The sequence below is a fragment of the Plantactinospora siamensis genome (genome assembly GCF_042434095.1).
Lineage (GTDB): Bacteria > Actinomycetota > Actinomycetes > Mycobacteriales > Micromonosporaceae > KBS50.
Genome location: NZ_JBHLUE010000011.1, coordinates 158669 through 216339, shown reverse-complemented (window position 1 = coordinate 216339; position 57671 = coordinate 158669). Strand labels below are relative to the sequence as shown.

At 74.8% G+C, this 57671-nt stretch carries 40 protein-coding genes (2 of these 40 running past the window's edge); 23 read left to right on the top strand and 17 right to left on the bottom strand.

Features of this window, described 5'->3' with window-relative positions; translation table 11 throughout:
• The 5 genes from ACFFHU_RS14020 to ACFFHU_RS14000 all read left to right on the top strand — a co-directional run.
• Positions 1–606: the end of a GuaB1 family IMP dehydrogenase-related protein gene (locus ACFFHU_RS14020; protein WP_377338908.1), read on the top strand. 834 nt of this gene lie to the left of the window's left edge; the window shows 606 of its 1440 coding nt (coding positions 835–1440); its start codon lies beyond the left edge, outside the window; its stop codon occupies positions 604–606.
• Positions 607–694: 88 nt separating this feature from the next.
• On the top strand, positions 695–1348 hold the full coding sequence (locus ACFFHU_RS14015) for a MerR family transcriptional regulator (RefSeq protein WP_377338907.1): 654 nt from the start codon (positions 695–697) through the stop codon (positions 1346–1348).
• A 24-nt stretch (positions 1349–1372) separates the two neighbouring features.
• Positions 1373–1870 carry a MarR family winged helix-turn-helix transcriptional regulator gene (locus ACFFHU_RS14010; protein ID WP_377338905.1) on the top strand — a complete coding sequence of 166 codons (498 nt, stop codon included), beginning with the start codon at positions 1373–1375 and terminating at the stop codon, positions 1868–1870.
• The gene (locus ACFFHU_RS14005; protein ID WP_377338903.1) at positions 1864–3597 is read left to right on the top strand and encodes an ABC transporter ATP-binding protein; all 1734 of its coding nucleotides are present in this window, start codon (positions 1864–1866) and stop codon (positions 3595–3597) included. The genes ACFFHU_RS14010 and ACFFHU_RS14005 overlap by 7 nt, the downstream gene beginning before the upstream one ends.
• A 247-nt stretch (positions 3598–3844) precedes the next feature.
• Positions 3845–5830, top strand: coding sequence for an ABC transporter ATP-binding protein (locus ACFFHU_RS14000; RefSeq protein WP_377339765.1), 1986 nt, complete (start codon positions 3845–3847; stop codon positions 5828–5830).
• Positions 5831–5985: 155 nt separating this feature from the next.
• Here the strand turns inward: ACFFHU_RS14000 and thrS are convergent, their stop codons facing one another.
• On the bottom strand, positions 5986–7200 hold the full coding sequence (gene thrS, locus ACFFHU_RS13995; protein ID WP_377338901.1) for a threonine--tRNA ligase: 1215 nt from the start codon (positions 7198–7200) through the stop codon (positions 5986–5988).
• A gap of 514 nt (positions 7201–7714) precedes the next feature.
• Here thrS and ACFFHU_RS13990 point away from each other — a divergent pair.
• Positions 7715–8410 carry a DedA family protein gene (locus tag ACFFHU_RS13990; RefSeq protein WP_377338898.1) on the top strand — a complete coding sequence of 232 codons (696 nt, stop codon included), beginning with the start codon at positions 7715–7717 and terminating at the stop codon, positions 8408–8410.
• Positions 8411–8429: 19 nt separating this feature from the next.
• Here ACFFHU_RS13990 and ACFFHU_RS13985 read toward each other — a convergent pair whose 3' ends face one another.
• Positions 8430–9833, bottom strand: coding sequence for an NAD(P)H-quinone dehydrogenase (locus tag ACFFHU_RS13985; RefSeq protein ID WP_377338896.1), 1404 nt, complete (start codon positions 9831–9833; stop codon positions 8430–8432).
• A gap of 106 nt (positions 9834–9939) precedes the next feature.
• On the opposite strand from ACFFHU_RS13985, the gene ACFFHU_RS13980 reads away from it, so the two are divergent.
• Positions 9940–10395 (top strand): gamma-glutamylcyclotransferase, encoded by a 456-nt coding sequence (locus ACFFHU_RS13980; protein WP_377338893.1) that lies wholly within the window; start codon positions 9940–9942, stop codon positions 10393–10395.
• A 164-nt stretch (positions 10396–10559) separates the two neighbouring features.
• On the opposite strand, the gene ACFFHU_RS13975 is transcribed toward ACFFHU_RS13980, so the two are convergent.
• From ACFFHU_RS13975 to ACFFHU_RS13965, 3 genes are all read right to left on the bottom strand, one after another.
• Positions 10560–11525 (bottom strand): GNAT family N-acetyltransferase, encoded by a 966-nt coding sequence (locus ACFFHU_RS13975; protein WP_377338891.1) that lies wholly within the window; start codon positions 11523–11525, stop codon positions 10560–10562.
• 167 nt (positions 11526–11692) lie between these two features.
• Positions 11693–12688 (bottom strand): hypothetical protein, encoded by a 996-nt coding sequence (locus ACFFHU_RS13970; RefSeq protein ID WP_377339763.1) that lies wholly within the window; start codon positions 12686–12688, stop codon positions 11693–11695.
• A complete protein-coding gene (locus tag ACFFHU_RS13965) occupies positions 12685–13317 on the bottom strand; it encodes an MBL fold metallo-hydrolase (RefSeq protein WP_377338889.1) in 633 nt (210 codons plus the stop codon). Before ACFFHU_RS13965 ends, ACFFHU_RS13970 begins: the two co-directional genes overlap by 4 nt.
• Before the next feature lie 165 nt (positions 13318–13482).
• Here ACFFHU_RS13965 and ACFFHU_RS13960 point away from each other — a divergent pair, with 165 nt between their 5' ends.
• Positions 13483–14418 carry a DUF4349 domain-containing protein gene (locus ACFFHU_RS13960; protein WP_377338887.1) on the top strand — a complete coding sequence of 312 codons (936 nt, stop codon included), beginning with the start codon at positions 13483–13485 and terminating at the stop codon, positions 14416–14418.
• Positions 14419–14426: 8 nt separating this feature from the next.
• Here the strand turns inward: ACFFHU_RS13960 and ACFFHU_RS13955 are convergent, their stop codons facing one another.
• Both ACFFHU_RS13955 and ACFFHU_RS13950 read right to left on the bottom strand, forming a co-directional pair.
• A complete protein-coding gene (locus tag ACFFHU_RS13955; RefSeq protein ID WP_377338885.1) occupies positions 14427–15686 on the bottom strand; it encodes an amidohydrolase in 1260 nt (419 codons plus the stop codon).
• A gap of 618 nt (positions 15687–16304) precedes the next feature.
• Positions 16305–17888 carry an acyl-CoA mutase large subunit family protein gene (locus ACFFHU_RS13950; RefSeq protein WP_377338883.1) on the bottom strand — a complete coding sequence of 528 codons (1584 nt, stop codon included), beginning with the start codon at positions 17886–17888 and terminating at the stop codon, positions 16305–16307.
• Between the two features lie 208 nt (positions 17889–18096).
• Between ACFFHU_RS13950 and ACFFHU_RS13945 the strand changes: the two genes are divergently transcribed.
• Positions 18097–20067 carry a serine/threonine-protein kinase gene (locus tag ACFFHU_RS13945; protein WP_377338880.1) on the top strand — a complete coding sequence of 657 codons (1971 nt, stop codon included), beginning with the start codon at positions 18097–18099 and terminating at the stop codon, positions 20065–20067.
• Between the two features lie 177 nt (positions 20068–20244).
• Positions 20245–22035, top strand: a complete 1791-nt coding sequence (locus ACFFHU_RS13940) for a phospho-sugar mutase (RefSeq protein ID WP_377338878.1) — start codon at positions 20245–20247, stop codon at positions 22033–22035.
• Positions 22036–22050: 15 nt separating this feature from the next.
• On the opposite strand, the gene ACFFHU_RS13935 is transcribed toward ACFFHU_RS13940, so the two are convergent.
• The 5 genes from ACFFHU_RS13935 to ACFFHU_RS13915 all read right to left on the bottom strand — a co-directional run bounded on the left by ACFFHU_RS13935 (position 22051) and on the right by ACFFHU_RS13915 (position 38357).
• Positions 22051–22986: an NAD(P)-dependent oxidoreductase gene (locus ACFFHU_RS13935; RefSeq protein ID WP_377338876.1), complete on the bottom strand. Its 936-nt coding sequence runs from the start codon at positions 22984–22986 to the stop codon at positions 22051–22053.
• Positions 22977–23690: a DUF6875 domain-containing protein gene (locus ACFFHU_RS13930; protein WP_377338874.1), complete on the bottom strand. Its 714-nt coding sequence runs from the start codon at positions 23688–23690 to the stop codon at positions 22977–22979. The genes ACFFHU_RS13935 and ACFFHU_RS13930 overlap by 10 nt, the downstream gene beginning before the upstream one ends.
• A complete protein-coding gene (locus ACFFHU_RS13925) occupies positions 23671–32154 on the bottom strand; it encodes a non-ribosomal peptide synthetase/MFS transporter (protein ID WP_377338871.1) in 8484 nt (2827 codons plus the stop codon). The genes ACFFHU_RS13930 and ACFFHU_RS13925 overlap by 20 nt, the downstream gene beginning before the upstream one ends.
• Positions 32151–37226, bottom strand: a complete 5076-nt coding sequence (locus ACFFHU_RS13920) for a non-ribosomal peptide synthetase (protein WP_377338869.1) — start codon at positions 37224–37226, stop codon at positions 32151–32153. The genes ACFFHU_RS13925 and ACFFHU_RS13920 overlap by 4 nt, the downstream gene beginning before the upstream one ends.
• A gap of 450 nt (positions 37227–37676) precedes the next feature.
• Positions 37677–38357: a GOLPH3/VPS74 family protein gene (locus ACFFHU_RS13915; RefSeq protein ID WP_377338866.1), complete on the bottom strand. Its 681-nt coding sequence runs from the start codon at positions 38355–38357 to the stop codon at positions 37677–37679.
• Between the two features lie 93 nt (positions 38358–38450).
• Between ACFFHU_RS13915 and ACFFHU_RS13910 the strand changes: the two genes are divergently transcribed.
• The gene (locus ACFFHU_RS13910; protein ID WP_377338864.1) at positions 38451–38942 is read left to right on the top strand and encodes an NUDIX hydrolase; all 492 of its coding nucleotides are present in this window, start codon (positions 38451–38453) and stop codon (positions 38940–38942) included.
• Between the two features lie 50 nt (positions 38943–38992).
• On the opposite strand, the gene upp is transcribed toward ACFFHU_RS13910, so the two are convergent.
• Positions 38993–39625, bottom strand: coding sequence for a uracil phosphoribosyltransferase (gene upp, locus ACFFHU_RS13905; protein ID WP_377338862.1), 633 nt, complete (start codon positions 39623–39625; stop codon positions 38993–38995).
• A gap of 120 nt (positions 39626–39745) precedes the next feature.
• Here upp and deoC point away from each other — a divergent pair, with 120 nt between their 5' ends.
• The 10 genes from deoC to ACFFHU_RS13855 all read left to right on the top strand — a co-directional run bounded on the left by deoC (position 39746) and on the right by ACFFHU_RS13855 (position 51834).
• Positions 39746–40705: a deoxyribose-phosphate aldolase gene (deoC, locus tag ACFFHU_RS13900; RefSeq protein ID WP_377338859.1), complete on the top strand. Its 960-nt coding sequence runs from the start codon at positions 39746–39748 to the stop codon at positions 40703–40705.
• A 5-nt stretch (positions 40706–40710) separates the two neighbouring features.
• The gene (locus ACFFHU_RS13895; RefSeq protein ID WP_377338857.1) at positions 40711–42141 is read left to right on the top strand and encodes an aldehyde dehydrogenase family protein; all 1431 of its coding nucleotides are present in this window, start codon (positions 40711–40713) and stop codon (positions 42139–42141) included.
• Positions 42134–42967 carry an aldehyde dehydrogenase family protein gene (locus ACFFHU_RS13890; RefSeq protein ID WP_377338855.1) on the top strand — a complete coding sequence of 278 codons (834 nt, stop codon included), beginning with the start codon at positions 42134–42136 and terminating at the stop codon, positions 42965–42967. Before ACFFHU_RS13895 ends, ACFFHU_RS13890 begins: the two co-directional genes overlap by 8 nt.
• A gap of 177 nt (positions 42968–43144) precedes the next feature.
• Positions 43145–43687 (top strand): BlaI/MecI/CopY family transcriptional regulator, encoded by a 543-nt coding sequence (locus ACFFHU_RS13885; RefSeq protein WP_377338854.1) that lies wholly within the window; start codon positions 43145–43147, stop codon positions 43685–43687.
• A gap of 1 nt (position 43688) precedes the next feature.
• Positions 43689–44594 (top strand): M56 family metallopeptidase, encoded by a 906-nt coding sequence (locus ACFFHU_RS13880; protein WP_377338852.1) that lies wholly within the window; start codon positions 43689–43691, stop codon positions 44592–44594.
• Positions 44595–44779: 185 nt separating this feature from the next.
• On the top strand, positions 44780–46042 hold the full coding sequence (locus ACFFHU_RS13875) for a cytochrome ubiquinol oxidase subunit I (protein ID WP_377338850.1): 1263 nt from the start codon (positions 44780–44782) through the stop codon (positions 46040–46042).
• Positions 46043–46052: 10 nt separating this feature from the next.
• Positions 46053–47060 (top strand): cytochrome d ubiquinol oxidase subunit II, encoded by a 1008-nt coding sequence (locus ACFFHU_RS13870; RefSeq protein WP_377338849.1) that lies wholly within the window; start codon positions 46053–46055, stop codon positions 47058–47060.
• Positions 47057–48943: a thiol reductant ABC exporter subunit CydD gene (cydD, locus tag ACFFHU_RS13865; RefSeq protein ID WP_377338847.1), complete on the top strand. Its 1887-nt coding sequence runs from the start codon at positions 47057–47059 to the stop codon at positions 48941–48943. The genes ACFFHU_RS13870 and cydD overlap by 4 nt, the downstream gene beginning before the upstream one ends.
• A gap of 104 nt (positions 48944–49047) precedes the next feature.
• On the top strand, positions 49048–50961 hold the full coding sequence (locus ACFFHU_RS13860) for an amino acid ABC transporter ATP-binding/permease protein (RefSeq protein ID WP_377338845.1): 1914 nt from the start codon (positions 49048–49050) through the stop codon (positions 50959–50961).
• A 105-nt stretch (positions 50962–51066) separates the two neighbouring features.
• Entirely contained in the window at positions 51067–51834 is a 768-nt protein-coding gene (locus ACFFHU_RS13855) for a permease prefix domain 1-containing protein (protein ID WP_377338843.1), read from the top strand.
• 130 nt (positions 51835–51964) lie between these two features.
• Here the strand turns inward: ACFFHU_RS13855 and ACFFHU_RS13850 are convergent, their stop codons facing one another.
• Positions 51965–52303, bottom strand: a complete 339-nt coding sequence (locus ACFFHU_RS13850; RefSeq protein ID WP_377338841.1) for a PadR family transcriptional regulator — start codon at positions 52301–52303, stop codon at positions 51965–51967.
• 259 nt (positions 52304–52562) lie between these two features.
• Between ACFFHU_RS13850 and ACFFHU_RS13845 the strand changes: the two genes are divergently transcribed.
• The gene (locus ACFFHU_RS13845; protein WP_377339761.1) at positions 52563–53513 is read left to right on the top strand and encodes a SatS C-terminal domain-containing protein; all 951 of its coding nucleotides are present in this window, start codon (positions 52563–52565) and stop codon (positions 53511–53513) included.
• A 35-nt stretch (positions 53514–53548) separates the two neighbouring features.
• Positions 53549–55894 carry a transposase gene (locus ACFFHU_RS13840; RefSeq protein WP_377339759.1) on the top strand — a complete coding sequence of 782 codons (2346 nt, stop codon included), beginning with the start codon at positions 53549–53551 and terminating at the stop codon, positions 55892–55894.
• An 85-nt stretch (positions 55895–55979) separates the two neighbouring features.
• Here ACFFHU_RS13840 and ACFFHU_RS13835 read toward each other — a convergent pair whose 3' ends face one another.
• The 3 genes in view from ACFFHU_RS13835 to ACFFHU_RS13825 are tightly spaced (each overlapping or abutting the next) and all read right to left on the bottom strand, a layout consistent with a single transcriptional unit that may run on beyond the window.
• Positions 55980–56270: an acyl carrier protein gene (locus tag ACFFHU_RS13835; protein WP_377338839.1), complete on the bottom strand. Its 291-nt coding sequence runs from the start codon at positions 56268–56270 to the stop codon at positions 55980–55982.
• Complete coding sequence (locus ACFFHU_RS13830; RefSeq protein ID WP_377338837.1) at positions 56257–57516, bottom strand: ketosynthase chain-length factor; 1260 nt, start codon at positions 57514–57516, stop codon at positions 56257–56259. The genes ACFFHU_RS13835 and ACFFHU_RS13830 overlap by 14 nt, the downstream gene beginning before the upstream one ends.
• Positions 57513–57671 carry the 3' portion of a nuclear transport factor 2 family protein gene (locus ACFFHU_RS13825; protein WP_377338836.1) on the bottom strand. The gene runs 309 nt beyond the window's last position, so the window shows 159 of its 468 coding nt (coding positions 310–468); its start codon lies off the right edge, out of view; it ends in the stop codon at positions 57513–57515. Before ACFFHU_RS13825 ends, ACFFHU_RS13830 begins: the two co-directional genes overlap by 4 nt.

Sequence of the window (57671 nt, the reverse complement as noted above, 5' to 3'; positions counted from 1 at the left end):
GCCGACGGCGTACGCGACCTGGCCGAGGCGGGCGCGGACATCCTCAAGGTGGGCGTCGGCCCGGGCGCCATGTGTACGACCCGGATGATGACCGGGGTGGGCCGGCCGCAGTTCTCGGCGGTGCTGGAGTGCGCGGCCGAGGCGGATCGGCTGGGCCGGCACGTCTGGGCCGACGGCGGGGTCCGGCACCCCCGCGACGTGGCCCTGGCGCTCGCGGCCGGCGCCGCCAACGTGATGATCGGATCCTGGTTCGCCGGGACCTACGAGTCCCCCGGCGACCTGTACGTGGACCCGGACGGCCGGCGCTACAAGGAGAGCTTCGGGATGGCCTCGGCCCGGGCGGTGAGCGCGCGCACCGCGGACGACAGCGCGTTCGACCGGTCCCGCAAGGCGGTGTTCGAGGAGGGCATCTCCTCGGCCCGGATGCACCTGGATCCGACCCGTCCCGGCGTGGAGGACCTGATCGACGAGATCGTGGCCGGGGTCCGCAGCGCCTGCACGTACGCGGGCGCGGCCAGCCTCGCCGAGTTCCGTGAGCGGGCGCTGATCGGGGTGCAGAGCGCGGCCGGCTACACCGAGGGGATGCCCCTGCCCGCGAGCTGGTGACCGGAACGGCCGACACGCCGCGCCGGTAGGCGGACAGCGGATAAATGGCCTTGCCCCTCCCGCGGTGTGAGGGCCTAGCGTCGTCGGCGTGCACACGAGGGCGCTCCCGGAACCCGACGGCGGACCCGGCTGGCGGATCGGCCAGCTGGCCGAGGCCACCGGGGTGAGCGTGCGCAGCCTGCGGCACTACGACGAGATCGGGCTGCTCGTGCCGTCGGGACGGGACGCGGCCGGGCACCGGCGCTACACCGCGGCCGAGGTGAACCGGCTGTACCGGGTGCTCGCGCTGCGGGGCTTCGGCCTGGCGCTGGGCGAGATCCGGCGGTTGCTCGACGGCGCCGACGTCGATCCCCGCGAGCTGTTCCGGCAGCAACTGGCGCAGGTCGACGAGCGGATCACGAGCGCGCACCGGCTGCGGCAGAGCCTGATCGGTGTGCTCGCGGCCCTCGACCACGCCGCCGAGCCCTCGGTGCGGCAGGTCCTCGATCTCATCGAAGGGATGATCACCATGCGCAGGCCTCTCACCCCCGAGCAGCTGGCCGAGATGGTGGCCGAGCGACGGCGGGCGGCCGAACTGCTCACCCCGGAGCAACGGGCCGAGCTGACCGAGACGCGGCGCCGCTGGCTGGCGCGGATCTCCCCGGCGGACCTGGCGGCGGCGCACCGGGCCCGGGCCGAGATGCTGCCGCCGGGCTGGTCGCCGCCGTCCGACGAGGAGACGGAAAATAGGTTTGGCCCCTAACCATCAGGGAGCTAACATGCGGCCATGGACCTGGTACGCCTCGACGACGTCCCGCTCGGCCGGCTGCTGCACGTGGCGGGCCGGATGGTGGGGCAGCGTTGGAGCGCCTACCTGGCCGACCGGCACGGGCTCACCCCGGCCGGCATGCACGTGCTGTTCACTCTCGCCCACTCGGGCGAGCTGGGGCATCGGGAGATCGCCGAGCGCTGCTTCGTCCGGCCGGCGACCCTGACCGGGATCGTCGACACCCTCGAGCGGCGGGGCCTGGTGGAGCGACGCCGCGACGCCGCCGACCGGCGTACCGTCCGGTTGGCCCTGACCGCCGACGGCAGGCGGCACGTCCGGGAGCTGTCCGAGCTGACCCAGCGTCGGGACCCGCTCACCTCGGTCGACGCCGACCCGGCGAACGCCGCGGTCATTCGCAGCTTTCTACTCGAACTCATCGGCACCATGTCTGACGGGGAGGACCCGGTGTTGTTACAGGAAGACCACCAACGGGGCTCGGGAGGCGCCCGATGCTGATCCGGCTGCTGCGGGAACACCTGCGGCCCTACACCGCGACCCTCATCGGGGTCGTGCTCCTGCAACTCGTCGGCACCATGGCCTCGCTCTACCTGCCGAGCCTGAACGCCGACATCATCGACCGGGGGGTGGCCCGCGGCGACACCGGCTACATCCTCAGCACGGGCGGGTGGATGCTGCTGGTCAGCGGTCTGCAGATCGCCTGCTCCATCGCCGCCGTCTACCTCGGCGCGCGGACGGCCATGGCGTTCGGCCGGGACCTGCGCGCCGAGCTGTTCCGGCGGATCGGCACCTTCTCGGCGCGCGAGGTGGCCCACTTCGGCGCCCCTTCGCTGATCACCCGCAACACGAACGACGTGCAGCAGGTGCAGATGCTGGTGCTGCTGAGCTGCACCATGATGGTGGCCGCGCCGATCATGTGCGTGGGCGGCGTCATCATGGCGCTGCGCGAGGACGTGGGGCTGTCCTGGCTCATGCTGGTCAGCGTGCCGGTGCTGATCGTGGCGATCGGCTCGATCATCCGGAAGATGGTCCCGCAGTTCCGCCTCATGCAGACCCGGATCGACACGGTCAACCGGGTGCTCCGCGAGCAGATCAGCGGCATCCGGGTGGTCCGCGCGTTCGTCCGGGAGCCGTACGAGACCGGGCGGTTCGGCGCCGCCAACGAGGACCTGACCCAGACCGCGCTGCGGGCCGGCCGGCTGCAGGCCATGATCTTCCCGGTCGTGATGCTCGTGCTCAACCTCTCCAGCGTGGCCGTGCTGTGGGTCGGCGCCGGAAGGGTGGACGCCGGAAAGATCCAGATCGGCGCGCTCACCGCGTTCCTGAGCTACCTCATGATGATCCTGATGTCGGTCATGATGGCCACCTTCATGTTCATGATGGTGCCGCGGGCCGCGGTCTGCGCGGACCGGGCCGTCGAGGTGCTGGACACCGAGTCCTCGGTGGCGCCGCCCGCCGAGCCGGTGACCGAGGTGTCCCGGCACGGCGAACTCGAGCTGCGGGACGTCAGCTTCCAGTACCCGGGAGCGGCCGCGCCGGTGCTCCGGCACATCTCGTTCCGGGCCGAGGCAGGTCGCACCACGGCCATCATCGGCAGCACCGGCGCCGGCAAGACCACGCTGGTCTCGCTGGTCCCCCGGCTCTTCGACGCCACCGGCGGCGCGGTCCTGGTGGACGGGGTGGACGTCCGGGACCTGGACCCGGACGTGCTGTGGAGCCGCATCGGGCTGGTCCCGCAGCGGCCGTACCTCTTCTCCGGCACGGTGGCCAGCAACCTCCGGTACGGACGGCCGGACGCCACCGACCAGGAGCTGTGGGAGGTGCTGGAGACCGCGCAGGCCCGCGACTTCGTGTCGCGGATGCCGGGCGGGCTGGATGCGCCGATCGCGCAGGGCGGCACGAACGTCTCCGGCGGTCAGCGGCAGCGGCTGGCGATCGCCCGGGCGCTGATCCGGCGCCCGGAGATCTATCTCTTCGACGACTCGTTCTCGGCCCTCGACCTGGGCACCGACGCCCGGCTGCGGGCCGCGCTGCGGCCGATCACCCGGGAGGCCGCGGTGGTGATCGTGGCCCAGCGGGTCTCCACGATCGTGGACGCCGACCAGATCGTGGTGCTCGACGACGGCGCGGTGGTGGGGATCGGCCGGCACGACGAACTTCTGGACACCTGCCCGACGTACGCGGAGATCGTCGCCTCGCAGCAGACCGCGGCGGCGCTGGCATGACCGGGCGGAGCGGGCGCGGCGCGCGACCGGGACGACCGGCGGACGGCACGACGGGGGGACGGGGATGACGGACACGAGGGCCGGCGGTTCGACGCCGGCGGGTGGCGGCGGCACGCCGGCGGGTGGCGGCGGCACGCCGGCGGGTGGCGGCGGCACGCCGGCGGGTGGCGGCGGCACGCCGGCGGGTGGCGGCGGCACGCCGGCCCGGCTGCCCACGGCCGCGCGCCGGGGCGGCGGGCCGCCCTGGATGACGGCCGGGATGCCGGCCGAGAAGTCCATGAACTTCGGGCCCTCGGCCCGGCGTCTGCTGGCCCGGCTGAGCCCGCAGCGCGGCCAGGTGCTCGCGGTGGCGGCGCTGGCCGTGCTGAGCGTGGCGTGCACCGTGATCGGGCCGAAGATCCTCGGTCGGGCCACCGACGTGATCTTCACGGGCCTGCTCGGCAAGCAGTTCCCGGCCGGGATGACCCATGACCAGGCGGTGGCCGCGGTCCGCGCCTCCGGCAACGCCAACGTGGCCGACATGCTGGCCCGGATGGACGTCGTGCCCGGCCGCGGCATCGACTTCACCGCCCTGCGCAACGTGCTGCTGGTGGTGCTCGCCCTGTACGTGGTGGCCAGCCTGCTCATGTGGCTGCAGGGCTACCTGCTCAACGGGGTGGTGCAGGCGACCATCCTGCGACTGCGGGCGGACGTCGAGGACAAGCTCAACCGGCTGCCCCTGCCGTACTTCGACGGGCAGCCCCGGGGCGAGCTGCTCAGCCGGGTCACCAACGACATCGACAACATCTCGCAGACGCTGTCGCAGACCCTGAGCCAGCTGCTCACCTCGCTGCTGTCGGTGATCGGCGTGCTCACCATGATGTTCGTGATCTCGCCGCTGCTGGCCGTGGTGGCCCTGGTGGCCATCCCGCTGTCGGTGCTGGTGACCAGGCTCATCGCCAAGCGGTCGCAGCGGCAGTTCGTGGCCCAGTGGACGCACACCGGCGCGCTGAACGGCCAGATCGAGGAGGCCTACACCGGGCACGAGCTGGTCAAGGTGTTCGGGCGGCAGCAGGAGGTGCAGGCCGCGTTCGCCGCGAAGAACGAGGAGCTGTTCCGGGCCAGCTTCGGCGCCCAGTTCGTGTCCGGGATCATCATGCCGTCGATGATGTTCATCGGTAATCTCAGCTACGTGGCGATCGCCGTGGTGGGCGGGCTGCGGGTGGCCTCGGGCGCGATGAGCCTGGGCGACGTGCAGGCGTTCATCCAATACTCCCGGCAGTTCACCCAGCCACTGACCCAGGTGGCCTCGATGGCCAACCTGCTGCAGTCCGGGGTGGCCTCGGCCGAGCGGGTGTTCGCCGTGCTCGACGCCGCGGAGCAGAGCCCCGAGCCGGCGCGGCCGGCCCGGGTGACCGACCGGCACGGCCGGGTCGAGTTCGAGCACGTCTCCTTCCGCTACCAGCCGGACAAGCCGCTGATCGAGGACCTCTCCCTGGTGGCCGACCCGGGGCACACCGTGGCCATCGTCGGTCCGACCGGCGCCGGCAAGACCACCCTGGTCAATCTGGTGATGCGGTTCTACGAGCTGGACGCCGGGCGGATCACGCTGGACGGGGTGGACATCACCACGATGCGCCGGGACGAGCTGCGCGGCGAGATCGGGATGGTGTTGCAGGACACCTGGCTGTTCGGCGGCACGATCCGGGACAACATCGCGTACGGCAACCCGAACGCGACCGAGGAGCAGATCCTCGCGGCGGCCCGGGCCACCTTCGTGGACCGGTTCGTCCGCAGCCTGCCGGACGGCTACGACACGGTGATCGATGAGGAGGGCAGCAACGTCAGCGCCGGTGAGCGGCAGCTCATCACGATCGCCCGGGCGTTCCTGGCCGACCCGTCGCTGCTGATCCTCGACGAGGCGACCAGCTCGGTGGACACCCGCACCGAGGTCCTGCTGCAACGGGCCATGGCGGCGCTCCGGGAGGATCGGACCAGCTTCGTGATCGCGCACCGGCTGTCCACCATCCGCGACGCGGACCTGATCCTGGTGATGGAGCAGGGCCGGATCGTGGAACAGGGCACCCACCAGGAGTTGCTGGCGGCCGGCGGGGCCTACGCCCGGCTCTACCATGCGCAGTTCTCGGCCGCGGCGGTGGATCTCGACGAAGCGGCCGCGGCGGGGGCCGGCCAGGTGCCGGCCGGCGTGGGACCGCGGGCCGGCGGCCCGCGGCCCCGAATACCGGCCTCCTGACCGGGGACGATGACGTCGATCATGGAGTTGTGGTGGGAACGAATCCCGCCATCCGGCCCTCTTCCGGACACCACAACTCCATGATCGACACGGCGGGTCGACGGCGGCCCGGCAACAGCGGCAAGGAAGCGGGGGGTTCGGGGGTGGACGGTTCGTCAGGCCGGCAACAGGTCGGCCGATCTCGCGGCGACGACCGCCGAGATGAGCGCTCGGGCGGCCGGCGCCGGCATCGGCGGCAGGCTGCGTCCGCCGCGCAGCCGCAAGCTCACCTCGCCGGCCGCGGCCTCCCGCTCGCCGAGCACGGCCAGGTAGGGCACCCGGGTCTGGGCGCAGCGCCGGATCCGCGCGCCCAGCGACCCGTCCGCGGCCAGGTCGACGCGCAGCCCCGCCTCGATCCAGTCCCGGCGCAGCCGCCGGGCCGGCTCCACTTGGTCGGGGCCGACCGGCAGCACCACCGCCTGCACCGGCGCGTACCAGGCCGGGAAGGCGCCGGCGTGCGCCTCGATGAGGTACGCGAACAGCCGCTCCATGCTGCCCACCAGGCTCCGGTGCACCATGACCGGCCGCCGTGGCCGCCCATCGGCGTCGGTGTACGACAGGTCGAACCGCTCCGGCTTGTCGAAGTCGATCTGGATGGTGGAGATGGTCCACTCCCGGTCCGCGTCGTCGCGGATCTGGATGTCGATCTTCGGGCCATAGAAGGCTGCCTCCCCCGGCGCCTCGGTGTGGTCCAGCCCGGCCAGCGCCGACCGCAGCAGGTCCTCGGCCCGCTCCCACATGTGGTCGTCGCCCACGTACCGCTCCCCCGGTCCGCGCAGCGACAGCCGCAGCCCGGCAGGGCGGACGCCCAGCGCCGCGTGCGCCGACCGGATCAGGCCGAGCACCTCGGCCACCTCCTCGCGCACCTGGTCCAGCGCGCAGAAGTTGTGCGCGTCGTTGAGCGAGATGGCGCGTACCCGGCTCAGCCCGCCGAGCACGCCGGACCGCTCGGCGCGATACTGCCCGCCCTGCTCCGCGATCCGCAGCGGCAGGTCACGGTAGGACCGGCCGCGGGCGGCGTACACGAGGGCGTGGTGCGGGCAGAGCGCCGGGCGCAGCATCAGCTCGTCGTCGCCGCTCATCCGCATCGGCGGGAACATGTCGGCGGCGAAGTAGTCCAGGTGGCCGGAGCGCTCGAACAGCTCCCGCCGGCCCAGCGGCGGCGAGTACACGTGCTCGTAGCCCGCCCGCCGCTCGAGCTCGCGGACGTACTCCTCGACGGCGTGCCGGGCGGCGGCGCCGGCCGGCAGCCAGATCGGCAGGCCCGCGCCGGCGAGGGGATCGGAATGGAACAGGCCGAGCTCCCGGCCCAGCTTGCGGTGGTCGACCATCGCGCTCTCCTTCGGGTACGCCCCGAGGCGCCGGACGCGGACGGTCGCCGCGCGCCGGTTCCGCCCGGGGCGACGCCGGTGGATGCGCGAAAAGGCCCCGGTGCGGATCGCCCCGGGGCCGGTGGTGACGGGATGCGTCAGCGCGGCACGCCGGGGTTCCCCGGCGTCGTCGTGGCCACTGCCAGTGCCGCTGCTCGCATGGCCGGGACGGTAGCCCCGCGCGACGCGGCGCGGCAAGCGAATTATCGGGTCGGACGGCCGGCGGGTCACCGGGTTGAGCCGTCCGCGGATTACCGGGTCGGGCGGCTGGTGGATCGCCCGGCTGGGCCGCGGGCGGGCCACCGAAAGGGGCCGCCGGCCCGCCCGGACGGGCCGTCGGCACGGGACCTGCCGACGGCCCGCGGCGCGGAACCGCACGTCGGGAACGGGGGACCCGAGGTCGTCGCGCGCCACCCCAACGGTACGCCGCCTCGCCGCCAACCGGCTGTCCCGGTTCCCCCCTCGCGGGTGCGGCATGGCTGACCTGCTGACCACCGTCACCGCGCCGGCGTACGCGTACCTGTTCCTGCTCGCGCTGCTGGCCGCGGACGCCTTCGTGCCGATCGTGCCGACCCAGGCCGTCATGATCACCGCGGGCGCGCTCACCGTGTACGGGCAGCTCAGCCTGCCGGTGACGATCGGGGTGGGCACGCTCGGTGTGCTGGCCGGCGACGTGTCCTGCTACCTGCTCGGCCGGGTCCGGCCCCGGCGCGGCGGGGTGGGCTACCAGCCGCGGCACGCCCACCGCGGCCGCGCCGCCCGGCTGGCCAACCGGCTGCGCCGGCCCGGACCGCTGGCGCTGCTGCTCTGCCGGTTTCTGCCCGGCGGCCGGATGACGGCGTGCTTCTACGCCGGGCGGCTCCGCTACCCGTACCGGCGGTTCCTCGCGTACGAGGGGCTGGCCGCGCTGGGTTGGGCCAGCTACGGCGGCCTGGTCGGCCACCTCGGCGGCTCCGCGCTGGCCGGCTCGGGGTGGCGGCTGGCGTTGATCGCCGCGGTGGCCGCGGGCGCGTTCGGAATGGCCGGCTGGGGACTCACCCTCGTCGGCAGCCGCCGCTCCAACCCGGCCGCCACCCCGGACCCCGACTCGCCCCCCGCCGACCCGGTCCCCAGTGTTGATCATGAGGTTGACGGGGCCGACACTCCGCTTCCGGTCCCGCCAACTTTGTGATCAAGAGGGCCCGGCTGGGCTACTCCAGGCCGTGCAGCATGAGTTGGCGGGCCGCCTCGGCGATGGAGCCGGAGAGCGACGGGTAGATCGTGATCGTCTGGGCCAGCTGGTCCACGGTGAGGTTGTTCTCCACGGCCATGGTGATCGGCAGGATCAGCTCGCTGGCCTTCGGCGCCACCACGACGCCGCCGATCACCTGGCCGCTGGCCGGCCGGCAGAACAGCTTGACGAAGCCGTCGGACAGGTCGGCCATCTTGGCCCGCGGGTTGCCGGCCAGCGGCAGCATGACCTGGCGGGCCGGGGTACGGCCCGAGTCCACCTCGTCCTGCGAGACGCCCACGGTGGCCAGCTCGGGATCGGTGAAGACGTTCGCCGACACCGTACGCAGCCGCAGCGGCCGCACCGCCTCGCCCATCGCGTGCCACATGGCGATCCGGCCCTGCATGGCGGCCACGCTGGCCAGCGCCAGCACCCCGGTGCAGTCGCCGGCCGCGTAGACGCCCGGCACGTTCGTCCGGGACACCCGGTCGGTCGTCACGTAGCCGCCGCGAGCCATCTCCACGCCGTACTCGGGCAGGCCCAGGTCGCCGGTGTTCGGCACCGATCCCACGGTGATCAGCGCGTGCGAGCCGGTGATCACCTGCCCGTCCGAGAGCGTCACCTCGACCCCGTCGCCGACCCGGCGCGCGGACTCGGCCCGCGAGTTGTTGAGGATGGTCATCCCCCGCGACCGGAACACCTTCTCGATCGCCATGGCCGCGTCGGCGTCCTCGTGCGGCATCACCCGGTCCCGGCTGGACACCAGCGTCACGTCCACGCCCATCGCGAGGTACGCGCTGGCGAACTCGGCGCCGGTCACGCCGGAGCCCACCACGATCAGCTTCTCGGGCAGCTCGGGCAGGTCGTACACCTGCCGCCAGGTCAGGATGCGCTCCCCGTCCGGCGGCGCGGTGGGCAGCACCCGGGGGGTCGCGCCGGTGGCGACCAGCACCGTCCCGGCGTCGATCGAGTACGGGGCGCCGCCGTCCGTCGGCGTGACGACCACCCGGTGCGTGTGCCCGAGGGTGTCCTCGCCGAGCCGGGCCGACCCGGAGACGAACGTCACCCCGGCCTTGAGCAGTTTGGCGTGGATGTCGGCCGACTGGGCCAGGGCGAGCCGCTTCACCCGGTGGTAGACGGCCGCGGCGTCCACGGTCACCGCCTCGAGGCCGTCGGAGTGCACCCCGAACTCCTCGGTGTCGCGGTAGCCGGTGACCACCTCCGAGCTGGCGATGAACGTCTTGGACGGCACGCAGTCGGACAGCACGCAGGCCCCGCCGGCGCCGTCCGCCTCCACCACGGTGACGTCGGCGTCGAGCTGGGCGGCGACCAGCGCGGCCTCGTAGCCGGCGGGTCCACCGCCGATGATCACGATGCGGCTCACAGCGCCCGCCCTCCGTAGCTGATCACAGTGACTTTCTTCTCCCGTTCCCGCCCGACACGCACGCTCGTATTCTCCCCCACCGGCCCGTCCGGCTATCGTTCACGCCGTGCGTCTGTACGCCGCGTACGGCTCGAACCTCGACCCAGCCCGGATGCTGGCCTACTGCCCCGCCTCCCCGATGGTGGGCACCGGCTGGCTGGAGGGCTGGCGGCTCACCTTCGCCGGCGACGGGGAACTCGGCTGGGAGGGCGCCGTGACCACCGTGGTCGAGTCGCCCGGTGACCGGGTGTTCGTGGCGCTCTACGACGTCCACCCCAGAGACGCCAGCCAACTCGACGATATCGAAGGCGTCACCGCGGGGACGTACCGCAAGCTGACTGTGCGGGTGGTCACGCTGGACGGCGAGGTCACCGCCTGGATCTACGTCTTCGACGGGTACGAGGGCGGGCTGCCCACCTCGTGGTATCTCTCCGAGATCGCCAAGGCGGCGGAGCGGGCCGGCGCGCCGGACGACTACGTGGCCGCGCTGCGCGACCGACCCACCGGCACCGCGACGGCCTGACCGGCCGCCGACGGCACCGCCTGACCGCGGACGGCACCGCGACCGCGGACGGCACCGCGACCGCCGTCGGCACCGCGACCGCCGGCGGCACCGCGACCGCCGGCGGCACCGCGACCGCCGGCGGCACCGCCTCGGCGCCCGCCGTCGCGGAGGGCGCGGCCGGTTCAGCGGGCCGGTTCGACGATCCGTTCGAAGATGTCGGCGGCGAAGACCTCCGTCATGCCCACCGACCGGTACAGCCGGGCGGCCTCGGTCGGGTTGCTGAGGTCGACGCCGAGCCCGGCGTACGCCCGCCCCTTGCCGGCGTACGCGGCGAAGGCCCGGCGCAGCAGCGCGGCGCCCACCCCGCGGCGCCGGTGCCCGCGCAGCACGGCCAGCCGCGAGACCCAGCCCTCGTTCTGCTCCAGCGCCTGGTCGGCCGAGACCAGCGCGCCGGCCGGCTCCCCGGCCACCTCGGCCACGAGCCACTCGTCCCAGGTGACGCTCGGCAGCGCGGCGAGCTCCTCCCGCCACCGCTGGTAGGTCGACGGCCGGTGGTCCGGGGCGTCCCGGAAGGCCGTCTCGAGGATCGAGTGGACCAGCTTCAGGTCCCCCTCGTCGGCCGGATCGACGCCGCGGATCAGCACGCCGGCCGGGGCGGCCGGCGGTTCGGCGGGCACCCCGTCGAGCGACCGGCGCATCCGGGCGTTCCGCTTCACGAAGTCGAATCCGGCCGCGGTGAGGATGTCGATCCAGAACCGCTCCACGGGTATGGCGCCGGCGCGTACCCGCACCCGGTCGTGGCCCGCCTCGGCGGCCCGCTCGGCGATCCGGTGCAGCTGGCGGTGCAGCAGCGGCGCGAGCGCCGGGCGCCCGCCGTCGGGATGCGCGTACACCTCGACGAACTCCTCCGGGCCGCCGTCGCCGGCCTCCAGATAGGTCCAGCCGACGATCGCGCCGGCCGGGTCGAGCGCGAGCCAGGAGTTCCGCTCCGGGTCCGCGCCGGGCGCGGTCAGCGCCTCGTGTACGTCGTAGCTGGTGAACTCGGGCTCGCCGGTGGCCGCCACGCAGCTGGCCTGCACCATGGCCAGGATGTCGGGCACGTCGTCGAGGCCGGGGCGGCGGCTCGACCAGCCGGCGGGAAGATCCATGGCGCACATTGAACCCGCTCGCCGCGGCGCCCGCCGCCAATTTTTTCCGCGGCGCCCGCCGCCGATTTTCGCCGCGGCCACCCAGCCGGCCGGCCGAGCGCCCCGCCGGGAGGCGTTTGGAGGGGGCCCTTCCTATACAAAAAGCGATAACAAGGGGCCCTTCCTTATCATCGGCGCGCGTCGGCGATGTCCGCGTCGAGGGTCTCGATGGCGCCCTCGACCTCCCCGGCCCGGCGGCGGGCCGTGACCACCGCCCGCTCGGCGCCCTTGCGGGCCAGCTTGCGCCGACCCAGCTCGCTCTCCACGGCCGCCCGCCGCCGTTCCAGCTCGGCCAGCTGCGCCTCGACCTCGGCCAGCTCGGCCGCGCCGGCCCGCTCCCGGGTGGCGGCCCGCTCCACCTCCGACTCGGCCCGGCGCAGCTCCCGCTGGGCGGTGGTCAGCTCCCGGGTGAGCTCCCGGCGCTGCCGGCCCAGCTCGGCCACCCGGCGCTGCCGCTCGGCGGCCCGGTCCGGCGCGGCCGACCGCCCCGGGCCGGCGCGCCCGTCGGCCGACGGTCCGGCCCCGGACCGGGCGCCGGAGCCGGCCGCCGCGCCGGACCCGGAGTCGCCCGCCGCGTCGGCCCCGTCCGGGCCGCCCGTGACGAGCCGCAGCTGGGGCCGGGGCACCTCGCCGAACCCCGCGTAGCTGGTGCCCCGGACCAGCCGGCCGGAGCGTACCCGCTGGGCCACCTCCACGTCGGAGAGCGCCGCGGTGAGCGTGGCCTCGACCTCGGCGAGCGGCAGCTTGGCCGCGGCCAGGCCGGGGTCGGCCGCCCGGGCCAGCGAGCGGGCCTCGGCCACCAGGGCCGAGACCACGTCCCGGCGCTGTGCCGACAGCTCCCGCAGCCGCGGGCCGCGCAGGTCCCGCTGTGCGCTCCGGAGCGCCTCGGCCAGCTCGACCAGCTCGCCCACCAGGTCCGGCCGGCGCAGCGCCAGCAGGTTCACCAGCCAGGCCGCCACGGTCGGCTTGCGCAATGCGCCGATCTCCCGCGCCGCCGCCGGGTCACCGGCGGCTCGCGCCGCGGCCACGGCCTCGTTTCGGGCCGCCACGAAGCCGTCGGGCGGGGCCGCGTACAGCCGTTCCACGAGGTCGGCGGAGACCGGGGGCATGGTCGGTCCGCTCAGTCCGGGACGACGGTGCCCGGCTCCAGGCGCGCGTAGTCGCAGCGCGCCAGCCGGGCCATGTTCGCGTTGGTGAAGTTCAGACCGGCCTCGTTGAGCAGGCCGTCATGCAGCGCGAAGGCCCGGCGCGGGGCGACCGCGCGGACGAAGTCCACCGCCTCGGAGAGCTTCAGCCAGGGCGCGTGCACCGGCACGAACAGCGTGTCCACCGGGGTGTCCGCCGGTACCGCGAACGAGTCGCCGGGATGGTAGACCCGGTCATCCAGCAGGTAGGACAGGTTCACCAGGCGGGGGATGTCCGGGTGGATGACCGCGTGCTGCCCGCCGTACGCCCGCACCGGAACGCCCGCGGCGGTGAACTCCTCGCCGGCGGCGACCGGCGTGGTCGTCACGTCCGCGCCGGTCAGCTTGGCCAGCACGCTCTCGTGCCCGTAGGCGGCCAGCCCGGGGCGGCGTCCGGCCGCCGCGCCGATCGCGTCGACGTCCAGATGGTCGGGATGCTCGTGCGTGATGAGCACCGCGTCCGCGCCCTCCAGCGCGGCCGGTTCGGCGAAGATGCCCGGATCGATGACCAGCACCCCGCCGTCGTGCTCGACCCGCAGACAGGAGTGCGAGTACTTGGTCAACCGCATTGTGACTCCTTCTCCGTCCGACGGACGCCGGGGCGCGACCGGATCGTGATGTCCCTGGCCGAGTCTGCCGGAACGGGGACGCCGCCGCGAGGCGTCTGAGGCAACAGCGGACCGACCTTTCGGGAGGACACCATGCGGGGAACGTGGCGACGAGCGGGGCTGGGCTTGAGCATCGCGGGACTGGCCGCGATGCTGGCGCTCGGCGGATGTTCGGGTTCGGATTCGGATGGCTCGTCGACGGGCAACCGGGCGGCCGACGGGGCCGCGCCGGCGCAGCCGGGCGGGGCGGCGCAGAACGGCGCCGCCGGCAAGCAGGGCGCGGAGGCACAGCCGGGCGCCGGCGCCGGCCAGGTCGACCTCCGCGCGCCGCAGCGGGCCATCATCTACACGGGCTCGCTGACGGTACGGGTACCCGACGTGGACGCCGCGGCGACCCGGGCCGGCACGATCGTGACCGGGGTGGGCGGGTACGTGGGCGGCGACCAGCGGTCCCGGGACGGCTCGGAACAGGCCACCCTGGTCCTGCGGGTGCCGGCCGAACGGTTCCAGCGCGTGGTGGCCGACCTGGCCGGGCTGGGCGAGGCCGAGAAACGGGAGTTGAACAGCCAGGACGTCACCGAGGAGACGGTCGACCTGGACGCCCGGATCGCCACCCAGCGGGCCCGGGTGGACAGCGGTCGCCGGCTGCTGGCGCAGGCCAAGAGCCTCGCCGACCTGGTGAGCCTGGAGAGCGAGGTGGCCAAGCGGGAGGCCGACCTGGCCTCGCTGGAGGCCAAGCAGCGCCGGCTGGCCGACCTCACGGCGCTGTCCACCGTCACGCTCGACCTGGTCGAGGCCGAGGCGGCGCCGGTGGCCGCGAAGGACGACCGGGGCGGCTTCCTGGCCGGCCTCGGCGGGGGCTGGGAGGCGCTCCGTGAGGTGGTGGGCGTCCTGCTGATCGTGCTGGGCGCGCTGCTGCCGTTCGCGCTCGTGTTCGGCGTACCCGCGCTGCTGGCCGCCTGGCTGGTCCGCCGCCGGCGGCGCCGGACCGCCACCCCGGCCGTCCCGGCCGCCCGCACCCCGGAGGCGCCCGACCAGAAGGTCCCCGAGCCGGCCGCCTGACGCGCGGGTCAGGGGGTGCTGGCGAGGGCCTCGAGGGCGGTGCGGACCAGGAGGCGGACGCCGACCGCGATGGCCTGCTCGTCCACGTCGAACGTGGCGCGGTGCAGGTCGGCGTTCGCCGTGCTGCGGCCCACCCCGAGCCGGGCCAGCGCGCCCGGCACGTACTCCAGGTACCAGGAGAAGTCTTCGCCGCCCATGCTCTGCGGCGTCTCGGCGATGCCGGCCTCGCCGAGCGCCGCGGCGGTGGCCGCGGTGAGCACCCGGATGGCCTGCGCGTCGTTGATCACCGGCGGCCGGCCGCGCAGGTACTCGATGTCCACGGTCGCCCCGGTCGGCGCGATGACGTCGCGGACCACCTGCGTGACGACCTTGGGCGCCTGATCCCAGGTGTCCCGGTCCAGCACCCGCAGCGTCCCGGAGGCGACCGCCTCGGTCGGGATGACGTTGTACCGGGTGCCGGCCGTGGCCTGGCCGAACACCAGCAGCAGCCCGCTGTTCGCCGGGACTCGCCGGCTGACCAGGGCCGGTACCTCGGTGACCAGCCGACCCAGCGCGTCCACCAGATCCACCGTGAGGTGCGGGCGGGCGGTGTGCCCGCCCGGGCCGCTGAGCTTGACCGTCACGTTGTCGGCGGCCGCGGTGATCGGGCCGACCCGCAGCCCCACCCGGCCCACCGGCAGGTTCGGGTCGCAGTGCACGGCGAAGATCTGGCTGACGTCCCGCAGGCCGCCGGCCTCGATGACCTCCAGCGAACCGCAGGGCAGGATCTCCTCGGCCGGCTGGAAGATCAGCCGCACCCGCCCGGGCAGCTCGCCCCGCTCGGCGAGCCGGGCGAGCAGGATGCCCACCCCCAGCAGCACCGTGGTGTGCACGTCGTGGCCGCAGGCGTGGCACACGCCGTCGACGGTGGACCGGTACGGGACGTCCTTGGCGTCGGTGAGCGGCAGCGCGTCGATGTCCGCCCGCAGCGCCACCACCGGCCCGTCCGGCCGGCCGTCGATGTCGCAGATCACCCCGTTGCCCTTGGGCAGCAGCCGGGGCGAGAGGCCGACCCGGGTCAGCTCCCGCGCCACCAGCGCGGCGGTCTCGTACTCCTGCCCGGACAGCTCCGGGTGCGCGTGGATGAACCGACGGGTGGCGATGAGGTCCGGTACCCGCAGCGCGAGCAGCTGGTCGAGGTCGAGCGGCAGCGGCTGGGCACCGGGCGGCGGCTCGGGCCAGGACGACGCCAGTGGACTGCTCGGGGGCAGGGTCAACGCACTCGTCACGTCGGAATCTCGTTCACTAGAGACGGAAGGATCATTAGGAACAACAGCAGACAGCCTAGACCTCCGACGGTGACGCTGCGCAACCTCGTTCCGGTAGCGATCAGATCGCGTAGCGTCACGTAATCCCAGGTGGATGCGCTCGGGAATGCGAGCGACAGCATGCGGATCCCGTTCTGGCGCCGACATCCCGTCCCACACCTCCTACAACGCGTAACCGAAGGGCCGGTCACGACGGCGGGTCGCGGAAAGGGACCATCGGGCGGCAACTGTCCGAATTCCGGCGTCCGGATCGGGCGCGCGGGCCATCGTTCGGATGCCCGCTCCGCTGTCGCACGATTACACGGCGTCAGCGCGGCGCGCCGCACACCGTGTCCGCCGTACCCATCAGGGGAGGTACGACGGCCTTCCGGTCGATGGCCGTCCGGATCCCGGAGCCGTCCACCGGATCTGCATACCCACTAGACACTTTCGCACACCGTGCCCAGTCATGCGTGGCCAACGGCGCCGGGTCGAGCCGGCGTCGAGCCCGGCTCAAAGTTGGGGCCGGCGGGCGCCCGCCCGGCTTCGGCCGAGCCGCGGGCCGCGCCCGACACCGGCCGGACCCGGCGGCGCAGCCGGTCAGAACCGGTCGCTGGGCCGGTACGTCCCCCAGATCTCGCGCAGCGCGCCGCACACCTCGCCGACCGTGGCCCGGGCGCGCAGCGCCTCCTTCATCGGATAGAGCACGTTGCCCGTCCCCCGGGCCGCGGAGCGCAGCTCGTCCAGGGCCCGGTCGACGGCCGCGGCGTCCCGCTCCGACCGCAGCCGGGCCAGCCGCTCGGCCTGCGCCGCCTCGATCGCGGGATCCACCCGCAGCGGCTCGTACGGCTCCTCCTCGTCCACGGCGAACCGGTTGAGCCCGACCACCACCCGCTCACCGGAGTCGATCTCCTGGGCGATCCGGTACGCCGAGGTCTCGATCTCGCGCTTCTGGAAGCCGGCCTCGATGGCGTCGACCGCCGAACCGTGCTCGGCGACCCGGGCCAGCAGGTCCCGCACCCCCGCCTCGATCTCGTCGGTCATCGCCTCCACCACGTACGAGCCGGCGAACGGGTCCACCGTGCCGGTCAGCCCCGCCTCGTACGCGAGCACCTGCTGGGTGCGCAGCGCGAGCCGGGCCGCCTTCTCGGTGGGCAGCGCGATGGCCTCGTCGAAGCTGTTGGTGTGCAGCGACTGGGTGCCGCCGAGCACGGCGCCGAGCCCCTGCACCGCCACCCGGACGAGGTTGACCTCGGGCTGCTGCGCGGTCAGCTGCACGCCGGCGGTCTGGGTGTGGAACCGCAGCATCCACGACTTCGGGTCGGTGGCGCCGAACTCGTCCCGCATGAGGTGGGCCCAGATCCGCCGGGCCGCGCGGAACTTCGCCACCTCCTCCAGCAGGGTGGTCCGGGCCACGAAGAAGAACGACAGCCGGGGCGCGAAGTCGTCCACCGCGAGCCCGGCCTCGATCGCGGCCCGCACGTACTCGGCGCCGTTGGCCAGGGTGAAGGCGATCTCCTGCACGGGCGTGGCGCCGGCCTCGGCCATGTGGTAGCCGGAAATGGAGATCGTGTTCCACTTCGGCACCTCCTTGCGGCAGTACGCGAAGGTGTCGGCCACCAGCCGCAGCGAGGGCTTGGGCGGGAAGATGTACGTCCCGCGGGCGATGTATTCCTTGAGGATGTCGTTCTGAATCGTGCCCTTGAGGGCCGTCCCCGGCACCCCGGCGTCCTCGGCCACCAACTGGTAGAGCAGCAGCAGGACCGAGCCCGGCGCGTTGATGGTCATCGAGGTGGAGACCTGGTCCAGCGGGATGCCGTCGAAGAGCCGCCGCATGTCGTCGATGGAGTCGATGGCCACCCCGACCTTGCCGACCTCGCCGTGCGCGATCGGGTCGTCGGAGTCGTACCCCATCTGGGTGGGCAGGTCGAACGCGACCGACAGGCCCATGGTCCCGGCGCGCAGCAGCTGGTGGTAGCGCGCGTTGGACTCGGTGGCGGTGCCGAAGCCGGCGTACTGCCGCATGGTCCACGGGCGAGAGGTGTACATCGTGGGGTAGACCCCGCGGGTGTACGGGAACTCGCCCGGCGCGCCGAGCCGGTCGGCGAGCCCGGGCGAGACGTCGTCCGGTCCGTACACCGGCTTGACGGGGAATCCGGACTCGCTCAACGGCCGTTCGCTCATGACCGGATCGTATGGCCTCGGGGACCGCTGGCGGCTGCGGGATGTCCCACAGTCGACCCGGTCTCACCCCACCGCGCTGCGCGGCCGACCGGACACGGAGCGAGATGGTCCGGCAAATCCCGGCGGGGGCGGCTTTTGCTCCCGGGTGGACACCGCGCAAGATAGGGGAGTTGTGTCCCAGCCCCTCCGATTTTCCGGTGGCTCTCCTGTGACTCAGATCCCCACGTGGAACAGCGGATCGATCAACCCCCTCAGCGGGCGTACCGCTCCGGGCACCACCATCGGTGGCCGCTACGAGCTGCGCGCGGCCGTCGGCCACGGCGGCATGGGCACCGTCTGGCAGGCCGTCGACACCCTGTTGCGGCGGGACGTGGCGGTCAAGGAGGTCGTCCTGCCGCCGGGTCTCGCGCCCAGCGACCGGGACGGCATGTACGAGCGGACCCTGCGGGAGGCCCGGGCCGCCGCGGCGCTGCAGCACCCGGCCGTGGTGCAGGTGTACGACGTGGTGCACGAGGCCGGCCGGCCGTGGATCGTGATGGAGCTGCTGGACGCGCGCAGCCTGGCCGACATGGTGATCGAGGACGGGCCGCTGGCCCCGCGCGCGGTCGCGAAGATCGGCATCGCGCTGCTCGGCGCGCTGGAGGTGGCGCACGCAATCGGCGTGCTGCACCGGGACGTGAAGCCGGCCAACGTGCTGATCTGCTCCGACGGCCGGTGCGTGCTGACCGACTTCGGCGTGGCCCGGATGCCCACCGACGTCCAGCTCACCACCCCGGGCATGGTGCTGGGCTCGCCGCACTTCATCAGCCCGGAACGGGCCATGGGGCAGAAGTTCGGGCCGCCCAGCGACCTCTTCTCGCTCGGCGTCACGCTCTACACGGCCGTGGAGGGACGCCCGCCGTTCGACCGGGGCGACCCGATCGAGACCATGCACGCGGTGGTGGAGGACCCGCCGGCCCCGCCGGTCCGGTCCGGCCCGCTCACCCCGGTGCTGCTCGGCCTGCTGGAAAAGGACCCCGAGCGCCGGATCGACGTGAACACCGCCCGCGGGATTCTCCGGGACCTGCTGGCCGGGCCGCTCGCGAGTAGGGCCGCCGGGCACTCGGTGACCGACCCGTACGCGGTGGTGCCCAGCACGGTGGCGGCCGTGCAGCCGCCGGCCGCGCCGACGCCCAGCGGCCAGATCGGCGGCCGGGCCATGCTCGCCCCCGGCCAGTCGCTCACCGACCGCCTCGCCGAGCTCCGGCGGGGCTCGGCGGCAAAGGCGGCCGGTACGAGCGCCGGCGCCGTCGACACCACCGACCGGACCATGCCGGTGAGCCAGGGCGGCTGGTCCGGCGCGGGCGGATCGCCGGACCGGACCGCGCCGCCCAGCGGGTGGGCCCGCCCGGGCGCGGCGGCCGACCAGACGGCGGTGGCCGGGCCGGCCGGAAGCCCCGGCCAGGGCGCCGGTCCGACCTGGTCGTCGAACGGCCCGTCCTGGTCGAGCGGTCCGTGGGCGACGACCAAGTCGCGGTCCGGCGGCTCGGTGTCCCAGGCCGGGACCGGGCTGCGCCGCCGGGGGGCCGAACTGGCCGGCACGGTGCGCGGCTGGCCGCGGCGGACGCAGCTCCTGGTGGCCGGCGGCGCGGCCGTGCTGCTGCTGATCGCCGTGGTGGCGCTGTGGCCCGGTGGCGACAAGCCGGCCACGCCGCCCCGGGCGGCCGGCTCGGCGCCGGCCGGCGCGCCGGCCCCGGAGACCCAGCAGTACCAGGACCGCGGCCTGGCCGTGAACGTCCCCAAGGGCTGGGACCGGACCGGCGCGGGGGTGTGGGTGGACTACACCGATCCCGCCGACAAGGGCCGCAAGGTCCGGATCCTGGTGGAGGACTTCAAGAACGTCTCGGTGACGCACTGGGCCGAGGTGGCCGAGGGCAACCTCAAGAAGCCGACGTCGAAGTCCTGCCCCAAGCCGTACGCCCGGGTGGACCTCAGCGCGACGCAGCTGGCGGGCCAGGACGCGGCCCAGCTGGAATACACCTGCGGTGAGGGCGACGGCAAGCGGCACGGCGTCTGGCGGGGCGTGGCCCGGAACGACAAGATCTACTCGTTCTACCTGACCACCACCGACGCCACGTTCGCGGACAGCAAGCCGATCTTCGACGAGATGGTCCGCTCGTTTCGGCTGATCGACTCCTGACGGCCCGACCGGCCCGTCCCGGGCAGACCGGCGGCCCGCCCGCGCGGGACCGGCCGGCGGCCCGCCCGCGCTGGACCGGTCGGCGGCCGCTGCGGCGGCCGGCCGGGCTGCGACGCGGCTCGCCCCGGCCGGGGGCGCGCCGCCGCCGGTCACCGCGGCCGTGCTATCAACGACCGCATGACGGCGGAGACCAACGAGATCGACGAGCTGCGCGACCGCGCCCGGACCTGGCTGGACGAGGACCCCGACCCGGCCAGCCGGGCCGAGCTGGCCGGGCTGCTCGACGCGCTGCCCGGCAGCCGGCCGGAGCTGGCCGACCGGTTCGGCGCGACGCTGAGCTTCGGCACGGCGGGGCTGCGGGGGCCGCTGCGCGCCGGGCCCAACGGCATGAATCTCGCCGTCGTCACCCGCGCCGCGGCCGGGTTGGTCGGTTGGCTGGCGGGCCGCGGGGCCACCGGCCCGCTGGTGATCGGGTACGACGCCCGGCACGGTTCCCGGGAGTTCGCCGAGCGCACCGCCCGGGTGGCCACCGGCGCCGGCCGGCCGGCGCTGCTGCTCCCCCGCCCGCTGCCAACGCCGGTGCTCGCGTACGCGGTCCGCGCGCTGGACGGGGCGGCCGGGGTGATGGTCACGGCCAGCCACAACCCGCCGCAGGACAACGGCTACAAGGTCTACCTCGGCGCCGAGCTGGGCGGCTCGCTGGGCGCGGGCGCGCAGATCGTCCCGCCGGTGGACGCCGAGATCGAGACCGCGATCCGCGGTGTCGGACCGCTGGCCGAGGTGGCGCTGGGCGACCCCGGCGAGGTGCTGCCCGACGAGGTCGTCACCGGGTACGTCCGGCGGGCCGCCGGCGTGGTGGCGCCGGACGGGCCGCGGGAGCTGTCGGTGGCGTACACCCCGCTGCACGGGGTGGGCGGGCCGGTGCTGGCGGCGGCCTTCGCCGAGGCCGGGTTCGCCGCGCCGGCCGTGGTGGCCGAGCAGGCCGAGCCCGACCCGGAGTTTCCCACCGTCTCCTTCCCCAACCCGGAGGAGCCCGGGGCCACCGATCTGCTGGTGGCGCTCGCCGAACGGACCGGCGCCGACATCGCGATCGCCAACGACCCGGACGCCGACCGGTGCGCCGTGGCCATCCCGGTGCCTGGCGGCGCGGCGACCGGCGGCACGACGGACGGCGGCGGCACGGCCAGCGGCGCGGCGGTCGGCGGCACGACGGACGGCGGGGCGGCGGGGCGGCGGTGGCGGATGCTGCGCGGCGACGAGGTCGGCGCGCTGCTGGCCGACCACCTGATGCGGCGCGGCGTGCGGGGCCTGTACGCCACCACGATCGTCTCCTCGTCGCTGCTGCGCGCCATGTCGGCCGCCCGGGACCTGCCGTACGACGAGACGCTCACCGGCTTCAAGTGGATCGTCCGAGCCGGCTCGGCCGGCTCGGCCGGCTCGGCCGGCGCCACGACGCCCGGGCGGGAACCGCTGGTGTACGGCTACGAGGAGGCGCTCGGCTACTGCGTGGCGCCCGAGCTGGTCCGGGACAAGGACGGGATCACGGCGGCGCTGCTGGTGGCCGAGCTGGCCGCGGGGTTGCGGGCCGAGGGGCGGACGCTGGCCGACCGGCTCGACGAGCTGGCGGCCGAGTTCGGGGTGCACCAGACGGACCAGCTGTCGGTACGGGTGGACGACCTGCGGGAGATCGACGCGGCCATGGCCCGGATCCGCTCGGCCACCCCGGCCACCCTGCTGGGCGAGCCGGTCACCGCCGTGGAGGATCTGCTGCCGGGCGCCGACGTGCTGATCCTGCGTACCGCGGCCGCCCGGGTGGTGGTGCGACCATCCGGCACCGAGCCGAAGCTCAAGGCGTACCTGGAGGTGGTGGCGCCGGTCGCGGGCGGTGACCTGCCGGCGGCCCGGTCCCGCGCGGTGGCCGCGGTGGCGGACCTGCGCGCGGAGATCGCGGCCGCGCTCGGGGTATGACCCCGGCGGCCACCGTCATCGGCCGCTGCCGTCCCCCGCCTCCCCGGCCGCGAGCCGCGCCACGTAGTCGACGATGAAGGCGAGGTCGGCGTCGGCATACCCGGAGACCGTCGCCCCGGCGTACAGGCCGAGGGCGGCGGCGGCGGTGCTCGCGGGCACCCCGGCGTCCTGGGCGGTCGCGACGATGGCGCGCAGGTCCTTGCGCACGCCGCTGACCTCGAAGCCGACCGGGCGCTGCGCCCCGAGCAGCAGTTCCGCCCGATCCCGGAGCACCGGTGGCGCACCGTGCGAGTCGAGGATGACGTCCAGCATCGTGGCCCGGTCCAGGCCGAGCCGGGCGCCCATGGCCAGCCCCTCGGCCAGTCCGGCGAAGTAGATGCCCATGGGCGCCATGAGCACGAGCTTCATCGTGGTGCCGGCCCCGACCGCGCCCACGTGGGCGACCCGGCGGGCGTACGTCTCCAGCACCGGCCGGACCAGCGCCAGGTCGTCGGGGGTTCCGCCGGCCATCACCAGCAGCTGGCCGGCCCGGGCGGCCGGCGGCGGCCCGGCCAGCGGGGCGTCCACCAGGCCCGCGCCGGTCGCCCGGACCAACGGGTCCAGCCGGGAGATGGTGCTGGTCCGGATGGTGCTGGCCTCCACGAACACGGTGCCGGGCCGGGCGCCCGACAGCAGGCCGTCGGGGCCGGTGTAGATCTGGTCGACGGCCTCGTCGTCGGTGAGCACGGTGAGCACCATGGCGGCGTCCCCGGACTCCCCGCCGGGCGGCGCCACCGCCGCGGCCACCTCGGCGGGCGAGCCGGCGCCCTGGGCGCCCAGGTCCAGCAGGGGCTTCGTCCGATCCGCCGTCCGGTTGTGCACCGCCAGCGGGAAGCCGGCGCCGATGATCCGCTCGCCCAGTGCGGTTCCCATGCGGCCCGTACCGACGAGTCCAACCCGTGTCACTGCCATGTGGCGCCCCTGTCCTCGGTTGCCGAAACGGTGCTGACGGAGGCCAGCGCGTGGCCCAACTCGATCCGCTGCCGGGGCGGCAGGTCATCGCCGAACACCCGGTGATATCCGTCCAGCAGCCGCCGGTCGTGCGTGAGGAACGGCAGGTCGGTCGGCACCATGTGCCGGATCGCCAGCAGCGGCACCGGGCAGCTCAGCGGCCGGAAGTCCTTGTTCCACAGCCCCCCGTCGACCGGCGGCAGCGGATGGAACTGCCCGATCATCAGGCCGGCCGCGACGAAGCTCGGCTTCAACTCGGCCTGGGTAGCATCGACGATGTCCGGCGCGTCGGCCGGCCGGACCTGGGGAAACAGGATGAGTATCGTCTTGAACTGGGCGGCCGGGCCATCGACCGGCGGCAGCTCGCGGAACCAGTCCCGGTAGGCCGCCACGGCCGCCGCCACCGCGGCCCGATCCGGCCCACCGGGCCGGCCGGCCTGCACCGTGAGATAGAACAGCCGCTTCCGCAGCGAGGTGGGCACGTACGGGCAGACCGGTCCGGTACGCCCCAACTCATCGTGCGGGCGGCAGAGGTAGCGCCGAGCCCAGTCCGCGACGAGGCGGAGCGGCTCGCCGTACGGCTGGGCCCGTTCGGGCAGTCGGTCGGGGGCCAGGTCGTCGACCCCGAGCAGGAAGCGGCGGGGGTCACCGGGGTGTGTGAGCATGGTCGTCCTTGTCCACTGCGGCCTCGATGACCCGCGCCGACGGGAGGGCCGCGAACGTCGCGTCGGGCAGGAGCGTGTCCAGTTCGCGCAGCGGTCGGTAGCGGTATCCGACCAGCGTCCAGGCCGCCGCGATCAGCCCCACCGCGATGATCGTCAGGGCCATGCCCGGGGCCGGGCCCGGACCGAGAGCGTCAGCGAGGTCGTGCCAGAAGCCCGGCGCCCGCACCGCCGGGTCCACCACGCGATCCACCAGCGGTCCGGCCACCAGGTAGCCGACCGGCATCAGGGTGCGGGCCAGCATCAGGGCGGTCGCCAGGATCCGGCCGAGCAGGTCGTGGCCCACCTTCATTTGGACCAGGGAGAGCCAGTGCGCGTTGATCAAGGCGCCGCACAGGCCCATCCCGAACATGCCAACCGCCGGAAAGAGCAGCCCCGGGCGTAGCCCCGTGATGATCGCGGAAGCCGCGAACAGCCCGACGAAGCCGATCATCCCGGCGGAGCGCCGGCGGGTGCCGCCCCAGACCGCCATCACCGCGGAGCCGACGAGCAGCCCCAGCCCCTGCGCCGCCAGCACGCCGCCGAGCGCCGCGGGCGAGCCGGACGCCAGCGCCAGCGGGGTCACCAGCACCACCACCACGCCGGCCAGCGCGTTCGCGACGGCGAAGAAGACGCACAGCGCCAACAGGCCGCGCCGCTGGACGAGGAAACGCCATCCGTCGGCCACCTGGCGCAGCAACGGACCCTCCTGCCGGGTGAAACCAAGGTCCGGGAACCGCACCAGCAGCAGCGTGGCGAGCGCGACGCCGTAGCTCACCGCGTCGAGCCAGAGCACGCCGGCCAGGCCGACCAGGAGCACCAGTACGCCGCCGAGCAGCTGCGCCAGCATCACGCCGGTGGCGGCTCCGAGCCCGACGACGCCGTTCGCCTGCCCGAGGTACCGCTTGGGCGTCAGCTGCGGAACTGCCGCCAGGTACGCCGGCTGCCGGAAGGTGGCGGCGGCCGCCGTGACCGTGACCATCAAATAGAGATGCCACAGCGCCAGCAGGTGCGACCAGAGCAGCAGCGCGACCCCCACCGAACACAGCAGGCCGCAGGCGTCGCACCAGACCATGATCAGCCGCCGGTCCAACCGGTCGGCGAGCGTGCCGGCCAACGGGGCCGCGAGGAGGGCCGGCAGGATGCCGAAGGCGGCGATCGCCGCGAACGCGGTGACCGCGCCGGTCTGCCGGTAGGTCCACACCCCCAGGGCGAAGGTGGTGAGCCCGGCGCCGATCAGCGACACCAACTGGCCCAGCGTGACCACGGCGAACGTGCCGAGCCGAGCCCGGGGCGGCACCACCGGCGGGTTGCCCGGTGGGCCCCCGGCGCGCCAGCGGGAAACCTGGGCACGCAGCACCCGGACCAGGTCCCCGGCGGTCGTGGAACGCTGGAAGAAATGCCCGGCGCCGGGCAGCACCGCCAGGTCCACGTCGGCCCCGAACGCCGCCCACTCGTGCGCCCGCTCCGGGTAGAACTCGGTGATCCGGTCCTCGTCGCCGACCACCACGCAGATCGGCGCGGCCAGCGGGCGTGGACCGCCCCCGGCGTACTCGTCGGTGTAGAAGATCTCGCCCTGCCGCGCGTCGTGCCGGATGGCCCGGGCCAGCTGCGCCCGGTGCGCCTCGGGCAACTCCTCGCCGAGCCCGCCGAGCAGCCGGAGCGTGTCCGCCATGGTCCGGTCGGACTGCCGGCGGCCCGGCGCCAACCGGGACAGCAGGTCCAGTGGTCCGGGAAGCCGGGTGGTCGGGAAGGCGGCCCCGACGCCGACGCCGAGCACGGTACGTCCGGCCGCCTCCAATCGCCGGGCCAGCGCCACCGCGAGGGCGGCGCCGATGCAGTGCCCGTAGACGACGACCGGACCGGGCACCTCCGCCAGCACCGCCCGAGCCGCGGCGTCGGCCGCCTCGGGCAACGGCTGCAGCGGTTCGTCCGGACGGGCCGGATCGCGTCCCGGCGGCTGCACCGCATAGACGTCCCAGTCCGCCGGCGCCCGCGCGGCGAACTCCGCGTAGGCGATGGCCCCACCCCCGCCGAACGGTACGCACACGACGCTCAGCTCGGCCGCGCCGGCCCGCGGCGGCGTGAGGCGGTGCAGGATCCGGCTCCCGGTGTCCACGCCGGTCGACAGCCGGTCCGCCAGCGCCCGCACGGTGGGGTGGGTGAAGAGGTCCAGCACGGACAGCCGCGGATCGAGCTGGCGGACCAACCGCACGGCGCGCATCGACTCGCCGCCGACGGCGAAGAAGTCGTCGTCCAGACCGAAGTCGGAGTGCTCCAGGACGGCCGTGAACGCCCCGGCCACCCGGGCCTGGGCGGCGGTCCAGTCGGCCCGGGCCGGCGGTGTCGACACGGCGCCGGCCGCCGGCGCGGGCAACGCCGCCCGGTCGAGCTTGCCATTGGGAGTGTGCGGCAGCCGATCCAGCCGGATGAGGGCGCCCGGCACGAGGTAGCCGGGCAGTCGCTCGGTGAGCCACGCCCGCAACGCGGCCGGCTCGGCCGCGCCGGCGACGTAGCCGACCAGCGTCGGCTCGCCGGTCCGGTCCGGCCGCACCACCACCGCTGCCTGCGCGACCCCGGGGTGCTCGGTGAGCACCGACTCGATCTCGCCGGTCTCGATCCGGTATCCCCGCACCTTGACCTGGCCGTCCGACCGGCCGGCCACCTCCAGCGTGCCGTCGGGTCGCCACCGGGCCAGGTCACCGGTGCGGTAGAGCCGCCCACCCGGCGCACCGATCGGGTCCGGGACGAACCGCTGCGCGGTCAGCTCCGGGCGCCGGTGATAACCCTGGGCCAGGCCCGCCCCGCCGATGTACAGCTCACCGGTGACCCCCACGGGCACCGGAGACATGCGCTCGTCCAGCACGTACATCGTGGTGTTCGCGATGGGCCGGCCGCAGTGCACGTCCGCGCCGGTGATCCGGGCGACGCTGGAGTAGATGGTGGTCTCGGTCGGACCGTACAGGTTCCACACCGTGCCCACCCGGTCCACCAGGTCCCTGGCCAGCGCGGGCGGCAACGCCTCGCCACCGCACAGGGGGGTCAGCCCCGGACGACCGGGCCACCCCGCCGCCAGCAGCAGCCGCCACGAGGTCGGGGTGGCCTGCAGGTGGGTGCCGCCCACCTCGGCCAGCCGGCGGCCCAGCGCCGCCCCGTCCATGGCCGTGCCGCGGCCCACCAGCACCAGCTCGGCGCCGGTGGTCAGCGGCAACCACAGGTCCAACCCGGACATGTCGAACGCGAACGGCGCCACGGCCAGCCAGACGTGCTCGGGCCCGAGCCCCGGCGCCCGCCGCAGCGCGGCGACGAAGTTGGCCAGGCTGTCCCGTCCGATGCGCACCCCCTTCGGAGCGCCGGTGGAGCCCGAGGTGTAGATGACGTACGCCAGCGCGGCCCCCGGCGCCGGCACCGCCGGGTCGGCCTCGGGCCAGGCGCCGGGGTCGTCGGCGGCCAGCACGGCGCCCGCGAAGCCCGCCGGCGGTTCCCCGTCGGCGATCAGGGCCGCCGCCTCGGCATCCGCCACCAGATAGGCCAGCCGGGCCGCCGGGTAGGTCGGGTCCAGCGGCAGGAACGCCGCGCCGGACCGCAGCACGCCGAGCAGCGCGGCCACCGTCCGGGCCGACCGGGGCAGGCAGACCGCCACCAGGTCACCCGGTCCCACGCCGGCCGCCAGCAACCGGTGCGCCGTCCGGTTCGCCAGCGAGTTCAGCTGGCCGTAGGTGATGGCCTCGGCGTCGTCCCGGACCGCCACGGCGTCCGGCCGCAGCCGGCCCTGCTCCGCGACGAGGTCGGCCACCCACGGGACCGGGCCCGGCACGGCGGTGTCGTTGAACTCGACGACGACCCGGCGCCGTTCCCGGTCGGACATCACCGGCAGCTCCGCCAGGGTCCGGTCCGGGTCGGCCAGCACCGCGTCGAGCAGCCCCCCGTACGCCTCGGCCAGGCGTTCGGCGGTGGACCGGTCGAACAGGTCGGAGCTGTATTCCAGCGCGCCCCGCAGGCCCCGTCCCGGCCCGTCGTCGGCGAACACCAGGGACAGGTCGTACTTGGCCACCCCGGTCGGACCGTCCAACTCGCGCACGGTCAGACCCGGCAGACCGCCGATCGGCCGGGTGTTGCGCAGCGACAGCATGGTGCCGAACACCGGCTGCCGGCTCGGGTCGCGGCGGCTGACCAGGTGCTCGACCAGGCGCTCGAACGGCAGATCGGCGTGGGCGTACGCGTCGACGGCGGTACGCGCCACCTCGCGCAGGTACGCCCGGAAGGTCAGCTCCGGTCGCGGCCGGCCGCGGATGGCCAGCATGTTGACGAAGAAGCCGATCATCCGCTCGGTGTCCGGGTGGTCCCGGCCGGCGACCGGGGTGCCGACCACGATGTCGTCGACCCCCGCGTGCCGGGCGAGCAGGAGCTGGTACGCGGCCAGCAACGCCGTGAAGACGGTGCCGCCCTCGGACCGGGCCAGCTCGGCGAGCCGGTCCACGACCCGGGGCGGGAGGGACAGCGGAACGGCGCCGCCCGCGTACGACGGCCGCGGCGGCCGGGGCCGGTCGGTGGGCAGGTCCAGCCCGGCCGGGGCGTCGGCCAGCTCCCGCCGCCAGTACGCCAGCGACTCCGTGTGGTCCTGCTCGGCCTGCCAGCGGGCATGGTCGGCGTACCGGAGCCGGGGGGCGGGCACCGGCTCGCCGGCGTACCCGGCGGCCAACTCGGCCACGAAGAGCGCCAGCGACCAACCGTCGAAGACGATGTGGTGGAACGTGACCAGCAGGACGTGCACGTCGTCGGCGGTCCGCAGCAGCCGAGCCCGTAGCAGCGGGCCGGTGGCCAGGTCGAAACCGGTGGCGAACTCGGCATCGATGGCCGCCCTGACCCGGTCCGGACCCGCTCCGCGCAGGTCGGCCAGCGGCAGGTCGATCGGCGCGTCGGCCGACACCACCGGCACGGGCGCCCCGTCGACCGTGCCGAAGGTGGTCCGCAGCGCCTCGTGCCGGGCCACGACCCCGGCCAACGCCGCCCGCAGCGCCGCGACGTCCAACCCGCCGGTCAGCTCCAGCGCGTACGGCAGGTTGTAGGCCGGCAGTCCGGGCACCGCCTGGTCGAGGAACCAGAGCCGACGCTGCGCCGCCGACATGGCGGTGGGCGTCCCGGGCGGCCCCGCCGGGATGGGTTCCCAGCCGGCGCTCCCGTCAGCCGGGCCGAGCTGACCGGCCAGACCGGCCACGGTCGGGTGGGCGAACAGCATGGGCAGGGTGACCGGACCGCCCACGCCCCGCTGCCGCAGCCGGGACACCACCTGGGCGGCCAGCAACGAGTGACCACCGAGCGCGAAGAAGTCGTCGTCGGCCGAGGGCGGCGGGCAGCCGAGCACCTCGCCGAACACGTCGGCCACCGCGCGTTCGCCGGCCGTGCTCGGCGCCCGCCCGACGCCCGGCTCGGCGGGCCCGGGCCGGGGCAGGGCCGCCCGATCGACCTTGCCGTTCGCGGTCAGCGGGAGCGCGTCCAGGCCGATCACCGTGGCCGGGACCAGCGGACCGGGCAGGCGCTCGGCGAGCCAGCCGAGCAGACCCTCGGGATCGCCGACCAGATAACCGACGAGCCGCCCGTCCCGGGCCTCCACCACCGCGTCGCGGACGCCCGGATACTGCCGCATCAGCCCCTCGACCTCACCGGGCTCCACCCGGTATCCGCGGATCTTGAGCTGCCGGTCCATCCGGCCGAGGAACTCGATGCTCCCGTCCGCCCGCCAGCGCGCCCGGTCGCCGGTGCGGTAGCACCGCGACCGGGCGTCGACCGGATCGGCGCCGAACCCGGCCGGCTCCTCCTGCGCCGGCCGCGCCGGCTCCGCCGGCAGCCGGGCCGGCTCCTCCTCCGCCGGCCGCGCCGGATCCGCCGGCAGCCGGGCCGGATCCGCCGCCGGCGGCCGGGCCAGGTAACCCCGCGCCAGCCCCGCGCCGCCGAGCAGCAACTCACCCGGCACGCCGGGCGGAACCGGGCGGCCGGCCCGGTCCACGATGCGCGCGCTCAGGTGCGGAAGCGGACGGCCCAGCGGCACCGTGGCCGCCCGGTCCCCCGGCGGCAGCTCGGGCACGACCTGGGCGATGGCGCCGACAGTGGCTTCGGTCGGACCGTAGTGGTTGACGATCCGCAGCTCGGGCCGGAGTGCCCGGACGCGGTCGACCAGGGCCCAGCTGAGCGACTCCCCGCCCAACACCAGGCACGCGCGCGGAAGGAGTTCGGCGGCACGGGCCGGGTCCGCCGCGTCGAGGAGGCCGATCAGGTGCGACGGGACGAGCTTGAGCAGGTCGACCGGGTGCTCGGCCAGCCGGTCGGCGAACAGCTCCGGATCGATGGCGGCGGCCGCATCCACCAGGCGCAGGGTGCAGCCGGTGGCCAGGGCGGTGAACACCATCGTGTGGGCCAGGTCGGCGGCGAGCGTCGAGCAGGCCGCGAGGGTGGCGCCGTCGGCCGGGCTGAGCAGTTCCACGGCCGAGTCGAGGTAGCACAGCAACGCGCCGTGCTCGACGGCGACGCCCTTCGGCGTACCGGTGGAACCGGAGGTGAAGATGACGTACGCCAGATCCGCCGGCCGGACCGCCGGCAGACCCTCGCCGGCAGCGGTCCCCCGGCGCGCCGGCGGCGCCGGAACCCCCGACTCGGCGTCCTCGGGACCGGGCGGATCGAAGGTCCGCAGTCCCGGTGGCGCTCCGGACCCGACGTACCGGGTGGCGCCGGCGGCCGCGCACAGCGCGGTGCGGCGCAGCACCGGCTGATCCGGCTCCAACGGCAGGTACGCCGCGCCGGCCTTGAGGATGCCGAGCAGGCCGACGGCGTACCCAGTGTTCCGGGTCGCATCCAGCGCCACGACGGTCTCCGGGCCCACCCCGTCGGCCCGCAGCCGGTGGGCCAGCGCGGTGGCGGCCCGATCGAGGTCGCGATAGCTCAGCCGATCGCCCGCGGCCACCACGGCCAACCGGTCCGGGCTGGTCCGTACGCTCCGGTCGAACCGGTCCAGAAAGGTGCCGGGCGAGCGGCCCCGGGCGGGCCGCGCCAGGACGATGGCCCGCTCCCGGTCGTCGAGGAAGTCCAGCTCCCCGACCGACCGGTCCGGCGCGGTGACCAGGCCCGCCACCGCCCGGCGGTAGTGCCCGGCGAGCCGTTCCATGCCGGCCCGGTCGAACAGGTCGGTGCTGTAGGTGAGGGTGGCCGGGATCGTGGCGCCACCCAGGTCGGCCACGGCCAGGCTGAGATCCAGCTTGGCCGCCCCGGGATCCGTTGGCAGCTCCGTCACCGTCAGGCCGGGCAGCACGAGCGGAGTACGCGGCACGTCCGTGGCCACGAACTGCAGGTTGAACAGTCCACCCGTACCGGACTGCCGGGGCAGCGCCTCGACCAGGTCGGCGTACGGGAGGCCGCCGTGCTCGAGGTCCTCGACGAGCCCGGATGCGACCGACCGGACGAGTTCTCGCCGGCTGCCGGCGGACGGCAACCGCACCCGGAGGGCGAGGGTGTTGACGAAGCAGCCCAGGACGTCGGCCGCGCCCTCCCGGCCGGCCACCGGCGCGCCGAGCACCAGATCGTCGACCTCGGCGTACCGTCCGGCGAGAACGGCGAACCCGGCCAGCAGCACGGCGTACCCGGTCACCCGGTTCGCCCGGCCGAACTCCCGGACCGCCGCGGTGGTGGGCCGGTCCAGCTCGAAGTCCAGCAGCTCCCCGGCGTCGCTGAGCACGGCCGGGCGGGGCCGGTCGGCCGGCAGCTCGATCGGGTCGGGCAGCTCGGTCAGCCGCCGCCGCCAGTACGCGAGGTCCTCGGCGTGATCGTGGCCGCGCCGGGCGTGGGTCAGGTCCGCGTACTGCACCGGCTCCGGGCGTGCTGTCCCCGCGTACGCGGCCGCGAGGTCGGCCGCGAACAGCCCGACCGACCAGCCGTCGGCGGCGATGTGGTGGAACGTCACCAGCAGCACGTGCTCGGTGGGTCCGCCGCGCAGCACGCACGCCCGCACGGGCCAGTCCCGGTCCAGCGCGAACGGCGCCCGTCCCAGCTCCACCGCCCGGGCCCCGGCCCGGTCCGGCGCGCACCGCTCCAGCCGGTACGGCATCGGGCCGGGCGGGTCGACGACCGCCCGGGGCTCGCCGCCGACGGCGTCGTACCGGGTCCGCAGGATCTCGTGCCGGCTCACCACGCGGTCCAGGGCGCAGCGGAGCCGGTCGAGATCGAGCGGCCCGTCCAGCCGCCACCCGACCGGGATGTTGTACGCGCAGCTGAGCGGCGCCCACTGGTGCAGGAACCAGAGCCGGCGCTGGGCGGCCGACAGCGGCGTGGCCGCGTCCACCGGTCGGCGGGCTACGACCGGCGTCTCCGGCGGCCGGTAGGCCCGGGCCTTGGCCAGCCGCTGCGCGAGTCGCTCGGCCAGGACGTCGGCGTCCGTCACGACCGATCACCCCCGCCGGGCGCGGCCGCCGCGGCCGCATCAGCCGCGTCGGCGGGATCAGCCGCGTCGGCGGGATCAGCCGCGTCGGCGGGATCAGCGGCCTCGGCGGGATCGGCGGGATCGGCGGCCTCGGCGGCCGCCAGGCGGGCGAGGTCGGCGATGATCTCCGCCTCCACCCGCTGCGCCAGCCCCTGCACGGTCGGCGTCTCGAACAGGACCCGCACCGGCAGCCGGATCTCGAATCGGGCCCGGATCTGGGCCATCACCGCCGCGCCCAGGATCGACTGGCCGCCGAGGGCGAAGAAGTCGTCCTCCGCCCCGATCGGCCGGTCGACGGGCCGCCCCGCCTCGGCCAGCACCTCCTGCCAGATCTCGGCCAGGACCTCCTCGGTGATGCCGCGTGGCGGGCGGGAGACGCCGGACCCGCCGTCGTCGGCCAATCCCGGAAGCCCGCGCCGGTCCACCTTGCCGGTGCCGGTCCGGGGCAGTTGGTCGAGCCACCGGTAGCCGGCCGGCACGAAATACTCGGGCAGCCGCTCGGCGAGGAAGCGCCGCAGCTGGGCCGCGTCCGGCGGGTCGGGCTCGGCGCCGCCGACCAGGTACGCCACCAGCCGCTCCCCGGCCACCGGATGCTGCTGGATGGCCACCGCCGCGTCGAGGACCGCCGGATGGCTGCGCAGCGCGGCCTCGACGTCGCCGAACTCGATTCGCACGCCCCGCAGGTTCACCTGGTCGTCCAGGCGCCCCAGCAGGGTCAGCTGGCCATCCGATCGCCAGCGGGCCCGGTCGCCCGTGCGGTACATCCGCCCCGGCCCGAACGGATCCGGCGGGAACGCCGCGGCCGTGCGTTCCGGATCGTTCAGGTAGCCCCGGGTCACCCCGGCGCCCGCCACGCAGATCTCTCCCGGGACGCCCGGCGGCGCGAGCCGGCCCAGCTCGTCCAGGACATAGATCCGGGCGCCCGGAATGGGCCGGCCGATCGGTGGTGGCCCGTCACCCGCCCGGCAGACCGCGGTCGCGCTGGCGACGGTCGCCTCGGTCGGACCGTACGCGTTGACGAAGCGGCGGCCCGGCGCCCACCGGTCCACCACGGCCGCCGGGCAGGTTTCCCCGCCGACGGCGATCGACCGCACCGAGGGCAGCGCCGACCCGCCGTCGCCGGTCGGGATGGCGGCCAGCACGGATGCGGGCAGCACCAGGTTCGTCACCCGCTCGGCGTCGATCAGGTCCACGAGGCCCGCCGGCGAGAGCGGATCGTCGCCCCGCATCACCAGCGTCGCCCCGGCGGTCAACGTCATCATCATGTCCGCGATCGACACGCCGAAGCCGAGCGAGACGAACTGCAGGACCCGGCTGTCCGGACGCACGTCGAACAGCTCGACCTTGGCGGCCGCCAGGTTGGCGAGCCCGCGATGGGTCGCCACCACCCCCTTGGGCCGCCCGGTGGAGCCGGAGGTGTAGATGACGTACGCGGCGTCGTCCGGCCCGGCGCCGGCCGGCGGGGCCAGCTCCCGGCCGATGGCGGCGGGATCGACCAGCCGGGCGGCGCCGCCCAACCCGTCCAGCCGGTCCCGGAACGTGGTCACCACGACCGGTGGGCGGGCGTCGGCCAGCATGGCGCGCAGCCGCTCGTCCGGATAGCCCGCGTCCAGGGGAAGGTAGACGCCGCCGGCCTTGGCCACCGCCAGCATGGCCACCACCGCGTCGCCGCCGCGGGGCAGGCACACCCCCACGAGGTCGCCACGGCGCACGCCGATGCCGGCCAGATGGGCGGCCAGCCCGTCGGCCGCGGCGGCCAGCTGGCCGTAGGTCAGCCGGTGGGGACCGCAGACGACGGCCGGGTGGGCCGGCCGCTGCGCGCAGCGCGACTCCACCAGCCGGTACGCGGGCACGTCCGCCTCGGCGGTCGCGGCGCCACCGTCCCCCCATGCCAGCACCTGTTCACGTTCGCCGGGGTCGGCGGCCAGCAGGGCGGCGATGGGCGTCACCGGCCGGTCCAGCGCGGCGGACAGCACCCCCACCAGGTGTCGGGCCAGCCGCTGCGCGGTCTCCGCCCGGAAGAGATCGGTGGCGTATTCGACCGCGAGCGCGTACCCGTCCTCGTGCGGCTCCACGGCCACCGTCAGGTCGAACCGGGCGACGTCCAGGTGCAGTTCGCCGCGGAAGCGCAGCCTGGTCCGCTCGGCCAGCGCGACGTCGAGCAGCTCCGGCTGCTGGACGACCAGCATGACCGTGAAGAGCGGATGGTGGGTACGCGGCCGGGGCAGGTGCAGCGCCTCGAGCATCCGGTCGAACGGCAGTTCCTGATGCTCGTACGCGTCCACGGCCGTGGCGCGGACCCGGCGTAGCAGTTCGGCGAAGGTCGGTTGGCCGGTCAGGTCGCAGCGCAGCGGGACGGTGTTGACGAAGCAGCCCACCATGCCCTCGAACTCGGGGCGGGACCGGTTCGCCACCGGCGCGCCGACCGTCACGTCCTCCTGGCCGGTGTAGCTGTGCAGCACCACCGCGAGCGCGGCGAGCAGCACCATGAACCGGCTGGCGCCCACCCCGCGGGCGTACGCATCGATCCGCTCCAGCAGGCCGTCGGGCAGCCGGTCGAGCACCGTGCCGCCCCGGTGACTGGGATCGGCCGGGCGGGGACGATCGGTGGGCAGGTCGAGCAGCGCCGGCGCGCCCGCCAGCACACCGGTCCAGTGCGCGGCCAGGGCCGCGCCCCGGGGACCGCGTACCAGCTCGGCCTCGCGCCGGGCGATCGCGGCCCAGCTCGGCGCCGGCGGCCCGGCCGGCGGGGCGAGGCCCGCCAGCATGGCGGGGTAGAGCTCCGCCAGATCGCGCAGGATGACGTCCAGCGCCGCGGCGTCCACCGCGATGTGGTGGGCGATCAGGCACAGCCGCCAGGTGTCGACGCCGAGCCGGGCCAGCACGAACCGGACCAGCGGCGGCCGGGCGAGGTCGAACGGCCGGCCGGCGGCCGCGCGGAACACGTCGACCGCGTCGGTCGGTCGGTCACGCAGGTCGACGGTTGCCAGCTCGACCTCGACAGCCGCCGCCACGTGCTGCCGGGGCGCGCCGTCCAGCTCCACGATGGACAGCCGCAGCGCCTCGTGCCGGTCCAGCAGCGCCGTGAGCGCGGCGCGCAGCGCGGTCACGTCGAGTTCACCGTCGATGCCGATCACGGCGGCGACGTGATAGAGCGGCGATCCGCCGACGTACTGCTCGACGAACCAGTAACGGGCCTGTGCCGCGGTTGGTGCGGGACTGTCCGCCTCCTCCTCGACCAGCCCCAGTTCGCCGGCCGCTGACCGGCCGGCCCGAACGGGATCGAACTCGGGGCGACCGGCCAGCTCCGCGATCGTCAGCGGACCGAAGAACAACCCGATCGGGACCTCCACCCCCAGCTGGGCGGCGATCCGGCTGACCACCCGGGCGGCGTGCAGGGAATGGCCGCCGAGCGCGTCGAACGGCTCGTCGACGCCGACGTCGAGGCCGAGCACCTGGGACCAGATGTCCACGAGCCGGGCCTGGACCGGATCGGCGGCGGCGACCCGGCCGCGCCGGCCGTCCGGCCGCTCCATCCGGGCTCGCAACGCGGCCCGGTCCACCTTGCCGTTGACGGTGACCGGGAGCCGGTCCAGCCGGGACAGCCGGGCCGGCACCAGGTACGCGGGCAGCCGGTCCCGCAGCCACCCGGCCAGGTCGTCGACGGGTCCGGCCGCGGCGAACCAGCCGTGCAGGTAGGTGTTGCCGGTGGAGTCGACGCCGGGCAGCACGGCCGCGGCGGTCACGGCCGGGTGACCGGTCAGTTCCGCCTCGACCTCGGCCGGCTCGACGCGGTGGCCACGGACCTGCACCTGGTCGTCGATCCGGCCGCAGTAGTCCAGCTCGCCGTCCGGCCGGCGGCGGACCAGATCGCCGGTGCGGTACCACCGCCGGCCCCGCCCGTCGGTGCGGAAGGCGGCCGCGGTCAGCTCGGGCTGGTTGAGGTAGCCGCGGGCCAGGCCGCGACCGCCGAGCCACAACTCGCCGGTCCCGCCCTCGGCCACGGGGTCCCCGGCGGCGTCCCGGATGTCGATGGTCACCCCGTCGATCGGCCGCCCGATGGACGGGGCGCCGGGACCCGGCGACACGACGCAGGCCGTGGCGATCACCGTGGCCTCGGCCGGCCCGTAGTTGTTGACCAGTTCGAACGGCAGCCCGGGCGGTGGCCGCCGGACCAGCGCCTCGCCGCCGACCAGGAGGAACCGGAGGTCGGCGGTCGCGGGCCAGGTCAGGTCCAGCAGCTCGTGTGCCATGGCCGTCGGCGCGAAGCTGGCCGTCACCCGCTCGTCGAGCAGGAAGTCGCGCAGCGCGCGGGGATCGCGCCGCACCTCGTCCGGCGGGATGACCAGGGTGGCGCCCGCGGCGAGGGCCGTCCACAGCTCCCAGACCGAGGCGTCGAAGCCCACCCCCGCCATCAGCGCGATGCGGTCTCCGCCGCCCGTGCCGAACATCCGGTGGTGCCAGGCGACCAGGTTGGCGAGCGCGCCGTGCGGGACACCGATCCCCTTGGGCCGCCCGGTCGAGCCCGACGTGTAGATCACGTACGCGAGCTGGTCGGCCGCGGGGCGCGGGCCGTCCGGCGCGTCCATCTCGTCCGGCTCGTCGGGCGGGCCGGCGACCTCGGCGTCGACGTGCTCGGCGTCGACGCGCTCGGCGTCGACGCGCTCGGCGTCGACGCGCTCGATCACGGCGGCGATGTCGGCCCGATCGAGCACCAGCGCCGGCGCCGCGTCGGCCACCAGGAACTCTCGCCGGGCGGCCGGCAGGGCCGGATCGATGGGCAGGTAGGCAAGTCCGGCCCGGAGCACGGCCAGGCAGCCGACGACGTGCTCCACGGACCGGCCGGCGCACAGCCCCACCAGCGTGTCGGGCGCGGCGCCGGCCCCGGCGCGCAGCTCCCCGGCCAGCACGGCCGAGTATCGGAGCAGTTGCCGGTGCGAGATCCGGCGGTCGCCGGCCAGCACGGCCGCGGCGTCGGGTCGGGCCCGGGCCGCTGCCACCGCGGCAGCCGAGACCAGCGTGTCCGGCGTCATCACGCGCACCGGAGCCGAACGACGCGACGACATAGACCACTCCCATGGGGTCATCCGATCGCCGCGGCCATGCCCGAGGCCGCGGGATGCAGGACCACAAGCTACCTGCCGGATAGGCCAATATCCATCGCTCGCCCTACTCAATATGGAAATGGTCAGAGTGGCTGTACAAAGGCCGTCACAAACCCTCGATGGCCCCTCTGACGAGGCATTTCAAGGTGTGCCTAAGGCAGGTTTTCCGGTGTCAATTCCGCCTCACGGCCCAATTTGCCAGCCGCGGCAAGAACGGTGGCCAAACCGGCCAACCGTACCCATGATGGATCTGTCAGCGGACAGCGAGAAGGGTGCCGCGAAAAACGAAAATCACCCCAAGACGCCCCGGGAGGAACGGCGGGAAACGGCGGCGGGGAAACGGCGGGGGGGGAGCGGCCGCAGGGAACGGCCCGCCGGTCAGGAACGGGTGCCGAGAGCGGTGGCGATGGCCCGGGTGAGCGCCTCGACCACCAGCGCCACCGAGGGGCGCACGTTCGAGTCGTCGAGGCTGCCCGAGCCGCCGAAGCCGGCGCCCGCGCCGATCGCGGCGAGCCGGCGGCGGACGTCCGCGGCCGCCTCGCCGTCCAGGCCGAGCCGCGGCTCCATCCGGATCGCCGCAACCAGCGCGGCCAGCGCGGCCGTCCGCTCGTCCGGCGTCTCGGCGCCGGTCAGCGCGGCCGCCAGCCGGCCCCGGATGGCGGCCTCGACCGACGGGTCGACGGACGGGTAGCGGTGCACGTGCACGAAGCCCTCCATGGCGGTCTCGTCCACGTCCTGCATCACGCCCTGGCCACACAGGTCGGCCAGCACCCGGTCCCGCAGGCCGTGCCGGAGCCGCTGCACCCAGGAGGCCGGCGTGTGCGGGGTGTCCGCCGCCACCCGACCGAGCACCTCGTCGGCGATCGGCTCGCCGGTGGGGGTCGGGTCGGTCACCACGATGGCGCCGTCCGCGAAGGTGATCCGGTTGGCCAGCGCCAGATCGACCAGCACCGCCGCCGCCATCCCCAGGTCCAGCCCGATACGCGAGCCCAGCGCCTTGCCGGACTTGTCGTCGTACGCGAGCAGCAGCAGCTCTTCGGCGAGCGCAACAGCAGTCATGGCTCGGAACGCTAGCCGGTCCGCGCACGCCGCGCATGTGACCCCGCCGGCCGCGTCCGCCGGGGCGCTCGGGGCGGGCCGTAGGGTGTCCGGGTGCGCGCCGTCATCGCCACTCTGGGCTACGTGTTGTCCACCGATCGTCGCCAGGTTCTGCTGGTGCGCCGGGACCGGCGCCCCGACGATCTGCACCTGGGCTACCACAACGGGCTGGGCGGCAAGCTCGAGCCGGGTGAGGACGTGGTGGCCGGGATGCGCCGGGAGATCCGCGAGGAGTCCGGCCTGGAGGCCCGTACGGTGGAACTGGCCGGCACGGTCTCCTGGCCCGGCTTCGGGCGCGACGGAGAAAACTGGTTCGGCTTCCTGTTCCGGATCCCGGACTGGTCCGGCGAGCCGTACGCCGAATGCCCGGAGGGCACCCTCGTCTGGACCGACCTGGCCGACGTGCTGGCCGGCCGGGTGCCCATGTGGCCCAGCGACCGGCACTTCCTGCCGCTGGTCTTCGCCGAACGCCCGGCCGTCTTCCACGGCGTCATCCCGTTCGAGAACGGCGTCGGCCTGGACTGGCACTACTCCCGCACCGACTGACCCCCTCCCGCCCGGGGCGGGGGAAGCGGGAGGACGTGCGGGGCGGCGGGTCAGAAGCGGGGCATGCCGCCGAATTGGCGGTCGCCGGCGTCGCCGAGGCCGGGCACGATGAAGCGGTGGTCGTTCAGCGCCGTGTCGAGGGCGGCGGTGACCACCCGCAGCGGCAGGCCGGACCGCTCCAGCCGCTCGATGCCGGCCGGCGCGGCCAGCACGCACAGCACGGTGATGTCGGTGCAGCCCCGGTCGGCCAGCAGCCGGCAGCAGTGCTCCAGCGACCCGCCGGTGGCCACCATCGGGTCGAGGACCAGCACCGGAATGCCGGCCAGCTCGGTGGGCAGCGACTCCATGTACGCCCGCGGTTCGAAGGTCACCTCGTCCCGGGCCAGCCCGACGAAGCCCATGGACGACTCGGGCAGCAGCCCGAGGGCCGCGTCGGCCATGCCCAGCCCGGCCCGCAGCACCGGCACCAGCAGCGGCGGGTTGGCCAGCCGGAACCCGTCGGTGGGCGCAACGGGCGTGGTCACCGGGTACGTCTCCACCGGGAACGACCGCGCGGCCTCGTACACCAGCATGGTGGTGAGTTCGTGCAGGGCGGCCCGGAACGACGCCGAGTCGGTGCGGGCGTCCCGCATCGCGGTGAGCCGCGACTGCGCGAGCGGGTGATCAACAACGAGTACGTCCACGATCGCTCAACCTACGCCACCGGTCGCGACCGCCGCCGGTCCCGGACGACCGGCGTGGCCGGCGCCACCAATCGCAGTGGCGAAGATCACTGTACGCACCGATTGCGTAGACTCTTCGGCATGACGGCTTCAACGATCTCGGGCCGGTCCGACCTGTCCGAGCTGGGACGATCCGAGGCGACCCTGCGGACGTTCCTGCACGGCCTGCCCGGCGTGGACCAGGTCGGGGCGGAGCAGCGGGCGGCCATGCTCGGCACCCGCTCGATCAAGACCTCCGCCAAGGCGTGGGCGATCGACCTGGCGATCCGGATGGTCGACCTGACCACCCTGGAGGGCGCGGACACCCCCGGCAAGGTGCGGGCGCTCTCCGCCAAGGCGGTCCGGCCGGACCCGGCCGACCCGTCCTGCCCGCACGTCGGCGCCGTCTGCGTCTACCCGACGATGGTCCCGTACGCCGCCGAGGTGCTGCGGGGCTCCGGGGTGCACCTGGCCAGCGTGGCCACGGCCTTCCCGTCCGGCCAGGCGCCGCTGGCCGTCAAGATCGCCGACACCGAGGCGGCCGTGGCCGCCGGCGCCGACGAGATCGACATGGTGATCAACCGGGGCGCCTTCCTGGCCGGCCGGTACGCCGAGGTCCACGAGGAGATCGTGGCCGTCAAGTCGGCCTGCGGGGACGCGCACCTCAAGGTGATCCTGGAGACCGGCGAGCTGGCCACGTACGACAACGTGCGCCGGGCATCCTGGCTGGCCATGCTGGCCGGCGGCGACTTCATCAAGACCTCCACCGGCAAGGTGCCGTCCGCGGCCACCCTGCCGGTCACCCTGATCATGCTGGAGGCGGTCCGGGACTTCCGCGCGGCGACCGGCCGGCAGGTCGGGGTGAAGCCGGCGGGCGGCATCCGCAACACCAAGGACGCCATCAAATACCTGGTCACGGTCAACGAGACGGCGGGCGAGGACTGGCTGCACCCGGACTGGTTCCGGTTCGGCGCCTCGTCGCTGCTCAACGACCTGCTGATGCAGCGCACCAAGCTCACCACCGGCACGTACGCCGGCCCCGACTACTTCACCCTGGACTGACCCGCATGTTCGAGTACGCTCCCGCGCCGGAGTCCCGCGCGATCGTCGACCTCAAGCCGTCGTACGGCCTCTTCATCGACGGCGAGTTCGTCGACCCCACCGACGGCGGCAGCTTCAAGTCGATCAACCCGGCCTCCGAGGAGGTGCTCGCCGACGTGGCCGAGGCCGGCCCGCAGGACGTGGACCGGGCCGTGGCCGCCGCCCGGACGGCGTACGAGCGGGTCTGGGGGCCGATGCCGGGCCGCGACCGGGCCAAGTACCTCTACCGGATCGCCCGGCTCATCCAGGAGCGCTCGCGCGAGCTGGCGGTGCTGGAGTCGCTGGACAATGGCAAGCCGATCCGGGAGTCCCGGGACGTCGACATCCCGCTGGTGGCCGCGCACTTCTTCTACTACGCCGGCTGGGCCGACAAGCTGCCGTACGCCGGCTTCGGTCCGGACCCGAAGGCGCTCGGCGTGGCCGGTCAGGTCATCCCGTGGAACTTCCCACTGCTCATGCTGGCCTGGAAGATCGCCCCGGCGCTGGCCGCCGGCAACACCGTGGTGCTCAAGCCGGCCGAGACCACCCCGCTCACCGCGCTGCTGTTCGCGGAGATCTGCCAGCAGGCCGAGCTGCCGCCGGGCGTGGTCAACATCGTCACCGGCGCCGGCGACACCGGCCGGGCGCTGGTGGAGCACGCCGGCATCGACAAGGTGGCGTTCACCGGCTCCACCGAGGTGGGCCGGCAGATCGCCCGGTCGGTGGCCGGCACCCGCAAGAAGGTGACGCTGGAGCTGGGTGGCAAGGCCGCCAACATCGTCTTCGACGACGCGCCGATCGACCAGGCCGTCGAGGGCATCGTCAACGGCATCTTCTTCAACCAGGGCCACGTCTGCTGCGCCGGGTCCCGGCTGCTCATCCAGGAATCGGTGTACGACGAGGTGCTGTCCTCGCTCAAGCGCCGGATGGCCCGGCTGCGCGTCGGTGACCCGCTGGACAAGAACACCGACGTCGGCGCCATCAACAGCGCCGCCCAGCTGGACCGGATCCGCGAGCTGTCCGAGGTGGGCTCGGCCGAGGGCGCCGAACGCTGGTCGCCGCCGTGCGAGCTGCCCGACCGCGGCTTCTGGTTCGCGCCCACGGTCTTCACCGGGGTCACCCAGGCGCACCGGATCGCCCGGGAGGAGATCTTCGGCCCGGTGCTGTCGGTGCTGACCTTCCGCACCCCGGCCGAGGCCGTCGAAAAGGCCAACAACACGCCGTACGGGCTGTCAGCCGGGATCTGGACCGACAAGGGCTCCCGGATCCTCTGGCTGGCCGACCGGCTGCGCGCCGGGGTGGTCTGGGCCAACACGTTCAACAAGTTCGACCCGACCTCGCCGTTCGGCGGCTACAAGGAGTCGGGCTACGGCCGCGAGGGCGGCCGGCACGGTCTGGAGGGGTACCTCAATGTCTGACGCTCCGGGCCGGGTGGCCGTACGCAAGACGTACAAGCTCTTCATCGGCGGGAAGTTCCCGCGCAGCGAGTCGGGACGGTCGTATCTCGTGGCGGACACCAATGTGGCGCTGGCTTCCCGCAAGGACGTCCGGGACGCGGTGCTGGCCGCCCGGGCCGCGGTCAAGGGCTGGGCCGGTGCCACCGCGTACAACCGGGGTCAGATCCTCTACCGGGTGGCCGAGATGCTGGAGGGCCGGCGCGACCAGTTCGTGGCTCTCGGCGTGCCCGCCGACGAGGTGGACGCCGCGATCGACCGCTGGGTCTGGTACGCCGGCTGGTCCGACAAGATCGCTCAGGTGTACGGCGGTGCCAACCCGGTGGCCGGCCCGTACTTCAACCTTTCCGCGCCCGAGCCGACCGGGGTGGTGGGCGTGGTGGCCCCGGCCGAGCCGGCGCTGCTGGCGCTGGTCAGCGTGATCGCCCCGGCCATCGTCACCGGCAACACCGTGGTGGTGCTGGTCGGCGAGTCCGCGCCGCTGCCCGCGGTGACCCTGGCCGAGGTGCTGGCCACCTCCGACCTGCCCGGCGGCGTGGTGAACCTGCTCACCGGCCGACCGGCCGAGACCGCGCCCTGGCTCGCGTCGCACATGGACGTCAACGCGCTGGACCTGACCGGGGTGACCGACCCCGAGCTGGCCGCCGACCTGGAGGTCAAGGCCGCGGAGAACCTCAAGCGGGTGCTCCGCCCGGCGCCCACCGACCACGACTGGCACGCCGACCCGGGCCTGGCCCGGATGACCACCCTGCTGGAGACCAAAACCGTCTGGCACCCCAAAGGCCAATGAGGTGTAAGGAAGGGCCCCTTCTTATCGCTTTCTGTATAGGAAGGGGCCCTTCTTAACCGACGCGATCCGGCGACCAGGGTGCGGTCGAGCAGCGGGCTGGTCGCCGGTGGGGGTGGTGTGACCGGCGGGACTCCGCCGGAGTCGGCCGGCCTCTACTACGGCGGGTAGGATTAGAGCGTGATGCGGCTGGGTGACCTGGAACGTGCGGTGATGGACGTGTTGTGGGACCGGACCTCCGGTGCCGGCGCGGGGGTCACCGTGCGGGAGGTCGCCGAGTCGCTGGCCGAGCGCGAGCTGGCGTACACGACCGTGATGACCGTGCTGGACCGGCTGGCCGGCAAGGGCATGGTGCAGCGCGAGCGCGAGGGGCGGGCCTGGAGCTACCGGCCGGCGGCGAGCCGCGAGGCATACATCGCGCAGCTCATGCTCGACGCGCTGGATCTGGCCGGCGAGCCGGCCCTCGGGCAGCGGGGCGACACCGACCGGCTCGGCCGGGGCGCCGCGCTGGTCCGGTTCGCCCGCTCGGTGACCGGGTCCGAGGCGGAGATCCTCCGCGCCGCGCTGCGAGACGGCGGCGCCGCGCGGGACGGCGACACCGCGCGGGACGGCGCCACCGCGCGGGACGGCGCCACCGCGCGGGACGGCGCCACCGCGCGGGACGGCGCCACCGCGCGGGACGGCGGCGGCGTCCGGGACGAGGCCCCGGAGCGGGAGGACTGAGATGCTGTCCGCCGCCCACTTCGCCGGCACGACGCTGGCCTGCTACCTGGCCGCCGTGGCGCTGAGCCGGGCGAGCTGGGTGGCCCGCAGTCCCCGGGCGGCGATCCTGTGCTGGCAGGCCGTCGGGCTCTCGGTGGGGCTCTCCGCGATCGGGCTGCCGATCGCGCTCGGGCTCGACCCGTACCATCTCGGCACCGGCCGGGCGCTGCTGGCGCTCGGCGCGGACCTGGCCGCCGGCCGGCTCCCGGTGGGGCTGACCGCGGTCCACCTCGGCCTGGTCGGGGTCGGCCTCGGGATCGGCACGGTCCTGCTGACCTCCACGGTCCGCAGCCTGCTGGCGGCCACCCGGGTCCGCCGCCGGCACCGGCTGCTGCTCAATCTGGTGGCCCGGGACGACCCGGCCGCGCCGGGCGCGCTGGTGCTGGACCATCCGGGTGCCGCCGCCTACTGCCTGCCCGGCGTACGCCCGCGGGTGGTGGTCAGCGCCGGCACGCTCAGCCTGCTGGATCGGGCGGAGCTGGCGGCCGTGCTGAGCCACGAGCGTGCCCACGCCGACGAGCGGCACGACCTGGTGCTGCTGCCGTTCACCGCGCTGTGCCGGGCGCTGCCGTGGGTGCGCTGGGTGCGCCGCGCCCACCGCCGGGTGGCGCTGCTGGTCGAGATGCGGGCCGACGACCGCGCCCGCCGCCAGCACACGGCCCGGTCCCTGGCCGCGGCCCTGGTCCGGTTCGCCACGGCCGGTTCCGGTACGGCGCCGGCCGGCGCCCTCGGGCTCGCCGACCGGGACCTGGACGCCCGGCTGGAACGGCTGCTCGTCTCCGGCCGCCCGCCGCTGCTGCGCCGCACCCTCTCCCTGGCCGCCACCGCCCTCCTCCTGGCCGCCCCCCTCTGTCTCTTCCTGGCCTGACCCCTCCCACCCCTCTCCCTCTCCCTCTCCCCTCCCCTTGGCGATCTTGCACTTTGGGCCCCTCTTTTGCGGTGAATGCACCTTTGTGGAGGCCGAAAGTGCAAGATCGAGGGCAGGCGGGCAGACATGTAGATAGGCTACATGTAGGGTGGCTATGACAAGCGCGCCTACCTTTGGAGGGTGGCATGGATCCGCTGCTCCTCGCCCGCCTGCAGTTCGCCACCACCACGACGATCCACTTCCTCTTCGTGGCGGTCACGCTCGGCCTCGTCACCCTGCTGGTCGTGCTGCAGACCGCCTGGCAGCTCACCGGGAAGCCGAAGTACGAGCGGCTGACCCGGTTCTGGGGCACGCTTTACCTGATCAACTACGTGCTCGGCATCGCCAGCGGCATCCTGCTGGAGTTCCAGTTCGGGCTGAACTGGAGCGGGCTCTCCCGGTACGTGGGCAACGTCTTCGGCGCCCCGCTGGCCATGGAGACGCTGGTCGCCTTCTTCCTCGAGTCCACCCTGCTCGGCATGTGGATCTTCGGGTGGCACCGGCTCCGCCGCGGCGTACACCTGGCGCTGTTGTACGGCGTGGCGCTCACGGCGTACGGCTCGGCCTTCTGGATCATGGTGGCGAACGCCTGGCTCCAGCACCCGGTCGGCTACGAACTGCGCGACGGCGTGGCCGAGCTGACCGACTTCGGCGCGCTGCTGCGCAACCCGACGCTCGGGATGGCCTTCGCGCACGTGGTGAGCGCCGCGCTGACCGTCGGCGGCTTCCTGATGGCCGGGATCAGCGCCTGGCACCTGATCCGCCGCACCCCCGACCACGCGCTGTTCCGTACCTCGCTGCGGCTGGGGCTGGTCACCGGGTCCGTGGCGGTCCTGTTCGTGGTCGGCTTCGGCTTCGCCCAGTTCGGCCCCGTGGGCGCCGTGCAGCCGACGAAGTTCGGTGACGACGCCGCGCGGGCCGCGGCGACCGCCGACTGGACGGCCCGGTTCGGTCCCGGCGACTACCAACCGCCGGCGCTGGCCGCCGTGGCGCTCGGGTTCATGATGCTGATCGGCATGGTGCTCTTCTTCGCGCTGTTCCTGCTGCCGCTGCTGTACCGGGACTGGCTGATCCGCCTGCGCTTCCCGCTCTACCTGTTGCTGCTGGCCGCGCCGCTGCCGTTCCTGGCAGTGATCCTGGGCTGGCTCACCCGGGAGGTGGGCCGGCAGCCCTGGGCCGCGTACGGCCTGCTGCGCACCCAGGACGCGGTGGCCGGGGTGTCCGGCGGCACCATGCTGGCCTCGTTTCTCGGCTTCTCCCTGCTGCTCGGCGCCCTCGCGGTGACCAACTGGGTGCTGATCCTCCGCCAGGCCGGCCGCGGCGCGCACGACCTGGCCCTGGGCCGGTCCCCCGCGGCCGCCCTGGACGCCCCGCCCACCTGGACCGACGAACCCCTGATCGCCCGCTGAGGAGGCCGGCATGGAGATCATCTGGTACGCCCTGCTGGGGCTGTTCTTCGCCGCCTACCTGGTGCTCGGCGGGTACGACTACGGCGTCGGACTGTCGCTGGCCGGGTCCGCCGACCCGGCGGCCCGGCGGCGGGCCCTCACCGCCCTCGGGCCGTTCTTCCTCGGCAACGAGGTCTGGCTGGTGGCGGCCGTGGGGGTGCTGTTCGGCGCCTTCCCGACGCTGGAGGGCGACCTGCTCTCCGGGCTCTACCCGGCCGTGGCCGTGGCGCTCGCCGGGGTGATCCTGACCACCGCAGCGGTGCAGCTGCGCAGCCGCCCCCGCGGGGAACGCGTACGGGCCCGCTGGGACCGGGCCGTGGTGGCCGGCAGCGCGCTCGCCGCCCTCGGCTGGGGCGCGGTGCTCGCCGGCCTGCTCCAGGGCGTACCGGTGGCGGCCGACGGCCGGGTGGCCGGGGTGACGGCCGTCTGCACCCCGTTCGTGGCCGCCGGCGCCCTGGCCCTGCTGACCCTGGTGGGCGTGCACGGCGGCACCTTCCTGGCGCTGCGGCTGCCCGGCGCGGCGGCCGCCGGCGCCGCCCGCCACGCCGACCGGCTCGTCCCGGTCGCGCTGGTCGCGCTCGCCGCGGCCACCGCGGTGGGCCTGGCCTCCGACCGGGTACGTCGGTCCGTCCAGCAGCCGGTGGCCGCCCTCGCGCTCCCGGTGGTGCTCGCCGCGCTGCTACTTGCGGTACGGGCGGCGCTGCGCGCCGGACGGCCCGGGCGGGCCTTCGCGGCCTCGGCGCTGGCGCTGGCCGTCCCGGTCCTCGGGGTAGCCGCCAGCACCTGGCCGTACGCGCTGATCTCCAGCGCCGACCCGACCGCAAGCCTGACTGTGACGCACGCCGCCGCGAGCGACCCCACGCTGCGCCTGCTGACCCTGGTCTCGGTGCCGCTGCTGCCGGTGCTACTAGGCTTTCAGGTGATGTGCTGGTGGGCGTTCCGCGGACGGGTCGACGACCGCACGCCGGTGTACTGGTGAACCGGCGGCCGTTCGACCCTCGACTGCTGCGCCGGGTCCCCGCGACCCGGCGCCAGTTGGCGCTGCTCGCCGTCCTGGGCGCGCTGGCGGCCGGCGCGATCCTCGGCCAAGCCACCGCGCTGGCCGCCGTGCTCGCGGCGGGCGCGGACGGTCGGCTGGACCGGGCGGCGCTGACCGGGTTCGCCGCGGCGGTGGCCGGGCGGGCCGCGCTGTCCTGGGCGCAGGGCGTGGTGACCGCCCGGATGGCAGCCACGGTCAAGGCCGCGCTGCGCACCGAACTGCTCGCCGCCGTCGGCCAGCGCGGTCCGGAGTGGCTCGCCGGGCAGCAGGCCGGCCGGCTGGCCACGCTGGCCGGCCGGGGCCTGGACGCGCTGGACGCCTACTTCACCGGCTACCTGCCGCAGCTGATTCTGGGCGTCACCGTCCCGGCGGCCGTGCTGGCCCGGTTGGTGTTCGCCGACTGGAGTTCGGCGCTGATCATCGCGCTGACGCTGCCGCTCATCCCGGTCTTCGGCGCGCTGCTCGGCTGGCAGGCGCAGGCGGCCACCGAGCGGCAGTGGCGGCGGCTGGCGCTGCTCGGCGGGCACTTCCTGGACATGGTGGCGGGGCTGCCCACCCTCCGGACCTTCGGGCGGGCCCGGGCCCAGGTGGCAGTGGTCCGGCGGATGGCCGACGGCCACCGGGTGGCCACCATGAAGACGCTGCGGATCGCGTTCCTCTCCGGGCTGGTGCTGGAGCTGGTGGGCACCCTGTCGGTCGCCCTGGTGGCGGTGCCGATCGGGCTGCGGTTGCTGGGCGGCGGGCTCGCGCTGCACACCGCGCTGCTGGTCCTGCTGCTCGCCCCCGAGGCATACCTTCCACTGCGCGCGGCCGGCAGCCGGTTCCACGCCAGCATGGAGGGGCTCACGGCCCTGGACGAGGCGCTCACGGTCTCCGCCGGCGCCACTCCGGCCGGCGCCGTCGGCGAGGGATCCGGGGCGACGACGGAGCCCGACGCCGGACGGCCCACCGGGCCCGCCGGCACGAGCGCCGGTCCCACCGGAAGCCCCGCCGGCCCCGGCCCCGCCGGAACGACCGCCGACCCCGCCGGAGCTCCGCCCCGGCCGGTCCGACCGCCCCGGCAGCCGGTCTCCGGTACGGCCGCGGGCGGGCGCCGGCGGCATCCCGCCCCCGCGGGCGCCACCGAGATCCGCTTCGCCGGCGTCACCGTGGCGTACGAGCGGACCACGGCGCTTCAGGACGTGTCGTTCACGATCCACGCCGGCGAGCGGATCGCGGTGATCGGCCCGAGCGGCGCCGGAAAGAGCACTTTGCTCGCCCTGTTGCTGGGTTTCGCCACCCCGGCGGCCGGCCGGATCACGGTGATCGGTGCGGGCGGATCCGGGACGGCCGGGACCGATCTGGCCGAGATCGACCCGGACGCCTGGCGCCGGGGCATCGCCTGGGTACCGCAACGGGCTCACCTCTTCGCGGCGTCGCTGGCCGACAACATCCGGTTGGGCGTACCCGACGCGTCCGACGATGCCGTGGCCGCGGCGGTCCGGGCGGCGGCGCTGGAGGAGGTGGTGGCCGGCCTACCGGACGGTCTGGCCACGGTGCTGGGCGAGCGGGGGTACGGGTTGTCGAGCGGCCAGCGGCAACGGGTGGCGCTGGCCCGGGCCTTCCTCCGAGACGCCCCGCTGGTGCTGCTGGACGAGCCGACCGCGCGCCTGGACGGGGCCTCGGAGGCGGCGGTGCTGGACGCCACCCGGCGGCTGGTGGCCGGCCGCACGGCCGTGCTGGTGGCACACCGGCCCGCCATGCTCCGCGAGGCCGACCGGGTGCTCCGGATCGACGGCGGCCGGCTCACCGAGCTGACCCGCCCGCGCGAGGTGGTTCCGTGAGCGCGAGGAGTGAGCTTGCGAGCCCCGCAGTCGCGAACAAGGGTGGTCCCGTGAGCGCGAGGAGTGAGCTTGCGAGCCCCGCAGTCGCGAACGACGTTGGCCCCGTGAGCGCCGCCGAGGCGCCGCGCGGGTTCCTGCGCCCGGAACGAGCCGTGCTGCGGCTGGCCCGGCCGTACCTGGGCCGGCTGGTCGGCGCCGGGCTGCTGGCCGCCGCGACCGAGCTGGCCGGCCTGCTCCTGATGGCCACCGCCACCTGGCTGTTGATCCGCGCGGCCGGCCGGCCGCCGCTGGACGCGCTCACCGTCGCGATCGTCGGGGTACGCGCCCTGGCCATCGGCCGGGGCGTGCTGCGCTACTCGGAGCGGCTGGCCGGGCACGACGCCACGCTGCGGATCGTGACGGACGTCCGCGCGGCGGTGTTCGGCAGCCTGGTGGACCGGCCGGCCGCCGACCGGCGGAGCGGGGACACGCTGAGCCGACTCGTCTCCGACGTGGAGGCGGTGCAGGACCTGCTGCTCCGGGTGCTGGTGCCCGGTGCCGCGGCCGCCCTGGTGGGGGTGCTGTCGGTCGCCGGGGCGGCGCTCGTCTCCCCCGCGGCCGCGGTGGCGCTCGCGGTCGGGTTGCTGCTGGCCGGCGTCGTGCTTCCGGTGCTGGCCACCGCGTTGACCCGGCGGACGGCCGACGAGGTGGCGCCGCTGCGCGGCGCGCTCGCGGCCGACGCGATCGATCTCACCCATGGCGCCGCCGACCTGGCCGCCTTCGGCGCCACGGCCGCGGCGCTGGACCGGGCCGCCGACCGGGCCCGCCGATTGGCCGGGCTGGAGCGCCGGCTGGCGTTGACGGGCTGGGCCGTGGACGGGCTGGGGGTGCTGGTCGCCGGCCTCACCAGCGCCACCATGGTGCTGGTGGCCCTGCGCGGCGGGGTACCCGGGGTGCTGGTGGGGATGCTCGCCGTCGGCGGCCTGGCGGCGGTGGAGTCCGCGTTGGCCCTGGTGGGCGCCGCTCGGCAGTGGACCCAGGTACGTGCCGGGCTCCGCCGGGTGGCCGCGCTGCTGCCGGCGACGGCTCCCCCCGCTTCCCCGGCCCCGTCGGCTGGCACCACCCCGGCGGCCGGTGCGGCGAGCCGCGAGGGCCGAGCGGCCGAGCGGCCGGGACCCGATGGCCGCCCTGTCCAGACGACCAGCCCCGACGGACGCCCGGCCGAGATGACCGGCCCCGACGGCCGGTCGGCCGGGGCGACCAGCCCCGACGGACGCCCGGCCGGGCTCCGGCTGCGCGACGTACGGGTGCGCTACCGGGCGGACGGGCCGGCAGCGCTGGACGGGATCGACCTCGACCTGCCGCCGGGCCGCCGGGTGGCCGTGGTCGGGCCGAGCGGCGCCGGCAAGAGCAGCCTGCTGGGCGTGCTGACCGGCGCGCTGCGGCCGGCGGGCGGCGCCGTGACGCTGGACGGCGCCGACCTGTCGACGTACCCGACTGACCGGCTTCCCCGCCTGGTGAGCGGGTTGCTGGCGGACGCGCACGTCTTCCACGCCTCGGTTCGGGACAATCTCCTGCTCGGCGCAGCCGGTGCCACCGAGGCCGGTCTCGCGGCGGCCGCCGGAACGGCGGGGCTGCTGGACTGGGTACGCGCCCAGCCGGAGGGCTGGGACACCGTCGTGGGCGAGGACGGCGGCCAGCTCTCCGGCGGCCAGCGTCAGCGGCTGGCCCTGACCCGGGCGCTGCTCGCCGCCCCGGCCGTGCTGCTGCTGGACGAGCCGACCGAGGGCCTCGATCCGGCCGCCGCCGACCGGGTGCTGGCGGCCGTCCGGGCCGACACCCCGGCCGCACACTCGATCGTGCTGGTCACGCACCGGCTCAGCGGACTCGATGGGTACGACGAGATCCTGGTCCTCGACGGCGGCCGGGTGGTGCAGCGCGGCCGGCACGCCGAGTTGCGGGACGCTCCCGGCTGGTACCGCGAGCAATGGGCGCTGCAGGAGGCCGCGGAGCGGGGCTACCTGGCAGTCGCGCCCTGACGGCCGCTGCACAATCGCGCCCGTCCGCGCGCTGGGCCGTACCGGAGCCCGGTTCAGGGAAATCACCGGACGCGGGCGGCCGCACCCGGCCGGCAAGCTGGTTTCATGCCGGTCCGCGAGATGAGCCTGATCGACGACTACGTGCACAGCCTGCGTGGCCGTCTGCGCGGCCCCGCCCGGCTGAAGGACGATCTGCTCACCGAGGTGCGGGACGGCTTGACCGACGCCGCCGAGGCCCACCTGGACGCCGGGCGGTCGCCCGTCGAGGCCCAGCGGTACGCCCTGAGGGAGTTCGGTCCGGTCCGGCGGATCGCCGGGGCGTACCAGGCGGAGATCGCCGCCCGGTCCGCCCGGACGCTCGCGCTGCGGACCGTCGGCATGGCGGCGGTGCTGCTGGCCGGCGGAGACCTGGTGTGGCGCGGCTCACCCTGGACCGGCACGGCCCCGCCGAGCGGTTACCACCTGATCTCCCGCGGCACCAACTGGATCTGGCTGGCCACCGCGGTGCTTGCGCTGGTCTGCGTCGGCGCGCTGAGCCGGGCGGCGCGGCGGCCGTCCGGCGGCCCGGCCTGGCTGGCCCGGGCGGCCGGATTCGGCCTCGCCGCGGCCTTGGCGGTCACCGTGGTCTTCGGCATGGTGCTCTGGATCTGGTCGCTCCTGCTGTGGCCGGCGGCACTGTCCTGGCCACCGATGCTCATCGGCATGGCGCTGCTGTCGGCGGGATACGCCTGGTTGGCCGGTGGGGTGCGGAGCTGCCTGCTGGCCACCCGCCAGGTTCTTTCGCACGGCACCCTGCCCAGCGTGACTCGACCCGAGGCGACAATGAGTGAGACAGCCATGCCTGCAAGTCGTGATTATGACTGTCAGGCATGACGTCTGCTGGGCTGTCCTCGCCAGGACCGGCGACGTCTGGCCGGCAGGCCACCCGACGGACGGGGTCGGGTCGGCTGGATCTGGGTCGGCCGCCGGGCCGGCGTCGGCGGGTCAGGCCGGCGTCGGCGGGTCAGGCCGGCGTCGGCGGCGCCTCGTCGCCGAGGAACGCCTGCACGGTGGCCCGGAACTCGCGCCAGTCCGCCCGCTCCCCGGCCAACGCGCGCCGGCCGGCGCCGGTGAGCTGGTACGTCCGTCGCTGGCGACCGCCCACGCTGCTCCAGTCGCTCGACAGGTGACCCGCCCGCTCCAGCCGGCGCAGGGCCGGATAGACCGTGCCGGTGGGCAGGTCGAGGCTGCCCCCGCTGCGCGTCTTCAGCGCCTCGATGATGGCGTACCCGTGCAGCGCTTCCCCGTCCAGCACTGCGAGCAGGAGCGCGTCGAGGTGGCCGTGGAGCGCCTGGGCCTTCATAGGTAGCAAGCCTACTAATCGACGCGCCGAAGTCCAACCGGGTGCGGGCGTCGCGTCGGTGGCGGGGACCACTAGGGTATTTGCCCAGAGTCCCCGGCGGACGTCCGTCCGGCCGGCCCATCAGCTCAACCGAGTGCACACGGAGGTCAGGGTGGCCCGCCAGTCGTCCCACCGACCCGACGCCGACGAGCCGGGCATCGTGCCCGTGGGCGACGGCTCCGCGACCGAATCCGCCGACGCCGACGCCGACGCGGTCGACCTGACCGGCGGGCAGGGTGATCGCCTCGAGCCGGACGAGGCCGCCGACGCCGACCCGGACCGGTCACTGTGGGCGGAGGTGGACATCACCCCGGTGGAGATCGCGCTGCCCAGCGGCACCGGTTTCACGTTGCGGGCGTACCGCATGTCGGACCGACTGACCCCCACCGAGGTGGGCGACCGGGATGTCGACGACCCCTTCACCGCCCGGCGCCTGCCACCCGCCACGGCCGACGACGAGACCGTCCTGCTCGACGAGGAGTTCACCGAGCAGCTGGCCGAGGTCGAGGATCGCCCCGCGCGGATCCGACGCGGCCGGGCGGGCGCGGACGAGGACGACCGCCACGCCGACGCCGAGGATGTGGACGCCGAGGAGCTGGACGCCGAGGCCGACGATCTGGACGCCGAGGGGGCCGACGCCGACGAGGCCCTGGCCGCCGACGAGCCGGAGGTGGAGCCGGAGCCGGAGGAGGTGCCGGTCTTCCTCAGCCACCGCGGCCGGCTGCTGCTGTTCAAGACCCCGGATTCCCTGGTGGAGTTTGTCCGGTCCGGCGCGCCGAACGACCTCGCCCAGCTCGACACGTGGGACGACCTGGTCCGGCGGATCAGCCCGGCGGACGTGGCGCCGCTCGAGGACGACTCGTACGAGCTGGACCTCGTGGTGGAAAATCTGCGTGGCGGACATGACACCTGGGATCCTCCGCTGCTCATCAAGGCAGGTGAGGCGGCCCGGGACCTCGCGTACGCGCTCCGGCTGCCATCGGTGCTGGACATGCTCTCCAGCGGGACGAGCCTGGACGACCTCGACGAGGCGCTACGGTCGTCGGTGAACGGCGGCCTTGGTGGTTTCCGCGGCCGGCGCCGGTTGCGGAAAATCGGGGCACAGACGGCGAGTCTCGGTTGGCGAACGATTATCGGCAAGATCTCTGCCGCCGTGGACTGGCGCGACTGACCCTGAGCAGGGAGCATCAGTCTTTGGCACACGTCGTGTCAGGGGAGGAGGACGACCACGTGGCGCTCGTGCGGGTGTACTGCGGTCTGGCCTTGGCGGATCGGACCGCTCGACCGGCCTCGACCGGGCCGGTGCTTACCGCAGCCGTGGTCGACGACGCGGGCCGGCTGATCTCCATCTGCGACGTCGGCGACGAGCCGGCCGGCTATGCCCGGCTCGCGTCGCTGCTCGCGGAGCGTTCCAGCGGGCCCGGCGACGCGGCGATCGCCGCCGACAGCGACGATCATGTGATCGTGTCGCTGCTCAGCGTTGCTGGGCGACCGTTGGCCATCGCCGACGACGACGCGGTGGACGACTTCGCCGAGCGGTTCGCGGACGACGACTCCATTGAGGAGATGCAGTCTCCGCCGTCCGTTCGCCGGGCGGTCGGTCTGGCCCGGGCCGTGCAGGCCGGCGCCATCTCCGCGGTCTCGATCTCGGCGCCCCGGGACCTGGCCGAATACCAGCCCGTGCTGGCCGCCCACGCCGCGCTGGCGACCGGTCGGCACGCGGCGGCCGCGGCGCTCCGCGAGGTGCTGCGCGACCTCTACCCGGCGGCGCTGCGCGCCTACCCGGACCCGGCCGAGCCGGTGGCGCTCGCCGTTCTCGACGCGCTGCCCGAGCCCGGGATGCTCGGCCTCGACGGCCGGGGCCGGTCCGGCTCGGTGGCGACCGACACCATCGTGAACCATCTCGCCGCCGATCGGGTGGCCGAGCCGGCCGTCATCGAGGACGCGCTCACCGCGCTGCGGGTCGCCATCACCGAGACCCCGCGCCGGGCCACCAACAACCGCGGCATCGTGTCGGCCGCCGCGGTGACCGTGCGGCAGGCCGTCGCCGCCGTACGCGCCTGCGACGCCGGATGTGCGGCGCTGGTGGACGCGCTGGCCGACCGGGTCGCGCCACCTCCCGCCCCGGCCACCACCCGGGTCGGTCGCCGGGCGGCCGTCGAACCCGCGCCCGCCAAGCCGACCGTGGTGCCGGGCGGCCGGGCCCAGCGCCGGCAGGCCGAGGAGGCGCGTCGCCTCGCCAACGAGCCGGTGCCGGCCGTCGGCCGTCGACGCCAGCCCGAGCCGGTGACCGGCTCGAACCCTCCGCTCCCGCCCCGTCCGGTCGGCCCACCGCCCGTCGCCCCGGCGCCCGCCGCCGGACACCCGAGCGTCGCGCCGGCCGCCGCGGCCGACCTGCCCGGGAGCCGCACCGGGCTCGGCGCCGCCCGACCAGCCGCATACCGGCCGGAGGCGCCGGCCAGCCGGCCGGTGTCGGCGCCCCCGCCGCCGCCCCCGGGCATCACCCCGATCACCCCCGGTCAGCGGAGCGGCCGGCCACCGGCCGAGGCCGGCGAGCCGTTCCGGCCCACGCTCACCACCGCGGCCATCAAGAGCGCGCGCGCCGAACGCCAACGCCCCACGCCCATCCCGCCGCGCCCCACCCCGCGCGCCGACGGGCCGACCGCCCCCAGCAACGGGTTCAGCGCCACCGACCTCAGCCTGCCGATGCCGGCCGCCCGGCCGGCGCCGGAACCCCCCGCCGCGCCGCCCGGGTCGCGCGCCAACTGGCCGCTGGTCAACGGCGACGACCGCGGTGACGCGCTGGAGAGCCGGGAGCCGGGCCGGGGATACCCGGAGGGCCCGGACCGGCACCGTGACGAGCCGACGAACGGCGGCGGCCGCAGCGGCCGCGTCCCGCCGCCGTGGCTTGCCAACGACCTTCCGCCGGAGCCGCCGATGCTGCGCCTGGTGGAGCCGCCGCCGCTGGCGGATCGCGCCCTGCGGGACGATCCGGTACGCCGCCCCGCGGCACCGGTCGACGGCCCGCCGCTGCGTCTTGTCGAGCCGCGGCCGGAACCGGCGCGCGCCGCGGTCGCCCGCTCGCGTGCCGGCTCGGACAGCCTCCCGCAGTTGCCGGTGTCCGACGAGGGCGACGGGGACCTGCTCATCTTCGCGGCCACCCGCTCGGCGTGGTTCACCGGGCAGTCCGATGAGGACAGCACCGACTGGTCGTCCATCGCGGACACGGGCTGGCGCGCCGCCGAACAGGCCGCGAAGCCGGCCGTGGGCTCGGAGACCAGCGCCGGGCTGCCGAAACGGGTACCGCAGGCCAACCTGGTCCCGGGCTCACCGCTGCGGGACGAGCGTCCACTGCGGATCGTCCGCGACGCGGCGAGCCTCGCCGAGAACACCACGGGCTACTTCCGCGGGTGGCGTCGCGGCCAGGAGATCGGCGGGTACGCCGTCGGCGGGCGACCGGGCCGGGAGTCGGCCGGCGGCTGGGACTTCAGCCGCGAGCAGAACGATGCCGACCGCGACTACCAGTACCGCCCGGCCGGCTACCGGTCCTGATCCGGCCGCGATCCGAGCCCGATCGAAACGGACGACGGCGGGTCACCACCTCCACGGTGGGGACCCGCCGCTTCCGTACCCTGCTTCACTCCGTGGCCGCGCCGACGGCGCCGTGGCGCCGGATCGACACCAGGTGTTGGGACAGCTCGCGGATCGTCGGAAAGTCGAACAGCAGGACCGGTGGCACCCGCATGCCGAGTTCGCCGGCGACGCGCTTGGCCACCTCGATCCCGCCAACCGAGTCCAGGCCGAGGTCGGCGAAGGAGGTCTCGATGTCCACCTCATCGGCGCCCGGCAGACCCAGCACGCCGGCCACCGCCCGGGCCAGGCAACCCTGCACGTTGGCCGTCTCCGCGGCCCGATCAGTTCCCGCCATGTCGTCCTCCTGAAGGTCCTTGCCGGGTCACCGGCCCGGCGGCGCTGACCACCAGCGCCGAGTTGAAGCCGCCGTGGCCCCGGGCCAGGACCAGGGCGTGCCGCAGCCGCGCCGGCCGGGCCCGGTCGCGGACCAGGTCCAGCCGGTAGTCCGGCACCACCGAGCGCACGCCCACGGTCGGCGGTATGACCTGATCCCGGAGGGCCAGCAGGGCCGCGGCGACATCCATGGTCGCCCCGGCGTACGCCCGACCGGTCATCGTCTTGGGCGCCGTCACCGGCACCTCGCCGGGCCCGAACACCGCGGCCAGGGCCGATGCTTCGGCCCGATCCGCGGCGGGCCATCCGGCCGCGTCGGCGAACACCACGTCCACGTCGGCCGGGCGCAGGTCCGCATCGGCCAGCGCCGCGCGGATCGCCCGTTCCAGCGTGGGCGGGCGGGCTGAGCCGGGCGGTGGGTCGAACGTGGCGGCGTGGCCGGCCAGGACGCCGTACGCCCGCGCGCCGCGCGCCGCGGCCGCCGCCGCGTCCTCCACGACGAACATGGCGCCGCCCTCCCCCGGAAGGTAGCCACGGGCGTCCTCGTCGAACGGCGCGTACGCGGTCGTGACATCCGCCCAGGTACTGAGCAGTCCGGTGCTGAGCTGCGCGGTCAGCCCGTACGGGCACAGCGAGGCGTCCACCCCGCCGCCGATCACCACCGTGGCGCCCCGGCGACTCAACCGGCGCGCCTGCCCGAGCGCGTCCAGCGCGCCAGCCTGCTCGGCCGCGAGCACCCCGCACGGGCCCCGCATCCCGTGCCGGATCGAGATCTGCCCGGTGGTGGCGGCATAGAACCAGGCGATCGACTGGTACGCGCCGACCCAGCCGGGGCCCTTGCTCCACAGGCGCTCGATCTCCCGCTGGCCGAACTCGGTGCCACCGGACGAGCTGGCCGTCACCACCGCCATCTCGTATTCTCCCACCGTGCCGGGATCGACGGCGGCGTCCCGCAGGGCCATGTCGGCGGCCGCCAGGCCCAGGTGGGTCCAGTGATCGGTCTGCGGGATCAGCCGGCCCGGCACGTGGTCCCGAGCCACGAAGTCGCGCACCTCGCCGGCAAAGCGCACCGGGTAGTCCGCCGCGTCGAACCGGCTGATCGGGCCCAGCCCGCTGCGCCCCGCCCGGGTGGCCGCCCAGAATTGCTCGGCGCCCAAGCCGTTGGGCGCCACCACACCGAGACCGGTGACCACGGCCGTGCCGGTCATCGCACCGACCCCGCAGTCTCCGTCATCCAGGTGCCAACGGCGTCCGCGATGGCCAGCACCGCGGCCAGCGGTCGCATCATCACCACGAAGTTGCTCAGCTGGCCCTCGGCGTTGAAGCTGATCAGATCGATTCCCTCGACCGGTTCGCCCTCCAC

Coding starts and splice junctions, on each gene's coding strand:
- ACFFHU_RS13950 (WP_377338883.1), bottom strand. CDS start 17,888: ATGAGCGAACGGCCGTTGAGCGAGTCCGGATTCCCCGTCAAGCCGGTG.
- ACFFHU_RS14005 (WP_377338903.1), top strand. CDS start 1,864: ATGCTGATCCGGCTGCTGCGGGAACACCTGCGGCCCTACACCGCGACC.
- thrS (WP_377338901.1), bottom strand. CDS start 7,200: ATGGTCGACCACCGCAAGCTGGGCCGGGAGCTCGGCCTGTTCCATTCC.
- deoC (WP_377338859.1), top strand. CDS start 39,746: ATGACGGCTTCAACGATCTCGGGCCGGTCCGACCTGTCCGAGCTGGGA.
- ACFFHU_RS13915 (WP_377338866.1), bottom strand. CDS start 38,357: ATGACTGCTGTTGCGCTCGCCGAAGAGCTGCTGCTGCTCGCGTACGAC.
- ACFFHU_RS13930 (WP_377338874.1), bottom strand. CDS start 23,690: ATGCTCACACACCCCGGTGACCCCCGCCGCTTCCTGCTCGGGGTCGAC.
- ACFFHU_RS13870 (WP_377338849.1), top strand. CDS start 46,053: ATGGAGATCATCTGGTACGCCCTGCTGGGGCTGTTCTTCGCCGCCTAC.
- ACFFHU_RS13920 (WP_377338869.1), bottom strand. CDS start 37,226: ATGACGCCGGACACGCTGGTCTCGGCTGCCGCGGTGGCAGCGGCCCGG.
- ACFFHU_RS13940 (WP_377338878.1), top strand. CDS start 20,245: ATGACGGCGGAGACCAACGAGATCGACGAGCTGCGCGACCGCGCCCGG.
- ACFFHU_RS13890 (WP_377338855.1), top strand. CDS start 42,134: ATGTCTGACGCTCCGGGCCGGGTGGCCGTACGCAAGACGTACAAGCTC.
- ACFFHU_RS13830 (WP_377338837.1), bottom strand. CDS start 57,516: ATGACCGGCACGGCCGTGGTCACCGGTCTCGGTGTGGTGGCGCCCAAC.
- ACFFHU_RS13935 (WP_377338876.1), bottom strand. CDS start 22,986: ATGGCAGTGACACGGGTTGGACTCGTCGGTACGGGCCGCATGGGAACC.
- ACFFHU_RS13850 (WP_377338841.1), bottom strand. CDS start 52,303: ATGAAGGCCCAGGCGCTCCACGGCCACCTCGACGCGCTCCTGCTCGCA.
- ACFFHU_RS13880 (WP_377338852.1), top strand. CDS start 43,689: ATGCTGTCCGCCGCCCACTTCGCCGGCACGACGCTGGCCTGCTACCTG.
- ACFFHU_RS14010 (WP_377338905.1), top strand. CDS start 1,373: ATGGACCTGGTACGCCTCGACGACGTCCCGCTCGGCCGGCTGCTGCAC.
- ACFFHU_RS13895 (WP_377338857.1), top strand. CDS start 40,711: ATGTTCGAGTACGCTCCCGCGCCGGAGTCCCGCGCGATCGTCGACCTC.
- ACFFHU_RS13965 (WP_377338889.1), bottom strand. CDS start 13,317: ATGCGGTTGACCAAGTACTCGCACTCCTGTCTGCGGGTCGAGCACGAC.
- ACFFHU_RS14000 (WP_377339765.1), top strand. CDS start 3,845: ATGACGGCCGGGATGCCGGCCGAGAAGTCCATGAACTTCGGGCCCTCG.
- ACFFHU_RS13990 (WP_377338898.1), top strand. CDS start 7,715: ATGGCTGACCTGCTGACCACCGTCACCGCGCCGGCGTACGCGTACCTG.
- ACFFHU_RS13875 (WP_377338850.1), top strand. CDS start 44,780: ATGGATCCGCTGCTCCTCGCCCGCCTGCAGTTCGCCACCACCACGACG.
- ACFFHU_RS13835 (WP_377338839.1), bottom strand. CDS start 56,270: ATGGCGGGAACTGATCGGGCCGCGGAGACGGCCAACGTGCAGGGTTGC.
- ACFFHU_RS13975 (WP_377338891.1), bottom strand. CDS start 11,525: ATGGATCTTCCCGCCGGCTGGTCGAGCCGCCGCCCCGGCCTCGACGAC.
- ACFFHU_RS13855 (WP_377338843.1), top strand. CDS start 51,067: ATGCCGGTCCGCGAGATGAGCCTGATCGACGACTACGTGCACAGCCTG.